Raw genomic sequence first — 57,671 nt, 5'->3', positions numbered from 1 at the left:
ATAGGCTATCGACCTGCTACCTTTGAAATATCAAATAAAGGCAAATGGTCTTTTATACTGTAGGATGATGAAACTGGCAGACATGCCCTCCGGTCTCGGGGGTGGGGAATTCAGGATAAAGCAAACATCGAGCTCGTGTTTTTGCCTAACTGCCCCGTGGAGGTTCGACTCCTTCTCCTACAGCAGGTTATTTTGGGTTTATTGTTAATTGACTAAAGCTATGAAATTTTATTTCATAGCTTTTTTTATTTGTTTTTTCGAGTGTAATCAGTTTAAAGTCAAAAAGCAATTAGCCTACTTGGGTGTCCATTACCTGTTCCTTTTCCAAGTGATTTGCAGCAGATATTATTCTTTCACACAGATTTTCGCTCGCCGCTGCCAAAGGTAATCTCACAGTATTCTCGCATAATCCGAGGTGATTCATCAGGCATTTTACACCCACAGGATTACTTTCTTCATACATTAATGGGTTAATTTCCAACAACTTAAAGGTGGATTTTTTGGAGGATTCCGAATCACCATGTATAATGGAAGAAATAATAGCGGGGTATGCGTTGGCTAAAACGGAAATTAATCCTTCGGCTCCTATAGCTTTTAGTGCGGTGGTGATCATGTCATCGCCAGAAATCAATAAAAAGTCATCTGGCTTTTTGTGGGCAATTTGCATGCATTGCTCTAAGTTACCGCTAGCTTCTTTCATGCCAATGATGTTTGGATGTTCGGCCAAGTGAAGGGTGGTTGCCGCAGTCATGTTGGACATGGTCCTTCCAGGTACATTATATAAAATAACCGGTACTGGGCAGGCATCAGCAATGGCTTCGTAATGCTGGATAATTCCGGATTGACTCGGTTTGTTGTAATAGGGACTTACGGATAACAACGCATCTACGCCAGAAAAATCCGTTTCCTCTAATTCATTAAGAACAGCCTGAGTGGCATTTCCTCCCAGACCATAGACAAGCGGAAGTCTGCCTTTTAGTACTTTCCTCGAAAAAGCCAAGACGTCTTTCTTCTCTTTGGAAGAAAGCGTAGCGGATTCCGCGGTAGTGCCCATCACCACAAGATAATCCACGCCTCCTTGTAATACATGCTCAATTATCCGCTGCAAAGAAGGATAATCGATGGAAAGGTCTGTGTGGAAGGGGGTTACTAATGCTACACCGGTTCCAATAAGCTTTTTCATGTGTTTATGATTGTTTTTCATTTGCCACAACTTGTCCCGGTTTGCCGGGGTGGAATCTCGCAATCGTAATCATCGCTCCGTGGGATGTTCTCGTCATGCTCGATTTCATGTGTCTATAATTTTTTTTCAGCGGTCACATGGAATCTCGCATGGTTGATAGTCATCCCAGTGTGTGACGGCTATGTCATGCTCGATTTCATCTGTTTATAATTCTTTTTTCAATGGTCAGATGGAATCTCGCAATTATAATCATCCCACTGTGTGACGATCTCGTCATGCTCGATTTCATGTGTTTAGTTAATCTGCTTTAAATATTTGAAGAGTTGTTCGGTGGCTGTTTGAATATCTTTCCCCTCTTTATTAAGCATAAGGTCCAGATAGGGCTTTAGTGGTTCGCTGTAAAAACCAATCGCATAGGGCTTTGGCTTTAAATAGAGAAGATATTGTTCGAAGTAATTGGCTTTCTCGGAAGTAAAAATAATCAAATCTGGCTGAAGAGACAGATAATTTTTTATTTTTTGTTCCGGTATGCCAAACAGGGAGAAATCCTTATAAGAAAATGCCCGCTCATCAGTGGATTTTTCGTCATAATATATTCCCGAAATCTGGACGCTTCGGTCGAAAGCCCTGTTGACAAACGAAGTTGTCTCATCCAGTTCCTGATTGTTTTGGGCAATAATGCAGATATGATCCACATGCTCTAATACCAGCGTTTCCTTTAGGGCAGCATCGGGGTTCTTTTTGTCCAGTGCATTTTTAATGAAGTATTCCTTTATCCATCTCATAGGGACAATATATTAGCCGTAAAATTAATAGAATTGAAACAAAATCCCCTTTCAAAGAAGATAAATGGAAGTAGTATTGGAGTAATAAACTGATTAAAAGGTGTCTGTCAATAAATTATTTTTGCGCTAATCACCCAAAAACCACCAGGGGATATCTATCGGGTTACATTTTTGAGGAATTCTTCCTCGGAGATCAAGGGGATTCCTAGTTTAGCCGCTTTTTCTTTTTTGCTAGGTCCCATATCTTCTCCCTCTATTATGAAATCTATGTTTTTGGAAACTGATTTTACATACATACCTCCATGGGACCGGACAAAATCTATGATTTCATCTCTTTTAAAGTGGTGCAACTTTCCTGATGCCAGGATTTTTTTACCTTTAAGTTTTTCACTTTCCAATATAATTCCTTCTTTACTCGATTCAAATAAAAGGCCATGGCTTTTTAATCTTTTGATGATTTCCATATTTTCCGGAACATTCAAAAAATCCTGAAGGCTATCCACCAAGGTTTCGCCAATTCCGTTGATATCGAGAAGCTCCTCCCTGCCGGCTTCCTTTAACTTTTCAAAAGTGTCAAAGTGTTCTACTAAAAGAACGGCTGTATTTTCACCAATATTGCGTATACCAAGTGCAAAAAGCACTTTTTCATAAGGTTGCCCCTTACTCGCTTGGATTCCTTCCATCATGTTGGAAATGACACCTTCCTGAAAGGAATTGCCTTTCAGCTTTCGGACTTTCTCCAAATATCCTTGGGATAATTCCGATTGAAAAGAAAAGAGCAGGTCATGAACAGTGTTCTTTATTTTAGAGAGGGAAGTTAATTGTTCATATATGTGTGATGGGAGAGAACCCAGCGATTTAAGTACTGCGGATACAGGAATAAAATCCTCTATTTGGTCAAATGCCTCCCTGTCAAGCTGATCCGTCAGTCGCCGAATGACAGCTGTATTTTCATTTACCTTTTTGCCTGTTTCCCGGATAAAGTCTAAAAACGCCGCCAATTTTATCGGTTGCTCTTCTTGATCCACCCCGGTTAAAAATTGATCGATTGCCGTTAAGGAAATACCGTCAGTAAGGGCAAATAGGGCTTTTTTCAATGAAACGTACAGATAGCCTTCGCCGCTTTTGGTATATTGATCCTCCGACACTTCCAAGCCCAACAGCTTTTCCTGGATATCGGGGAGGTCGTAAATATCCGCTGGGGTTCGAACATATCCTTGATTAATAAGCGCACGGATTCGCTCCGTACCTAAAGTGTCTATATCCATAGCCCTCTTGGACACAAAGTGCTCGATTCTACCTAAAATCTGAGGTGGGCAGGATCCGGCATTGGGACAAAAATGCTTGGCCTCCCCGTCCTTGCGGAGCAGTTCGGTTCCGCATTCGGGACATTTGGTTATGTAACGGATCGGTTTAGCGGTAGCCTTCCTTAATTCTAAAGAAACGGCCGTAATTTTAGGTATGATTTCGCCTCCTTTTTCTACCCACACCGTGTCACCTTCGTGAAGATCCAGCCGTTCTATTTCATTGGCATTGTGCAAGGAGGCCCGTTTTACGGTGGTTCCGGCCAGTAATACCGGTGACAGATTTGCTACAGGCGTGATCGCACCTGTGCGTCCTACCTGATAGGTGATGGACAACAATTCAGAGGTCGCTTTTTCTGCTTGGTATTTGAAAGCAATAGCCCAGCGTGGAATTTTGGCCGTAAACCCAAGTTCTTCACGCTGTCCGTAATCATTGATTTTCAACACTACCCCGTCAGTTTCAACGGGAAGTTGGTGGCGTTTTTCCCGCCATAGTTCAATAAATTGGAGTACATCCTGGACTGTTTGGCATTTTTGATAGGTCGGTGAAACATTGAAGCCCCATTTTTCCAATAAAGCGATAGCTTCATCATGTTGGTCTATGTCCAAATCCTCTCCTAAAAGTTGATACAGATAACAGTTTAACCTTCGCTTGGCTACTACTCCTGAGTCCTGCATCTTGAGTGTTCCCGATGCGGCATTTCTGGGATTCGCTAGCAGAGCTTCTTCATTCGCTTCCCGTTCAGCATTGATTTTTTCAAACTCCTTTCGGGGTAAAAATATCTCGCCTCTGACCTCCAATATCTCAGGAATTCTGTCTCCTTTAATTCGCAACGGAATATTTCGAATTGTTTTGACATTTTCTGTTACTACATCTCCTCTAAACCCATCACCACGGGTGACTGCCCTCACCAACCTGCCTTTTTCATATACCAAACTAATAGCAACACCGTCAAACTTGAGTTCACAAAAATAGGAATAGTCTAAATGCCCCAATCCCCGCTGAACCCGCTCGTCGAATGCAATCAACTCCTCCTCAGAATAGGTATTCCCCAAAGAAAGCATCCTCACTGAATGCGCTGAGGTTTCAAAATTTTTGGTGATTGTTCCACCCACGCGTTGTGTTGGACTATACTCATCCGCAAACTCGGGATAGCTTTTTTCCAGCCGGATAAGCTCGTCCATGAGGTTGTCAAACTCAAAATCACTGATCTCAGAGGTGTCTTCCTGATAATACAGGTGGTTGTAATGGTTAATCTGTTGGGTCAATTCATCAATTCGCTTTTTAATATCGGCTGGGGATGGCTCACTGGACATGGCAAAAATGGGGTTGAAGTCACTATTTATCTTGTAGGCAATGGAGATGCTAATCCTCCGAATCAAAAGCTTTGGCAATATCGTCCTCTGTTGCCCGCAGTTTTTTCTTACAGGCCTTTACGAGGCTACTTGCTTCTTTTACTAGCGCGGCAAGTTCATCAATACTTTTATCATTCTCTTCGAGTTGGCTGACAATGGCTTCAATTCGGGTAATCGCTTTGTCGTAACTGAATGAATCAGGAGGCGTCATAATCGTTGATTTCTGTAAGTGTTGATGTTAATTTTTTATCGAGGGTATAGGTGACGATTTCATCACCTATACTGGGAACCTGAATCTGAATGGGTTTTCCCAACAGTTCGGTTCGGGTATATCCTTTCCGGAGAATTAGGTTGGGGTCCAGCCGGGTTATATCTTGCTGAAGGTGATTGATGCGCACCTTAGTAGATTCCAATACCGTTTTCACTAATTTTTTAATCTCCTTTTCTTGAATATCCAATTGGAGATGTTGGATACTAATGCGGTGTTTGGTCAGGGAGCGTAGTTGCTGGTTTTTTCTATCCAACCTTTCGCGATGTACTGAAAGGATATTTCCAGCCGAGTTTTTCAGCAAATGTTCCCTGTCATGTATGGTTCGTTCTTCTCGTTGCAGATAAAACCTGCTCCGCCTTTCCATTATCGTAAGCTGTCCATTCAGTCTGTCCTCGAAATCCCGAAAACCAGATAGTAGAAAAGTCGCCACGGCGGTCGGCGTTTTTAAGGAAGTATGGGCGACAAGGTCTGCGATGCATTCATCCCTTTCATGTCCTATACCCGTGATGACGGGAAGGGTGGTATTCGCAATGGATTTGGATAGTTCATAGTCATCAAAAGCATCCATATCCGTCTGTGCGCCACCGCCGCGAATGATCACGATCAAGTCAAAGGCTTTGCTTTGCTGTTCTGCTTCGATTTGATCAATTGCCGATATGACTGATGCAGGGGTGTCCTTTCCCTGCATGGTTGCCTGATAAAGCGTCACAAATACCTGGTAATGATCGGGGTTTTGGGCAAGTTGATTGATAAAATCTCCATGGCCTGCGGCGGTAACCGAACTGATCACCGCTACCCGTTGGGGAACTTTGGGCAGTTCAAATTGCCTGTTGAGTTGTATGAGCCCCTCCCTTGTAAGTTGATCGATTACCTCCTGCTTTCTCCTCGCACGTTCGCCGAGTGTATAGTTGGGGTCTATATCTTTTACTATAAGACTCAAGCCATATACTTCATGAAACTGGACATTCACCAGGGCAAGTATTTTCATTCCACTTCGGAGTGCATCACCTGTAGTTGATTCAAATCTCCTACGGATTCCCTGGTAGGTGTAAGACCAAATATTCCCTCTGATTTTAGCGGTTATCTGACCGGTTTGTTTCTCTATCAGATCCAGATATACATGACCTCGTACCGAATCCCTAAATTCACCAATTTCCGCCATGACCCAATAGGCGGGCTGCAGGTGCCTATCGAGGGTTGATTTGATAAGTTCGTTGAGATGTTGTAGCGAAATCGGCTCTTGCATGGCACAAAGTAAGGAAAAATGACCGATAGGGAGGATATATTTATTCAAAAAATACAGGACATAAATAAAAAAACCGGAACAAGTCCGGTTTTTTTTTTATTGGTTTAGTTTTCTCTTTGCCTACGGTGTTGCATCTGGTAAATTTGCCTGGTAAAGTCTCTATTGGCCTCCGATAGTTTGAATGCCTGGACCGAGGTAATTACTTTGGTGATTTCCCGCATAAAGGACTTCTCGTCCTTCAACATATCCTCCTGAATCTGAAACCGTTTTTCAATAAGTTCGCTGGCTTTGCTTTCCGATGGATTATCACCGGCTTCTTTGCTAAGTCCATGCAGCTTTCCCATATGGGTTCTTCTTGATTCGTTATGTTGATTGTAGATTGGCCAGAATTTCTCAGCTTGTTCTGATGTAAGGGCCAACCTATTGGTGATAAAAGCGACCCTTGCGGATTCAAGCTTCTCCCGGTCTACCTCATTTCGACTACCTCTCTGTGCATATCCCGTTACCGCTAGTAAAAGCAGGAATATGGTGAATGTTGATGTTCTTTTTATCATTAGTAAAAGATTTCTGTTTCTATAAAGGTGTTTCGCTCATCTCCCAGCTCGTAATCCCACTCGGAGGCAATGATCTCATCCAATAAATCGTTAGGGTTTTCCGCCATTCCCAAAATATCCAATTCATCCCAATAGCCTGCGGAAATGAAGAGCTCAATGTCCTGGTCCACGTTGGACTGGAAATTTGGATCCTCAAAACTCGTCTCATGAGAAATAGCAAAAAACATGCCTACAGCCAAAACCGCCGCGGCAGCTATTCCACTAATCCAAACTTGTCTTGCTTTACGTTCCCGTTTCCGCTCTCTAGTCCGTTGGGCTAGCGTGTCAAAGTACCCTTCAGGGATCTGGAATATATTTTCTTTCGGTATATTTTTCATCTGCTTCATCTTAGACAGGGTTTAGTGTCAAAGGTTTAAAACAATTTGATTTGTTCTTCAATTTTTTTTACTGCATGGTGATAACTGGCTTTCAGCGCCCCCACAGAAGTTTCCGTAATTTGGCTGATTTCTTCGTAATTGAGGTCTTCATAGTAGCGCAGGTTAAAGATAAGGCGTTGTTTTTCGGGCAATTTTAAAATTGCTTTTTGCAGGAATTTCTGAATTTCATCTCCATCAACAAGGGGGGATTTATCCAAATAGTTTTCCATGACCTCGTGATGATCGTCTATGGGGAAGAAAAACCGTCTTTTTTTTGACTCCAGGAAATTCAGGCTCTCATTTACAGCAATCCGGTAAAGCCAGGTGAATAGGGTCGAATTCCCATTGAATTTGTGAATATTGCGAAATGCCTTGATGAAGGTATTTTGAAGGACGTCATCGGAATCCTCGTGGACAATTAGCATTTTCCGGATAATGCCATACACCCGCTGCTGATAGTAGTCCATGAGCAATTGAAAACCCCTGTCTTTCGTCTTGGGGTCTTGTATGAGTTCAATCAGTTTTAAATCGCTTATTGGGACCATTCAATTCCTTAGACAATGAAATGGCATAAAAGTTTAATTGGTTTGTATATTAGGCTTTGAATAACGCAACCAATCACTTTAGGGAGTTGCCCCGAAGAAATTCGGCAACTTCCATGCGTTTCTTCCCTTCTAGTTGCAGGGTCAATACAGAGAGTAAGGCTGTGCCCGTTTGGAAGTGGATGAAAGACTTGTTGTCTGTTAGTAAAGACCCCACCTTTTCATTTGACGATTCGTCCAAAATGGCAGTGGTGTATATTTTGCAGATTTTCCCGTCAAGGGTCGTCCAGGCAGCCGGATAGGGCGACAGTCCCCGTACCAGGTTGTGAATTTCATTAGCGGACTTATTCCAGTCTATTTGACAGGTCTCTTTGAAGATTTTTGGAGCATGGTGGATGGATTTGGATTCATCCTGAAGTTGTGGTACGATAGAATCCGCTGCGAGAGCCTCAATAGTCTTCAGAACCAATCGGGATCCTTTTTCCATCAATCGCTCATACAAAGTCCCTACATTATCCTCAGGGTGTATCGGTTCTTTTTCCTGAAAGATAATGCTTCCCGTGTCAATTTCGTGTTTTAGAAAGAAGGTGGTCACCCCCGTTTCTTTTTCCCCATTGATCAATGCCCAATTGATTGGAGCCGCACCTCGGTAATCGGGGAGTAGGGAAGCATGTAAATTGAAAGTTCCTTTTGGAGGCATATTCCAAACCACTTCGGGAAGCATCCGGAAAGCGACTACCACCTGTACGTCCGCATGGTAGCTTCTGAGAATTCCCAAAAACTCAGGAGACTTCAGGTTGGTGGGTTGTAACACTGGGATGCCCAGCTTTTCTGCGCTAAGTTTGACTGGAGAGCTTCCCAGTTTTTTTCCTCTACCCTGCGGTTTGTCAGGGGCAGTGATTACGGCCACGACATTCCATCCCTGGGTTACCAAAAGCTCCAGGGCAGGCACGGCAAACTCAGGGGTACCCATATATATGATGCGGAGGTCTTTTTTCATTTTCAAGGGTATAACAGGTAGCTTTCCCGCAAAGTTTTATAGGTATCCAAATCGGCCTGCCAGGTAGCGCGGATTTCTGCTTCGTTCTTGCCAGCCAACATATCTTTTCGAAGTTGGTCACTTCCTGCGAGTTTGTCAAAGAAGTTGTTGAAAAATTTCTCTTTTTTTCCAGATAGCTGATAGGCCTCCAACAGATAGCTCAGTGTAAACCGGTGGGTAAGTGGTTCGTTTCGCAAATCCTTTCCATAACATTTTTTGTCTTGTTGAGGAGGGTTTTTGGACATGCCCTCAATGCTGACTGGTGTAAAGCTAAACTCTCCGAATTTGGGGTCAGGATAGCCGTAGACCTGAAAAGGAAAATGCGTGCCCCTGCCTAAACTCACATCTGTACCTTCAAAGTAACACAGGGAGGGATACAGGCGGATGGAGACATCATTGGGTAAATTTGGAGAGGGTTTTATGGGAAGCGAGTAAGGGGTTTCATGCGTCCAATTATCCATGGGAATTACTTCGATGGGTGCTTTAACCTTATTTTCCAACCAGCCCTCTCCATTTATCATCTGGGCGAGTTCGCCCACCGTCAAGCCATGAACGACCGGAATAGGGTGCATGCCTACAAAGCTGGTATATCCCTCTTTAAGAATGGGGCCGTCCACATAATCGCCGTTGGGATTGGGGCGATCTAAGATCATAAGCGGCTTGTTTTGTTCGGCACAAGCCTCCATCAAATAATGCAGTGTGCTTATAAATGTATAAAAACGAATACCCACATCCTGAATGTCAAATATGATCACATCCACATCGGAAAAAGCTTCCTTCGAAGGTTTTTTGGAAGCGCCGTATAAAGAGACCAAGGGCAGCCCAGTTTTGGCATCGATCTGATTTTTTACTAGTTCTCCAGCATCGGCATCTCCTCTGAACCCGTGTTCCGGAACAAATACTTTTTTGACATCTATACCTGATTGTAAAAGAAAATCAACAAGGTGTAGATTGTCCCGCTGTGTTAGTACGCTTGTTTGGTTGACTGCCAAAGCGACCCGCTTCCCTTCCAGCATTGGGAGGTAGATGTCGGGGCGGTCAGCTCCGGGTAAGATCGCCGCGGGAGCTGTAGCTTCCTGGTCATCATGTATGACTGAATTATTATTCCCCTTACCACAAAATGTGAAATTGGTAAACAAAAAAGCAGTAAGAAGTATTAATTTTAGGTGCTTCATAGTAATTTGCGTTTCTTACAAACAAAATAAGCGACTTCATTGAACCTTTCCTACTTCATTGCTAAAAGAATTAGTTTTAAGCGTACCGGGGGATTTACCGGGACCATCCATCGGATAGCAGTGGCGAGCATTGCGATTGGACTGGCAATTCTGATTATCTCTTTCATGGTATTGGGAGGTTTCCAGTCGGTGATAGCTGACAAAGTATTTTCATTTACAGGGCATTATCAGATTCACCGATTTGTTTTGACTAAATCGCTGGAGGAGTCACCCACAAGTAAGGATAGTTTTTTTTATACCCAATATCCCGAATCCGACTATATCCGGCATGTGCAGGCATATGCCAATAAACCTGGGCTACTAAAGGGTGACGAGGAAGTCGAAGGGGTTATCATGAAAGGCATAGGTCCAGATTTTGACACCCTCTCCTTCAGATCATCGATGGTCAAAGGGAGATTTATTCAGTTTCCGGAAACAGGAGCCGCCTCAAACGAGATAATTCTAAGCACAAAAATTGCCAACAAGTTGCTTCTTGATGTAGGGGATCTGATCACCATGTATTTTGTCCAGGAACCTCCCCGATTCCGAAGATTTGAGATCGTTGGCCTTTATGAAACGTTCTTGGAGGATTTTGACAATAAGGTTATACTTGGAGATATTCAGACAATTCGGGTGCTGAATGACTGGGAGGAAAATGAAGTAGGGGGATTTGAAGTGTTTCTGAAGGATCCACGACAAATTGATGCCCATGCAATGGATTTGTATGATTTGATAGATTACGATCTAAAATTGGTAAAGGCCACGGATAAATACCTGCAGATCTTTGACTGGTTGGAGTTGCTGAACAACAATGTGTATGTGTTTTTGGGATTGATATTATTTGTTGCTTCTTTTAATATGGTTTCTATTTTGTTTATCCTGATTATGGAAAGGACTCAGATGATAGGCATTTTAAAAGCTCTCGGTGCCCAAAATTCCCAAATTAGACGGATTTTTATTTGGAATGGCCTTCGAATAATAGGTAGGGGAATGCTTATAGGTAATCTCGTTGGGTTTTCGTTTGGGTGGATTCAGGAGAAAACGAAAATTATCCACCTTGATCCGGAAAATTACTACATGGACTTTGTTCCCATATTCTGGAATTGGCCCGTATTTATGGGCTTGAATGTGCTTATTCTGATCATCAGCACAGCCGTTTTGTTTATACCTTCCATGATCATCAGCAACGTAAACCCCATCAAATCTATCCGGTTTGACTAGACGGATATTTTTTGAACCAACTTTTCACTTTCATATAAATCACCCCAAATATAGCCTCCCTAAAAATGTGTTTGGACATTTTCGAGGTGCCTTTGGTCCGGTCGGTAAATATTATGGGAATCTCAACAATTTTAAAACCCATTTTCCAAGTAGTGAATTTCATCTCGATCTGAAATGCATACCCAATAAACTTGACCTTCTCCAAAGGGAATGCCCGTAATACCCGCTCCCTGTAACATACAAATCCCGCCGTCGTGTCCTTGATGGGGATTCCGGTGACGAGCTGCACATACTTACTGGCGAAAAATGACATAAGCACCCTGCCCATGGGCCAGTTGACTACATTCACTCCGGTAATGTACCGGGAACCTATGGCCATATCAAACCCATCTTCCGCACACGCCCGATAAAGTTTCGGAAGATCCGCGGGGTTATGGGAAAAGTCGGCATCCATTTCAAATATGAAGGCATAATTTCTAGCCAACGCATATTGGAATCCATCAATATACGCCGTTCCCAAACCTTGCTTTCCCTCACGCTGCAAGAGATGTATTCTTCCCGGGAAATCGGATTTTGCAACCTTAACCATTTCAGCGGTCCCGTCAGGTGATTGATCATCAATCACTAAAAGATCAAATAACTCCTCCAGTGCCATGATGGCATGAATCATTTCCGAGATATTTTCTACCTCATTGTAAGTTGGTATGATGACGAGTTTGTCTGACTGCATAATGAAACAAAGGGCAAAAATAGGATTAAAGTGCCTGTTTGCAAGCGACTGAATTGACTTTTATGGAATATTTCCTTAAATACGCAAACCTTCCAGGTTTTGTTGATAGTTAGCAAGGTGTTCGAATTAAATGGGTGTAAACTGGAAGGTTTATCTTCATTTGCTAGGGGAAATTCTTCGGATTTCCATATTTATTTCACCGTTTTTCATTAACTCTTTGAAGTTAAATCTGGTGTAAAGTGTTTGTCAGTGGTTGTCCAAATTCGGGAATGTTTATTTCAAATTTATCCCCGTGCCGCACCTCGATCCCGTCAGCGAAACTTAGCACTGAGGTGCCAAAGTAATGGACGTGAACGTCTCCCGGTTGTCTGAATAAGTCATATTTAAAGTGATGGTGCTCCAGGTTGGCGAGGTTGTGGCTCATATTGGCTTCCCCGGTTAGAAATTTTTTCTCCCAAACCACCTCATTGCCTCGGGCAATTTTGGAAGTACCTGTAAGGTGGTTGGGAAGATCTCCTATAAGTAATTCCGGGCCATAGGAGCAGTGCCTCAATTTGGAATGGGCCAAATACAGGTAATTTATTTTTTCCATGGTATGGTCGGAAAACTCATTGCCCAATGCGAATCCTACTCTAAAAGGGGTGCCGTCCGGTCCGTTGACGTAGAGTCCAACTACTTCCGGTTCTTCGCTTCCGTCCATTGCGAAGGATGGAGAAGGCAGGGGTTGACCGGAAGGAACAGCCATCAGTCCGTTACCTTTATAAAACCATTCCGGCTGTATTCCGGGAGTGTTGTTCACCATTTTTCCGTTTTCCAGCCCCATCCGAAACATACGCATGGAGTCCGTCACCTCATCCGGGTCGCTCTGCTTCAGTTTTTGGTGCATGGCATCTCTGGAAGAAGCACTGCCCAAGTGGGTTAACCCTGTGCCCGTTATCCATGCATGATAGGGATCCGGATGGTCCAAGGGCAACAGGATGCGGTTTTCACGAATCAATGTAGGGTAATCCAAGCGGGGTCCGACGGCAAATTGATCGATCAGGTCAGGCAGCGATATACCGGTTTGAAAGGTCTGCTGCACCAACTGATAGGTACTGGAAACCCCCTCCAGAACAATAATAGATGAATCATCGACGAGGCCTACATTCTGGTTGTTTTCGGTTGTTTTGAATTGAATTAAACGCATTTTTCTGGATGGTTCGGTTGAAATATGGTGGAAATATAATAGAAATATGGCCTACGGCCGAAATATTAAAGTTGATATTATTAGATACTGGATATTTATTGAAATTAAAAAGGTTGAAATATAGTGGAAATCGGAGCGAAGCTTAGACCCTGTGGAGCGTAGCGGTTCAGGGTATGGCCTATGGCCGAAATAAAGTTGAAATATATTGGAAATCGGAATGTAGTTGAGAACCCGGAAAGTGCAATTGTTGAGGGATAAAATTGACATTTCGGCTCCGGGTTTGCCCCCCGAAATCCTCCCTTTAGGGGGGACTTTTACTCCCGTTTTACTAGGAAAATTGCCTCCACAGACGTATGCATTATGGAAAATTCTCAATAATTAACGTAATCTATCAACCTCCTGTAGAGTTGAAATCCCGCAGACCACATAGTTTGCGGGAGGGAGGGAAGGGGGCGGGGCAGTTTTGGCAGCGGTGATGGTTGGATAGGCTATTCCTTTCCCGCCAAAACCCAATCCTGCCATGTTCTGCCTTGCCTCGGATGTCCGGATGATAAAGGAATTAGAAGACGCAAATTGACCATTAACAATTAACCATTAAAAACTCAGTTTCCCGGGACGAAATGCTGATTGATTTCAAATAGGTTCGGGTTTTCCGGGTTGATGCGGATGCGGAGCGCATGCATGTCCCGGTCACCGAAGACCTGTGCGGCGGTGAAGTTGGTAAGTACTCTTCTATTGTCATCGAGTAGTGGTTTGTCTATTACAAATTTATGGAAATCCCCATAGAGGAGTAATACGGGGTTTTCGAATGCCATCACCCTTTCCCGAAGTAGGTTGACAAAACTCAGGTGACCGTTGCTGTCCTCCTGGCTGCGGTAATTTAGCCCGGCATGCAACATAATCACCACACCCTGATGCTCCTTTTCGGTAGCATTATCAAAGAGCCTGTTGAGCCAAAAGAGGCTGGCCATTTCTCTTTCATAAAATTCATCGTTAAGTGCAAGACTGTCCAGTTTTAAATTGTTATTAGACCCCACTACATGAAGGGTGCCGAAGGAAATGTTATGCATTTCCCACTGGGCATTTTCCACGAATTTTTCCCATCCCTCAACATTGTTCTGGGTAGTGAGCGGTAAGGGGTTTTTACCAAGGCTTTGGGGCTGTGAAAAGAAAAGCTCCCTCAATTTGTCCAGCCTTTCTTCCGGCTCATACTCCCCGCAAGCGGGGCGGTAGCAGTCTGTCCATTCATTGTCACCCGGGGTGTAAATTAACGGATTGTCAAACTGGTTGAAATAATCCCTGATTTTCATAAAATAGGGATCACTGCATTCGGTGCTTCCGGATTTGATATCACCCACGTGTATGGTAAAGGAAGGCTGCTGTGTGTTAATTTCAGCTATTAGGTTTTCAAAACGGCTAAAATCCTCAGGAAGATGGTAGGGGATATCACCGATGGCCATAAATTCCAGGTAGGAGGGAGCCTGGGGCTGGCAAGAAAAAAGGCAAATTGTGAAGACTAGCCCATAAACGTAATTCATGCTATTTTAAGTTTGGTGGTGATTTGTTAAATATAGGGAATTAACGGATTACTTGATTTTCTTCGGTGGCCAAATTTGTACCAACATCCCAAACCGCTTAAGTTCGCCATTATTTTCAACTCCAACCTTTCCGACAATGCATTGATGTTCTTAACAGCGTTGTCGGCAAGCGCTTTATCTTGGGAAATGTACCAAAGCAGGGCGTAAAACTCAAAGCCTTATCTATTGACATTAGAAATAAGTAGACCTCCCATTCAATAAAATGGGAGGTCTACCTGGTTGATGAGGGTTACTAATTGTTAGTCCAATTCTTTTTAGTCCGTTTAATCAGATTTTTCCACCAATCCCTCTTTCTGGGAAGCTCATCATCGTAATAGCCGGAACTGCCATAGCCATAGCCATAATTACCATAGCCGCCATAGCTTCCATAACTGTTTTTACTTTTTTGCACCCCGTTGAGAATAGCGTAAAGCTTTTTGACGCTTTTTTTCTCTGCCAGGCTGTTTATGAATTCCAGTGACTGCTTGTCTGAATAATCCTGACGAACAATCATCAGATTAAGGTCCGAAAATTTGAATATTTCGTAAGTTTCTGATACAAGTCCTACTGGAGGACAATCAAGGATTACGACATCATACGTTTCTTTTAATTCTTGAATCAGCTTTTGGAAATTATCCTGAAGGAGCAATTCCGCTGGATTGGGGGGAACAGGTCCGGAAAGCAGGATATCCAAATTATTTTCTTTAGTTTTTTTCACCATTCTCCTCCAGTCTTTGTCGGAGCTTAAATAGGTACTAACTCCCATGTCATTTACCAAGCCAAAATCATCTGCAATTCGAGGTTTTCTAAGGTCCAATCCTACCAAGATCACTTTTTTATCACTGATGGCATAAATGGATGCTAAATTTATAGAACAAAACGTTTTTCCCTCACCGGAAATCGTAGAGGTTAAAGCAAATACTAACTTGGACTGGTTGGGTGCGAGATATCCCATATTTGCCCTTAAATTTCGGAATGACTCTGTAATCATTGACTTAGGTTTATCAAAAATAACTAAGTTATTCTTATACGTGCTTAGATTAACAAGTCCAATTAATGGGATTCGCAGTTTTTTCTCCACTTCCTGGGGGTTTCCGATTTTGACGTTAAAAAAGTCTCTGACCGTTATAAAACTTAAAGGCACAATTAAACCCAAAATTATACCAATAAGATAATTAACAGTTTTTTTCGGGGCGATTGGTTGGCTACCTGACTTTGCTGAATCCAGCAATACGTTGGTAGGTGAGTTTGACGCCCGTGTAATTTCTGCTTCTGCTCTTTTTTCTAATAAGTATATATAAATGTTTTCGTTTATGGCGAATTGCCGTTGAATCCCCATCAGGTTACGTTCAGTCGCCGGGAGCTTGTTAATCTCTCGGGACGTGGTAGATAATCGTTGATTTATTTCTGATAATGATACTTCGGCATTGGCTATAGCACTTCTTATATTTTCCATCAAAGTGCTTTTTGTATTTCGTATTTTGGAAATAACTTCTCTAACGGCGGGGGCTTCAGCGGAAAAAGTTGCGGAAAGTTCAACCCGTTCACTTTGAAGCTCTCCAAGACTTAGAACTAAGGCATTTAATAGAGGATCTTGAATGCCAATAAAAGAGGGTGCTGCTAAATCCTCCAGCTGATCCTCATTCAGGTAGGTCATCACAGTCCTGTAGTAGGTAAGTGACAATTCGATAGTAGACTTTTCTCGCTCCAACTCATTTAGTCTTTCAAAAATCAGACTACCTTCTTGGCTTAGGTTAAATACCTGATTTTCTGTCCGGTACGTTTCAAGACGGTCTTCAATAAAGGAAAGGGAATCTGATATCCCGGATAGCTGCTCGTCAATAAATTTGACGGTGTTTGCTGCTGTAAGGTTTTTTTCTTGCAATTCCCGCTCGAGGTACACATCAACCAATTTGTTGAGGTAAACCTCACCTTTTTTCCTATTGTTATGCTCCAATCCCAAAATCAAAATACTACCGTCTTTGCTGAGGGGAGTTATAGTTAATGCAGCTATATATTGGTTTGCCAATGAGGGTGTATCATTAATTTCAAAAAGTACCGGGTTATTTACCTCTCCGTTAATATCCATTACCCGGAATCGATAATTAATTCCCTCTAGCCACTCACCAAACGTGTAATCGTCTTCTTGAAGTTCCAAATATTCTACTCCAGTTTTATAATTTGGATCACTTGGAGAAAATAGGGAGAATGCATCATCTTCAATAGTTAATCTATATGTATTTGAATCTTTTTTTATTATGGATAATTTACCATTCGTGAGTTGGGGGTGCTTCCAATCGACTTCTACTAAAAATGGAATATTTCCGAACATCTCTAATTCGTTGAAAAATCCCTCCTGATAATAAGTTACATTATAATTTAACATATTTAAAGTCTCGGCTGCAAGACTTCTGCTTTTGAGAATGCCAATTTCATTTTGAAGATTATTATTTGGTTTGGACAATCCAGTTCCTTCAAATATATCCGCACCTAATGTCATACCCGCTTCTTCTTTAATTAATACGGAAGACTCAATTTGGTATAGTGGAATTGCAATTTTATTAAAAATAAAGGCAAATGTTAAACCACTCGCCGCACAAATAAAAAGTAACGGCCAATACCGAAGATATTTAAATAAAATTTCCTTAAGATCTATTTCTTCTTCCGATTCTTCCATGATGTATTAATACTTTCTATTATCGTAATACCAAGTTCAATATCAATGCAGCCGCTGTGATGGAGGTTACAAATAGCTGAAGGGACTGTGCCACATTTTCTCCGGCTCCCACTTCTCTTATTTTCATCGGTTCCGCATAAATTTGGTCATTGGGCTGTATAAAATAAAAGGGGGTATGGACAATATTTCTGTCCAGTAGGTTGACCCGGTGCAGTTTGGTACCTTCGGGATATTGCCTGATCAGGAGGATTTCATCTCGTTTGGCAGTGGTACTTAAATCCCCGGCATTGGCGATGGCCTCAAAGATTGTCATTCGGTCTTGTAATACGACATATTTCCCAGGCCTTCTTACGTCACCTAACGCACTGTAACGTATCCCTCCAAGTTTGACACGCACAAAAAATTCATTTGAAACTATAAATCTACTTAATTTTTCGATAATTGCTAATTTAGTTTCAGCTAACGTTTTATTACTAACCTTCAAATTCCCAATTAAAGGTAAATCGATTTGCCCGTTCCGATCAACCGTATAACCCGTCATATAATAAATGTCTCCACCCCCTATTAGCTGCTGACTTCCCTGCATTTGTTGTTGCTTAATATTGAACAATTCATTCATTTCTTCCGAATTTGTCTGGATTTTCACATCTATGATGTCATTATATTGAAGTCGGTATTCGTCCAACGCATAAAAAATTAATGAATCTTCTGCAATTTGAGGTTGATTTTCCAAGTTTTGGAGATAGATCAACCGTTCATTGGGGACACAACTAATAGAAACCAATAGTGCGAATAAGGAGATAAACCCGATGTATTTCATGTATAGTGTGGGTTGAAGTAGTAAAAATAATAAAGAAATTAACCAAATAAGTAAACTTGTATAGACCTAGGGGGAATTTAGCTGTCAACTCGGATCGTACTGCCTTTGATGCCTTTATATTTCTTTTGGCATGCAAAGAAAAAGATTTTTTTCCAAAACAAAAACTATTATGTGGATTGCTGTTTCCTGAAAAAATATTACAGTAAAAAAATCATGCTCCAATTATTGAATACCCTACTAAAACTGTTAGCTTTGTGGTCTAAACGAAAAAGATCATCTAATGCATGCAAAATTTAGATTTGATGACCGGACACTATCTCATTTGTAATTAATTTCACTACATGTATTTTTCAGCCATACTCACCATAGCCCTGGTCGGTCTGTTGGTTATAGTGCTCTATAATGACCTTATGCGAACTGCGTTTGCGTTTTTGGCAACAGCGTTCCTTTTGCTGATTTTCCAAGTGATCAAACCTGAGGAGTTTCTGGCCGGATTGGCCAACAAGCAAATCATTGTGATTTTCCTTTTAATAGGTTTGACAGCCGGCATCCAGAAAAATATCGGCACGGGCTTTTTTTTCAAACTTTTCAGCCGGAAATTAAATCCTGGCGTGTTTCGGTTTCGAATGATGGTTTTTGTAAGCGGTCTTTCAGCCATATTAAATAATACCCCCATTGTGGCCTTTATGATTCCTTATGTCAAGGAATGGGCCGCTAAAAACAAATTCCCAGCTTCCAAATTTTTAATTCCACTGTCCTACGCCACAATACTTGGAGGAATGATTACTGTAGTAGGTACGTCTACGAACCTGGTCTTAAATGGACTTATCAGCCAATATGGGTTACCCTTGCTGGGATTTAAAGATTTTATTTTTTTGGGAGCCCTTGTGGCTGTAATCGGAGTGATTTATCTGGCAGTAGCTTCGCATTATCTACTCCCAGACAGAGAAGAGAATAAGAGTGAGATTATTGAGCATCTTAATGAATATGTGGTGGAGACTTTTGTGCCTAAGGGTTCCAAGATGATCGGTTTATCGGTAAAAGAAGCCGGGTTAAGAAAATTGAAAGAAATTTTCCTGGCGGAAATTTCCCGGGGAAACAAGGAAATCACTCCCGTATCCCCCAAAGAGATTCTATTGGAGGGGGACAAATTGTTTTTTACTGGCAATACCAAAGCCATACTTTCCCTCATCAAAGATGAAAATGGCCTTAGTTTGCCGGAGCAAAGCCATGTATTCCAAAACGACTTTTTCCAGTTGACGGAAGCTGTAGTTCCGGCAACTTCCTCTCTTATAGGAGAAAAGGTAAAAGACAGCGATTTTAGGAAGAGGTACCAAGGATCCATACTGTCCATACATCGCAACGGCGAAAAGTTGAAGGGGAATATTGGAGAAACGAAGTTTCAGGCAGGTGATTTGATTCTGATGTTAACCGGACAGGAGAATCGGCCCAATGGTCACCTTAAGGATCTTATCATCATCACCTTGGGAGGAGAAATTCAGCAGGCAAAAACAAAAGTGGGAAAACTACCTTCCCTGTTGGCAATTACAGTGCTGTTGTTGGGTATAACAGGTGCCATAGATCTATTTATGGCTGCTTTTTCGGGGATTATTATTTTATATCTGTTTAAAGTTTTAAATTTGGCCACCTTAAGAAAAGCGGTGGATTTGGACTTGCTTTTGATTCTGGTGAGTTCGCTGGCCATAGGAGTAGCACTAAAAAATTCGGGGGCGGCAAATATTCTGGTGGAATGGTTATTACAGGTTTCTCATGGATTGGACACCCTATTTGCGCTGGGCTTGTTATTCTTCATTACGTTGATTTTGACCAGTCTGATTACCAACGCAGCGGCAGTATCCATCATGTTTCCCATTGCCCTGGAAATGGGACAGCAACTAGATCAGCCACTTACCCCTTTCTTTGTGGCCATAGCTTTTGCCGCCTCAGGGGATTTTATGACACCCATTGGGTATCAGACCAACCTAATGGTAATGGGTCCCGGCAATTATAAATTTAAGGATTATTTTAAATTAGGCCTCCCGCTTACCATTATTTACACCGTAACGGTTCTGGGATTTATCAATTGGTATTACGCCATAACTTAAAATAATAGATGGCAGTAGAAATCGTTCAAGAGACTCGTACCCGCATGAATGAAAATATTCACCCCACCATTTTCAAAATAACCCAAGCCGCTCGGATAAAATCATTGGGTCAGCGCCCAATTTTGGTTTGGTTTACCGGCTTATCAGGTTCCGGAAAATCCACGCTCGCAAATGGTGTGGAGAATGCCCTTCATGTGCAGGGTATACACACCTATTTGCTTGACGGGGACAATATCCGGACTGGTTTGAATAAGGACCTTTCATTTACAGATGGGGATAGGGTGGAAAATATCCGCCGGATAGCGGAAGTGAGTAAGTTGATGCTAGATGCCGGGTTGGTCGTCCTTTCTGCCTTTATTTCTCCGTTTCGGGAAGAGCGCGAGATGATCCGAGATTTGGTGGGGGAAGCAAATTTTCTGGAAATATTCGTTGATTGTCCCATAAAGGTATGTGAGGAAAGGGACGTGAAAGGACTTTACCAAAAAGCCAGACAAGGATTGATCAAAAATTTTACCGGCATTGATTCTCCCTATCAACCTCCACTTAAACCCTTTATTACTATCAAAACTGCCGAGGAATCCCTTGTAGATTCCATCACTAAAATAACTGAATTATTAGCTCAAAAAATTAATCATTAACATGGGACAATATTATTTATCACATTTAAAAGAATTGGAAGCGGAAGCTATTTTTGTAATCAGGGAGGTCGTCTCCCAGTTCGAAAAACCTGCCCTGTTGTTCTCCGGGGGAAAAGACAGCATTGTGTTGGCACATCTGTCAAAAAAAGCATTTTATCCTTCCCGTATTCCGTTTCCCCTGATTCATATTGATACCGGACACAATTTCCCGGAAACCATCATTTTTCGGGATTCCCTTGTGGGAGAACTGGGCGTAAAGTTGGTAGTAGGCTCGGTTCAGGAGAGCATAAATGAGGGTAGGGTTCGTGAGGAGACAGGTGTAAATGCGAGCCGCAACGCACTGCAAACCGTCACCTTGCTTGATACACTTGAAGACCTAAAAATTGACGCTGCCATGGGAGGTGCCCGCAGGGATGAGGAAAAAGCCAGAGCTAAAGAGCGGTTTTTTTCCCACCGGGACGAATTTGGACAGTGGGATCCTAAAAATCAACGGCCTGAACTATGGAATCTATTTAACGGGAAAAAACACAATGGGGAACATTTCCGGATTTTCCCGATTTCCAACTGGACAGAAATGGACGTGTGGCAATATATACAGCAGGAGAATATCGCACTTCCTTCTTTGTATTTCTCCCATCAGCGGGAATGCGTGGTTCGTGACGGAGTTATCCTTGCCAAATCTGAATTTATCAAGCTTAAGCCGAATGAAGAGGTGCAACTAATGACAGTTAGGTACCGAACCTGCGGAGATATGCCCATTACGGGCGCTGTGGAGTCTGATGCGGATGATCTGGACAAAATCATCGCCGAAGTCGCAACAACCCGCACCACAGAGCGCGGCACCCGGGCCGATGACAAACGCGGCGAAACGGCCATGGAAGACAGAAAAAAAAGCGGCTACTTCTAAAAGTAACAGCAAAGAGCGCAAGGGATTACAAAGGAAAGCATAAACAAATGCGGACGATGATTTCCCGCGGATTTCGCAGATAAACGCAGAATGTTTAAAAAAAACTTTGCGGGAAATGATTTCCAGCTGTAAAGCGCAGAAAAGCATCTGCGAAGATCAGCGCGATCAGAGGGAGATTGTTTTTCCCGCAGATACCGCAGATGGGCGCATAAAAGGAATCAGCGAAGATCAGCGAGAGCAGCGGGAGAATATTTCAATCCTTTATGATTAGTAGAAACTTTAAATGTAAACTCAAGCATATATGAACATACAAGAAACCAACCAACTGTTGAGGTTTACCACGGCGGGATCTGTGGATGATGGGAAAAGTACCCTTATCGGCCGTCTTCTATACGATTCCAAGTCGATTTTTGAAGACCAGATTGAGGCTGTCAAAACATCCAGTCAAATGAAAGGCTTTGATTATGTGGATCTTTCTCTACTCACCGATGGGCTAAAGTCCGAAAGGGAACAGGGCATTACTATCGACGTAGCATACCGCTATTTTGCGACCCCCAAAAGGAAATTTATTATCGCCGATACCCCAGGGCATATACAATATACCCGGAACATGGTTACTGGTGCATCCACCGCCAATCTTGCCATCATATTAATTGATTCCCGTAAGGGACTGCTGGAGCAGACATTTCGACATTCATTTATAGCTTCCCTGCTCAAAATCCCCCATGTTATTGTTTGTATCAACAAGATGGATTTGGTGGATTACAGCGAAGAGGTCTACGACCAAATTGTCAAGGACTACAAGGCTTTCGCCAGTAAAATGGATATCAAGGACATCCAGTTTGTACCTATTTCCGCATTGAACGGCGACAATGTTGTTGACCGGTCAAAAAACATGGTATGGTATGAGGGCCCGACCCTGTTGTACCTACTGGAACATGTACACATCGCTTCTGACCTGAACCATATTGACTGCCGTTTTCCCGTTCAGATGGTCATCCGTCCCCATACCCTTGAGCACCAGGATTTCCGGGGATATGCCGGCCGGGTAGAGGGGGGCATATTCAAACCTGGAGATGATGTCAAAGTACTGCCTTCCGGATTCACATCCCGGATCAAAAACATTGAATTGAACGGGGAGGCCATTGAGGAGGCTTTTGCGCCTATGTCGGTGACAATGACGTTGGAAGATGAGATTGACATCAGTAGGGGAGACATGATCGTTCGTCCCAACAACGTACCCCATGTAGGTCAGGATCTGGATGTCATGCTCTGCTGGATGAATCAGCGACCGCTACGGGGAAGAACCAAATTAATATTGAAACACACCACGAAGGACTGCCAGGCCATGGTAAAGGAGATCTTATATAAGGTAAACGTCAATACCCTTCATCGGGAAGAAGGCGTGGAGGAACTGGCCCTAAATGAGATCGGAAGGGTAAGTATCCGTGCAGCCAATCCGCTTTTCTTTGACGCCTACCGCCGAAATCGTCAAACCGGGTCTGTAATCCTAATCGACCCGAATACCAACGAGACACTTGCTGCGGGGATGATTATATGAAGTAATTGGGAGTAGGAAAAATGAGAGTTTTAAAGTGGCTTGAGCCACAATTTATTTTAGATACTTTGAAGGACTTTTGGATTTAAAATTTCTTTGCGTTTGTCTTACAAAAGCTCAAATTTAAACCCTATAAAACGTGTTAGGTATTGTGCTTTCGATAAATTTCTTTGAAAATATGCAGGTGTAGTTTAGCTTTACATCTAAGCAGTGTGTCGGCTAGTCTGTTTAGATTGGGAGGTGCATAATTTTCTCGTCGTTTGTTCGATAAGATTTCTAGTTTTATAAATTATCAAATTAGTCAAAATGCGTCTCAAATGGGACCCATGATGCGAAGCTATATTTATTAGGTAAAGCGTACCCCAAATTTACATGCTAAAATTTCTCTAAAAGGGTTTTTGGAATGCGATAGTATTGCAGGAATGACTTAAGAGAAAATCAAAGCAGTTTTCATGGGGAGTCTTGATTTAATACTGATTTATCAAACTAAGAGTTTTTAAATGGAAACAACCAATATTAATTTGCAACAACTAACCTCTATAGCGAAAAAGGCTAGCCTGGAAGCCGGGAAAGCAATTCTTACTGTTTATCAAAACGCGGATATTGGTTTGGAGGTCAAAGATGATCAGTCACCGCTTACCTTAGCGGATAAAGCTGCGCATGATGTTATTTCTCAGCATTTAAACGTCACCGGTCTACCGATTCTCTCAGAGGAAGGAAGAACTATCCCTTATGATGAAAGAAAAAACTGGACGTACTTTTGGTTAGTTGACCCATTGGATGGAACAAAGGAGTTCGTCAAGAAGAATGGGGAGTTCACGGTGAATATCGCGTTGATGTACAAGAACAGGCCAATTATGGGTGTAATTTACGCACCGGTTTTAAAGTGGATATATTGGGGGAGTGAGGAAAATGGAGCTTGGAAGCAAGTAGGTAGCGAGGATCCAATACGTTTAGTACCACTAGAAGAACAGGAAGTCAAAACCATCGTGGCGAGCCGATCTCATTTAAATCAGGAAACTAAAGAGATTATTGATAAATATCCGGGTGCTGAAACCATTACCATGGGGTCGTCCCTAAAATTTATGTTAATTGCCGAAAACAAAGCCCAGCTTTATCCAAGACTTGCTCCTACGATGGAATGGGATACAGGATCAGCACATGGTATTTTAATTGCGTTGAATTGTCAATTGTTCCAAATGGGTGGAAATGAGGTATTAATTTATAATAAAGAAAATTTACTCAACCCGAGTTTTATTGCGGGAATTTCAAGGAATTAGAAATCTGGAAATTGCTATTTTCTTTATCGACATGAAGTTTCACGTTTTTTTAGTTGCTGGGGTTTTGAAAATGAACTTCCTTAGAAAAGCTAATTGTTCTATTTTAATCATTTCGCAATTAGGAGAACTTCAAAAACACTATAGGTGCATTTCAGTTTGGAGGTCAACCTGATAAGTTGTCCCTGTAAAACTTTTACTATCCACCGTTTGTGACCTTAAAATTGCGATTAATTCCTTTTTTTATTTAAAAAAGCTTTTCCTATATGTAAATTACAAAAAAGATTGTTTTAAATACTATTTTCTCACTTTTAATACTTTTTTTAACCTAATATAATTTTATTAATGGCTGGTAAAAAAAGAAATTACTTTGAAAATATACGACAAGCGACTAAATTTACACTATCAAATTAAACGTAGATTTTAGCCTTTGGCTTTTAAAGCTGTTGCGTTAGAATTTTTGTGATAAGTAAAATATTTTTGAAAAGACATATTCAGTCTGTTTTAATAATAAACCCTGCACTTGTTAATTTTTAAATAATTGGTTCCGTATATGGGGCTTATGGGGCGAAGCTTTGAGTATGGCAATGTTTCTCACTTTTACTTTTTATTTTCCCTATAACTTCATTTAATTTCTATGAATTAGATGGTATTAAGACATATGTTTCACCAACAATATCTTAGGTAAATTTAATTTTGGTTAATTGCTAATAATATTAATGGTGGTGTTTCTAGGCGTATTCTCTTTCTTATTAGATATACACTGCTTGTAAATTCTAAAATTAATTTATTCTATGCAAATATTAGTAACTGGATCAGCCGGATTTATAGGATTTCACCTTTGTGCAAAACTTCTTAGTGAAGGTCATCAAGTGATAGGCGTGGATAACCTTAACACATATTATGATCCTCAGCTTAAATTGGCAAGATTGGCTGAACTTGGAATTAAAGGAATACATCAAGACGAGGAGCCTTTGACAAGGGTTGATAGTGGTTTGTTTACTTTTATTAAGGCAGATATTGAGGATGACCGTTTGTGGGATCTTCTAAAAAATGAATTTGAGATTACTTCGCTCATTCATCTCGCAGCGCAGGCAGGTGTGCGGTATAGTTTGGAGAACCCCAAAGCATATATCAAATCAAATATTGAGGGATTCCTAAATGTGTTGGAATTTTGCAGGCATCAAAGTATTACTGAGCTTATCTATGCAAGCAGTTCTTCGGTATATGGATTAAATTCATCCCAACCTTTTTCAGAAACAGAAGTCTGCAATCAACCAATCAGTTTGTATGCAGCTACTAAACGATCTAATGAACTGATGGCCTATACCTATCATCATTTATTTGGAATTAGATCCATAGGCTTGAGATTTTTTACAGTTTATGGTCCATGGGGACGTCCCGATATGGCTCCTTTTATATTTACAAAATCCGCTTTTGATAAAACAGAAATTAAGGTATTTAACCAAGGAAACCAAGAAAGAGATTTCACATATATTGATGATATTGTAGCTGGCATTACTCAAGTATTTGATCGTAAGGATAAAATATTAAGTGCTGATGTTTGTAATATAGGACAAGGTAAACCTGTAGGTCTTGGCGACTTTATCAGTCAAATAGAAAAAAGCACTGGCATTGAATTGACTAAGAATTATGTAGAGGCTCAGCCAGGTGATGTACAGGTAACATATGCTGATACAGATTATTTAAGAATTAAATTTTCGTACATACCGAAAGTGAAGTTAGAAGAGGGGATAGATAAATTTGTTAAATGGTATGTAAAATATTATAATGATTAATAAAATTTTGAATTCTTTTATAAATTAATGAATAAATATTGAATACATGGAAAATACTTTAATAGTAACTAAAGGCACTTTGAATGGAAGCGTAAAAGTAAGTGGAGCAAAAAATAGTTCATTGCGTCTTCTAGCTGCCTCTATTCTCACAGATGAAAATATAGAATTGTACAATTTCCCAAATGGACTATTGGATGTACAGGTTCATTTGGAGATGCTAAAGGTTTTAGGTAAAGAATATTTTTCAAATGAAGACTACGTGAAAATTTCTGAATCTGAAGCAAAATCTACCACGGTTCTAGATTGGAAAGACAGATCAATACGCAACACATTACTTATTCTTGGGGCACTCACAGCCAGATTTGGCGAAGGGAAAGTCCCCCTTCCTGGTGGATGTAAACTTGGTGAGCGTAAGTATGATTTACATGTAATGCTTTTAGAAAGGTTAGGCGCAGAAGTATGGGAAGAAGATGATTTTTTATGTGCTAAGGCTAAAGGCGGAAGGTTGAAGGGCAATAGTATCCATTTACCTATGAGATCTACAGGTGCAACGGAGAATAGTATAATTGCAGCTTCTCTTGCACAAGGAAGTACTGTTCTGTGGAATCCTCACATTCGACCAGAAATAATGGATTTAATCGATATGTTATCCAAAATGGGTGCAAAAATTAAGGTTTTTGGCCAACAAAGAATTGAGATTGAGGGTGTACCGAAGTTGTCAGGAGTTGTTCACAGCGTCATACCGGACAATATGGAAGCCTTGACATGGGCAATAGGTTCAGTAATAACGAATGGAGACGTTGAAATTGAGAATTTCCCAACAGACCACTTGGAAGTTCCTTTGATCTTTTTGAAAGAAAGTGGTTTTAGATGGTATAAAGGTACTGATTCCGTAATAGTCAAAGGAGGTACTCCATACCCCATAGAAATAAGTACGGGCCCATATCCCGGTATAAATTCCGATATGCAGCCGATTATGGCAGTTTATGGTGCTATGTCTAAAGGTGAATCTAAAATAGTTGATTTGAGGTTTCCTGGTAGGTATGGCTATGCAGAAGAGCTTGCTAAAATGGGAATGAATTATAAGGTAGAAGGAGATTTACTAGTGATTAATGGAGGGAATCCACTTACTGGCGCTGCGGTTAAGGCACTTGATTTGAGAGCTGGAATTGCATTGCTTCTTGCAGGGCTGACCGCCGAAGGCGAGACTATAATTGAAAATTCATGGCAAATTCATCGGGGTTATGAAAATTTGTTTAAAAAACTGAAAAATTTAGGAGTTTCTATTTAAACCAATCCTGTCTATCCCTCTATTATATATTGGGGTGAAATGTCGCAATTCTTTCCTAACAGGGGAGTAATCAATAAAGTCGAAGTTATTTTAATGATATAGGGCATTTTTAACCAAAAAATACTATATCAAACCATTAGACACCCAAAAATCGTAAATTGTCTATTTTATGGTAAGTACTGGCAACCGGATGCATATTTTAAACTAATGATAACACTTAAACAAACTATACAGGCCATAAAAGACGATTTACCAAAAAAGTCATTTAAAACTTTCCTGCGCTGTTACTTTTTCAGCGCTGGGTTTCGGATTTTATTGAACCATAGAATTGGTAAATATTTATTTAATAGCAGGTTTATTTTTTCTAGTAAGATAGCACTTTATTATAAATATAAACTTGTTTCTAAAAGAGGATGTGACATCTCTTATGAGGCGCAAATTGGTAAAAACGTCCGTTTTCCTCACGCAATAGGGATTGTTATTGGTGATGGAGTTATAATTGGAAACAATGTTAAGATATGGCAGCAGGTAACTTTTGGCAGCCATGGAAAACTGGGAGAAAAATTAGAATATCCCATTGTAAAAGATAATGTTAAAATTTTTGCTGGCGCAAAAATTATAGGGGGATTAACTATAGGTGAAGACAGTGTTATAGGAGCAAATTCTCTGATTAACAAAGATGTTCCAGCTAACTCTGTGGCATATGGCACCCCATTTAAAATTAAAGGGAAATGAGTTCTTTTGCGAAAGATTTGGTACGCGTCGGTTCGTCAAATGTTGCCATTATATTATTTGGTATTTTTACTTCTATTATAACGGCGCGTTTTATTGGACCAGAGGGAAATGGTATAATAGCAGGACTAACTGTCTATCCGTCTCTGTTTATGTCATTTGGATCTTTAGGAATTCGGCAATCTACTGCGTATTTCTTAGGGAAGAATATTTATTCTGAAGATAGAATAAAAAGGGCCATAACTCAAATTTGGAGTTTAACCACAGTTGTTTCACTTTTTATTTGTTATCTTTTAATGACCTATTTTAGTAAATCCGGAGAAAATTTCCTTTGGGTAATTTTGGCACTTTTACCCATTCCGTTTAGTTTGTTTATTACGTATAATTCTGGTATTTTCTTGGGTAGAAATGATTTAAAGTCATTCAATAAAGTAAATTGGATTCCACCATTTATAGTATTAGTTATTTCTTTGATTTTGGTCGGATTATTCGATCAAGGGATACAGGGAGCATTGATTGCTGCAGTAGGCGGACAGTTATTTATAGCATTACTAATGCTTTTTAAAAATGAATTTTTGAAAGCATTTAGTTTGCAATATGATTTTAAAGTCATATCGTCAATGTTGTCTTTAGGGATTGTTTATGCTATAGCATTATTGATAATTAATCTAAACTATAAGGTAGATGTTATACTGTTGGATAAGTTGAGTACTTCTTACGAGCTTGGTATTTATTCAAAAGGAGCAGGAATAATTCAATATCTTTGGCATATCCCCATGGTATTAAGTACTATCATTTTTTCACGAAGTGCCTCAGCAAAAGATGATTATATATTCTCGCTTAAGGTGGCACAACTATTACGGATTTCTTTGGTTATAGTTGGAGGCGCATCTATGGTTTTGTTTTTCCTGTCTAATTTTGTAATACTTACTATGTATGGTGAAGCATTTCGCGATAGTATTTCGGTTTTAAAAATTTTATTACCAGGTGTTTTATTATTAACCGTTTTTAAGGTAATGAATATGGATTTGGCCGGAAAAGGTAAACCTTGGATTTCGATGAAAGCCATGGTACCTGCATTAATTATAAATCTGGTACTGAATTTATTGTTGATAGAAGATTACGGGGCTAATGGTGCTTCAGTTGCTTCTTCCATAAGCTACAGTGTGGCAGCCATTCTGTTTGCATATTTTTATTGCAAAGAAACAAAAGTACCTGCCACGGAATTGTTCGGAATTCGTAAAAGTGATTTTAATGTTATTTTGTCGAAGATAGGTAAGTTTATTCCAAAAAAGAAATAATGAAAATAGCAGAAAATTTAGACCTTACATCTTACAACTCATATAAAATAAAAGCGAATTGTAAAGTTGCTTATTTCCCGGAAAGTGAAGAAGATATTGTATCTTTTTTTACGGAATATAAAGATTTTATTTTACTTGGAAGTGGACATAATATTATTTTTTCGAAAGAGTATTACGAGAAACCGATCTTGCTATTTAGTGGTAATTTTAATAATGTGAAAGTTGTGAACGAGGTTTTAGAAATTGAAGCCGGCGCTATGATGTGGGATGTAGCACAAAAGGCTTTGGAAGTTGGGTTGAGTGGAGTGGAAATATTTTATGATATTCCAAGTTCGCTTGGTGGTGCAATAGTGATGAATGCAGGCGCTTCGGGTGAGGAAATCAAAGATGTGTTGGTAAAGGTTCGTTATCTGGATTTGGCTGATCTACAAATTAAAGAAATATTTAAAGAAGAGATGTCTTTTGAATACCGCAACAGTTTTTTTCAACGAAATACCGATAAAATAGTACTAAAAGCCTGGCTCAAATTGCAGAAAAGAGAGAAAAATGAGATTAAAGAAAAAATGGAACTAGTAAAGACGCAGCGCTGGGCAAAACAACCCAATGATTTCCCAAATGCAGGCAGCGTTTTCAAACGACCACCAGGTTATTACGTAGGCGCATTGATAGATGAGTTACAGATGAAAGGCTTTGCCATAGGCGGTGCAAAAATATCCGAAAAGCACGGTGGCTTTATCATTAACTTTAATAATGCATCAGGATCCGATATTCTTGAAATTATTAAGGAAGTAAAAAAGCGGGTTTACAATTTGCATCAGGTAGAGTTAGAAGTAGAACAAAGGGTGATATAAGTAATGAAGCCAAAAGTATCCATTATTACAGTTTATTACAATAGATCCTATTGTGTGGAACAATCTGTTGAAAGTCTTCTTAACCAAACTTTTAAGAACTTTGAGTTGTTACTCGTTGATGATGGCTCGTCAGATAATACTGTTGAAAAATTTAATCGTTATACTGATCCTAGGGTACGTGTAATATCACATACAAATATGGGTTTTACAAATACTATAAAAAAGGCAGTAGATTTAGCACAAGGTGAATATATTGCTATTCACGGTTCAGGAGATATTTCTTCGCCTGAGCGTATAGGGGAACAGATTAAGTTTTTAGAAGAAAATCCTGAATATGTTGTTGTTGCATCAAGATTTGAAAGGTATGATGAGGATACATTAGCTAAAATTGAGGAAAGCAAATTTTCTGGTGATTTGGGAATTGATGATTTTTTAACAAACTGTAGGATAATGCATGGGGCGTCAATGTTCAGAAAATTCACCTATGAACAAGTTGGTGGATATGAAAAAATTTTCACAAACACACAGGATTGGGATTTGTTTCTCAGATTTTTAAGAATTGGTAAAGGTAAAATATTAGATACACTCCACTACAAGCAATTTAAACGCGAAGATGGTGTGGCCGCTAGACCTGAGAGTTTCGAAAAAAATAGTAGAATTTCGGTACTACGAATGACATTATCTAGGAAACATGAGCAAAGGGAGCAAATTTTGGAAAAGGTAAATAGAGAAGGGATTGAATCGGTTATATTAAATTCTAATTATGATTTTCAAAGAACAGTGGTTACAAACTTTATTATTTTGGTGAGAAGTGGGTATTATAAAAAGTTTTTAAATTTTGTCAAAAATAACTACAATCCCAAAAAGTTAAATTTAAAGTTAAGACTTAAATTTTACTCTTGGTTAACATTAGCTCAAGTTTTTAATTTTTTTAAATTAAATGAAAAGGAAGCACAGTCTTTTATTATCTCTGTACGGTCGATAAAAAGTAAACTTAATTTCTACAAACTCAAGTGAAATGACTAAAAGACTCATTTTTATTACTAGAAGATATCCCTATTATACGACAGAAGCTTTTATAGAATCAGAGATAGCTTATATTGCTCAGAAGTTTGATGAAATAATCATTTTTCCAACCGAAATTTCGGAATATAAGCGAGTTGTTCCGAGTAATGTGAAAGTTGTTGGTGATTTTTCGTATGTTTTTAAGAATAAGAAGAAAAGAGCTTTAATAACTGCTTTTTCCTTAACTTTATACAAAGCAATTTTTTCCCATTTAAAATTAGTAAAACGTGTCAGTGATTTTAAATTAATATTTCAATACGTTTCTGCCTATTTGGCATATTACAATTTTTTCTCTAATCGGCCAGAATTAGATAGTGTGGATATAATTTACACATACTGGTTCAATGAAGCACCTTTGGTATTTACGGAAATTAAAGTGCAAAAGCAAAAGAACTTTAAAGTCATTTCCAGAGCACACCGATATGATATATATGAAGGATTGGAGTCTACCCTTCCATTTTGGTTGTATAGAGAAAAAACTATAGAACAGACCGATTTTATTTATTCTATATCTTTAAATGGAAAGGAATATTTGGAGAAAAAATATCCTCTAAAAAAATCGAATATAAAGGTTTCCAAATTGGGAGTGCATGATAGGGGGGTGATATCCAGTAGTTCGGTAGGTAATACTCATTCTATAGTTTCGGTCTCCCGTGTTCATCCTATGAAGCGAATTGGTTATATATTAGAATCGGTAGTTGCTTTCGCTAAAACTGTACCTGATAGAAAAATAATATGGACGCATTTTGGTGACGGAGATGAGCTTCTAACGATAAGAAAAAATGCTGAAATATTAACTCCTGAAAATTTAGTCATCAATTTTAAAGGAAATGTGGCAAATCATCATATTTATGAGTATTACGAAATAGTACCAGTTGATTCATTTATTAACCTCAGCAGTTCTGAAGGAATTCCTGTTTCTATTATGGAAGCGCAATCGTTTGGCATACCTGTAATCGCTACAAATGTAGGAGGGAGTGGTGAAATAGTTGTTGCTCAAACAGGAGTGCTTCTAACAGAGAATCCTTCTGTTGAGGAAGTAGTTAATGCTTTAAACACTGTTTTAATACAGAAATTAATAAATAAAATTCAAGTAAAGGAATATTGGAAAGATAATTTTGATGCAGGTAAAAATTATTCTGAGTTTAGTAATGCTATATCTAAATTATAATAAAAATGAATAAAATACTATATATTGTTGCTACCCAATATGATAATATGGGGGATCTTCTAATTAATAAGTGTTTGATTGATGCTTTAGCAGAGTATGGAGAAGTGTACTTAGACACTAAGGCAGTTCCAGATCATTTTAAAAATATTTTGCTTGAAAATGAAAATGTTATTGAACTTAATACACTAACTAATGTAAGTACTAAAGGCAAGGGACTTTTTTTAATTCCTTTTTTAAACAAGTTTAAATTTACGCATGTTTTCAAAAGCCCAGGCCCATTTGGAGGTGCTATTACCCTACTTGATAAGATTAGATATCTTTCGTTTCTATATTTGTTTAAAATATTAAGTAATAAGGGTTCTAAAATTTTTCTATTGGGAAATGATTTAATTATTAGATCTGATTTTGATATATATTTTTTCAAGAAATTAAGTAGTGTAGTAAATCCATTTTATGTCAGGAGTTTTCATAATGTTAGATTATTTCAAAATCATAATATTGAAGTTAAGTATGTTCCTGATTTATGCTTTTTAGTTAATTCTAACCTAAATTTTAGCACTTTTATCAATTCTAAGAAAGTAGCTATATCATTTAGAGATATGAATGACAGCGTTTTGGATGTTAATATTTTTAATTCGGTTAGTATATTTATAAGTTATTATTTATCACAGGGATATTCGATTGTTATTTTTTACCAAGTACAACGTGATTATGATTATAATAATATGTTGTTTAGTAAATTTAATCATTCTAAAAATATTATATTTAAAGATTCTGTTTTAAAATGGGAGGACAGGTCTTTTTATTCAGATATTGAAGTTGTTCTTAGTAATAGGCTACACGTTCTTTTGTTGGCTCAGTGTTACAATACTATTCCAATTGGGATTATTGATTCTAATATTAAAACCGAGAAAATTCTAAATATTTTTGAAAGTATAAACCAAAGTCATTTTATATTTAATTTATTAGACGTAGAAAAGTTATCTGAGATTCAGACAAATCGTAGAATTTATTTTGATCAAATTCGTGAGCATGTAGCTATTCAGAATAATATTTTTTTAAAGTTGTTAAAAAATATTTTTGATAAATAGATGTTAGTTTACATTATTCTTGTTTTATTCATCTTAATATATACTTTTAGGAGTAAAATCAGCATAATATATGTAACTTTTGTTTTATTTATTTTGTCTGCTTTTAGAGGTGAGTCTGTTGGAATTGATTATTATGGATATAAGCAGGCATTTCAACGGGAAATAACATCTTCTGTAGCTAATAGCAATCTTCTTTCTAAATTTGAAATAGGTTGGGTACTTCTTAATCAAATTGTAGATTATTTTTCCTTAGATTTTCACTTTGTTATAATTATTGTTTCCTTTGTTACGATTGTTAGTATTTCCTATGTGTCTTATAAGGAGACTTCTTTACCGGTTTTCACACTGCTTCTTTTTGTTCTTTTGTTTTATTATCAGTATCCATTTAGTCTTATTAAGCAAGGACTGGCTATTTCTTTGTTTATTCTATTTACATATTTTTATAAGCGTAACAAACTGTTTTCTAGTTTTATTCTAATTTTTTGTTTCTCAATAATTCATTATTCATCATTCGCTTTAATACCAATAGTCTATTTGGCTAAAAAAATAGTAATTCCAACTAGAACTGTTATTTTTTTATTAATTAGTACTTTAATTATCGGTTTTTTAGGATTTACTGATTTTGTTAATGAGTTATTAGCTCTTCTGCCTTTTGAAAAGTATGCTAATTATGTAGATTATAAGGAGGAGGTAGAAATTAATAGAGTAAATATGTTTGGAATTCTTATCCCAAGAGTTTTAATTTGCATCTATATTTTTTATTATTTAAAAGGAAATTTCTTTTATAAGAACCTTTTTTTATTTGGTAATTTGATTTCTAACCTATTTGTGGCCGTTTCATTATTTTATAGGTTTGCCTTATACTTCTTACCTTTTGAAGTGTTTTTGTTATCTAATTTGGTTTACTCATTTCACGGGAATAAGAGAATGTTTCATAGTTTTATTGTCTTAAGTTATTCTTTGTTTTATTTCGTTTATTATATTTCTAAAAATAGAGGTGGTGTTATTCCGTATGTATTTATCTTTTAATGTATATGAGGAAAATAGCAATTGTGTATCATTATATTGCGTTATATAGGTTGCCTATATTTCGGGAGTTGATGAATAGTGAGATTTTAGATTTTGTTATTCTATCTGGGCAAACAAGTGACATATCCATAGAACAGGTTGATATTAGATATGCTCAATTACCATTAAAAAATGGAGGACTTAGGTGGTTTTTTTTGAAAAACATATGGTTATTTAAAAGAAAAATTCTTTGGCAAAGCGGTTTAAGTAGATTCGTTTTGGCCAATAAATTTGATACTTATATTTTCCTGGGAAATCCCTATCACCTGTCCACTTGGGTTGCTGCTATTTTAGCGAGGTTGTTGAATAGGAAGGTTTATTTTTGGATGCACGGTGTTTATAAAGATAAACTTATTTTTGTTGATTATATAAAGTTGTTTTTCTTTTATAAGATTGCAAATGGCTATTTTCTATATGGAAATAGAGCAGCGCAAATTTTGAAGAAATATTATGTTGGTTCAGAGAGTAATATTCATATTATATATAATTCTTTGGACTATAAGACAGCTTTATCTTTACGTCAAAAGTTTTCTTATATTTCCACAGTTCATTTTAGAGCTGAATTATTTGAGTCCTCTGAAATCCCTACTATATGCTTCATTGGGCGACTGAATAAGATAAAAAGAATTGATATGCTTATTGAAGCTCAGTATAGACTTACTCAGAAGTTAGGTAATACAGCATTCAATCTTTTGTTGATCGGAGATGGTGAAGAATATTATAACCTTCATCAAAAGGTGAAAAATTTAGGTTTAGAAAGGGCGGTTTACTTTACGGGTGCATTATATGATGAGGAAAAGATTGCTAAATTTTTGTCATTTTCAGATTTGTGCGTTAATCCTGGAAATGTAGGACTTACTGCTATTCACTCATTATCGTATGGAACTCCAGTCATCTCTCATGATAATTTAAATATTCAAATGCCTGAAGTAGAATCTATTTTGGTAGGTGAGACTGGGGATTTGTATCAATATAATAATTTAGATAGTTTGATAAATAAAATTGATAAATGGTTTGTTAAATACCCCATTAAAGATGAGCTCCTAATAAATAAATGTATGAGTGTAGTAGATCGTTTTTACAATCCAGAATATCAAAGATCAATTTTTGAATCTGTTCTAAATAATCGATAATGGCTATCAAAAACAACGATTATTTAGCTTTTCTTTTTAGAAAGCTTAAGTTTTTTGTAATCAAGTATATTTACGGTTTGAGAAATGTGCATAGTACATTTAATATTGGTGGAAGGGTGGAAATAAGTAGAGATTTTATTGCTTCTGAGTTTAGCTATGTAGGGAAAGGCTGCACCATATATCCAGGTGTTTCAATAGGTAGGTATACAATGATAGCGCCCGATGTTAAAATTATTGGTGGAGATCATCGATTTGATATTGTGGGAACACCTTCAACTTTTTCTGGTAGACATATACTTGAAAGGACTTATATTGGTAGGGATGTATGGATCGGAACGAATTCTATTATTTTATGTGGTGTTACTATTGGAGATGGTGCTATAGTAGCGGCCGGTTCTGTTGTTTCTAAAAATATTCCTGAATTTGCAATTGTTGGGGGTGTTCCCGCTAAACTGATAAAATATCGGTTTACTGAAGCAAAGGATATTGAAATTCATAAAACGATGTTGTACGGAGATATACTGCCAAATGTTCGAAATAGGCCACTTGTTGTTTCTACTTGACCTTGAATTCTATGATATCCAGAGTACGTCTTAAAAAATTTGATGCAAAGTACAAGTTAGAGCGTGGCGCCTCCAAATTTGTTGAAATTACTTGGTATTTTTTCAAAATGATTTTCTTTCTTACGGCCTTTCCTTTCCCGAATTTTTTAAAGGCTGGATTACTTCGTTTGTTTGGTGCTCATATTGGTAATGGAGTTATCATAAAGCCGCGAGTCAATATTCACTTTCCCTGGAAACTTGTTATCGGAGACCATGTATGGATTGGAGAAGAAGCCTTCTTGCTTAATTTTGAACCTTTAATAATTGGAAATAATGTATGTATCAGCCAACGGAGTTTTCTATGCGGAGGCAACCATGATTTTAGAGATCCTGCGATGTCCTACCGGAACGGCCCAATCACCCTAAACGACGGCGCATGGGTAGGTGCAAGCTGTTTTGTAGGTCCTAATGTCGTTGTGGGAACAGACAGTGTTATTACGGCTGGTTCTGTTGTCACAGTGAATTTGGAAAGTAATGGAGTTTTTAGGGGGAATCCAGCCATAAAAGTGGGCACGAGATGGAAATAGACTTTTTGCCATTTGCCCGTATTTCGTTTGAAAATTAGCTTATAATTTATTTCTATATTAATTTAGCTTCACCGAACTTAATGATTATAATCGGTGCCTTGACTATGCGTCATTCAGTTTGCCTTTTGTGGTGCTTTTTTCTTGTGTTCCCTGTTTATTCGCAGGCCCAACAGGTCCCCGCGGGTTTTCCGGTTATGGAAGAGCAGCTTCGAAGAAACCAACTTTTTTCCCCGGATTCCTCAGAAGCATCCTTTTTGATTAGGCCGACTCTCTTTGCTGTGGATGAATATGACAGGGAATTTGCAGACATTGAGAAAGGGGAATGGGCAGTTAGACCTACCCCAATCAGAGGTGCTGTCATCTATAATACAAAGAAACCCTACTGGCAAAGTCCCCAAGGGATGATTCCCGGAAAAGGAGGGCAACTTTATCTTTCAGGTGGAGTGGAAGTGAAATCTAAATACGTGCATATTCTATTTCAGCCTGAGTTTAATGTCGCTCAAAATTCACCTTATCAAGGATATTCAGGATTGCCTTTCCCGCGAGCAGAAATGATCCGTTTCCAGCAATGGAATAGGGGCGACTCACCGGAACGATTCGGCGATGGGGCCTATACCCGTGCCGGTTTTGGGCAGTCCAAAGCCACGCTGCAATATGGTGCTTTTGAGCTGGGTGTTGCCACCCACAATATTTGGTGGGGTCCGGGTCAGTGGAATTCACTTACATTCTCCAACAATGCCCCCGGCTTTCCACATTTAACATTTAATACCCACAAACCCGCAAAAACGTTTTTCGGTCAAGTGGAAATGCAACTCCTCTCCGGACTACTTAACACGAAGAGATATCCTGTGTCGCAAATTTCCTCCTTAAATCAGCAATACCATCGGCCAAGAAGAAATAATGACAGGTATTTAAATGCGTTAAATATTACCGTTCAACCTAAGTGGTTAAAAGGGTTACATGTTGGCGCATCCCGAACCGTTCAAGTTTTTTCCGATTCCCTTGCCACAGGTTTTATAGATATTTTACCCGTTTTTTGGGGAATTACCAAGGAGTCGGTAGGTTCCGACCTTATCGGCGAATCGGACAGGGGAAGAGATCAACAAATTACAGTGTTTTTCCGATATGCAATCCCCGCTGGAAATTTTGAGTTTTATGGGGAGTTCGGCCGCAGGGATCACGCGCTGAACTGGAGAGATTTTATCCTTAATCCTGCACATGCCCGAGCCTATCTACTTGGTTTTACTAAACTTATTCCGCTGGAACGTGAACGGTTTGTACAAGTGCGTGGAGAGTTGACCCATCAGAAGCAATCCTTGGATATCTATACCCGTGCGATTGCCAATACCCCGTGGCATACGAATGAAGCTATGGGAGGCTTCACCAATTGGGATCAGCCCATGGGTGTGGGAATTGGAATGGGAAGCAATATACAGATGTTGGAAGTGGCGCTCGTTGAAGACCAAAATAAAGTTGGGTTGATTTTTGAACGGTTGGATAACAACCCCGATTTCTATACTACAGCCGATCTATGGAAATATAACCGAAAACCTTGGGTGGATATGGGAATTGGAGTCCTGTTAGATAGGCGATGGGATCAGTTTTTGCTTAGTTCCAAATTGATGATGAACAGATCATTCAATTACCAGTGGCAGGTTGATTACACTGAAATAGGGGTGGCCCCTCGGGATAATTCGTTTAGTTCACTTCACATGCAGGTAAGTATGATTTACTTTTTAAAACAGCAACATACAAGTTCAAAATAAAGTAGGCGAATAAATATAAATATAATCTTTAAAAATCAATTTTTCAATAAATAGAATTTAGGTGCGAATACTCATTTTCGGAATTCACTACTATCCAGATTTAACCGGCATCGGAAAATACACCGGAGAGATGTCTGCGTGGCTTGCCAGTCAGGGCCATGATGTGCACGTTGTTACCGCCAAGCCTTTTTACCCCCAATGGAAGGTTGAACCCCGTTATAAAAACAAGTGGTGGATAAATGAAACCATCGAAAATGTCACAGTTACCAGATGTCCACTGTATGTCCCGAACGATCCGGTGGCTTCCAAGAAAATAATCCACGAATTTTCCTTTCTGGCAAGCATTTTTCCCGTTTGGGTAAAGCTATTGTTTGAAAAAAAGTTCGATGTGGTTATGGGCATTAATCCCCCCTTTCATTTGAGTGTGTACCCGTTAGCCTACAAATACCTCAAAGGGGCCAAAATGATCAGCCATGTACAGGATTTGCAGGTGGATGTGGTTAATGACCTGGGAATGATAAAAAACCAGACCTTACTGAAGGTGATGTTCCGGCTGGAGAAGTATTTTTTCCGAAAGAGCGATTTGGTTACAACCATAAGCAAGGGAATGGAAAGGAAAATCAAGGGTAAGGGAATAAAGTTACGGAAACAGTTCTTGTTTCCCAATTGGGTGGACGTGGGTTTTATCAGACCATTACCCGAATTTCAATCTCTTCGTAAAAGGTTTGGATTGAAGGAGACAGACAAAGTAGTCATGTATTCCGGAAATTTAGGGGAAAAGCAGGGACTTGAAATAATTATTGACGCCGCTAAAAGATTTCTATCCCAGCGGGAAATCAAATTTATTATTGTCGGTAATGGGGGAGCGAAATCCCGATTGGTAGATCTGGTCAGTGTGGAGAATCTTGATAATATATTATTTTTCCCATTACAACCCTATGAAGATCTTCCATCCTTATTAGCTACTCCTGATATTCATCTTGTGCTACAAAAAAAAGAAGCATCAGATTTGGTTATGCCATCCAAACTCACGGGGATTTTGGCTTCAGGGGGATGTGCAATAGTCACGGCATTGCCAGAAACGACACTGTTCGATGTGATCGACGAACACGATATGGGGATATTGGTAAATCCGGAAAATTTGGAGGAATTTGTCGCCAAAATTGATTTTGCATTAACCAATGATACGTCCTCTATTCGGTATAATGCCAGAAGATACGCGGAATCATATTTAAGTAAACCTTCTATTTTAGACCGGTTTGAACAAAAATTAAATCAATTGATAGCTTTTGAGAGCGAAGTAGTGACTGAAAGTAGGTGAGAATCTCTGCAGGGAGTTGTAGGATAGGCTTATTAGTTTTTTAATTATACTGAAAATCGGGTCAAACAAAAAAGCAACCATACTAAACAGTATTGGTTGCTTTTTTTGTGCTTTAGAACTAACCCTTTTATTAATAAACGTTATTCCTATTTCTTAACAGTGCCAAAATGGTCCAGATTATGATTTTTGTATCAAGCCAAAAAGACCAGTTTCTTACATAGAACAGATCCAACTTACATCTAGCACTCATATCATAATAGGTGCTGGTTTCACCACGGAATCCTTTTGCCTGAGCGAGGCCAGTGATCCCCGGCTTTACTAGATGCCGGCACATTAGGTTATTAATTTCCTTGGAAAATCGTTCGTTAAGCATCAACGGATGAGGTCTGGGTCCTACGATAGACATTTCTCCACGGAGTACATTCAAAATTTGTGGCAATTCATCAAGGCTAGTTTTACGCAGAAAAGCTCCGATTTTTGTAACCCGTGGGTCATTTTTAGAGGCTTGCCTGGAGTCAGCCTCATTATTTATTACCATCGTACGAAACTTCAAACAATAGAAGGGTACGTTGTCCTTTCCGTGTCGCAGTTGTTTGAAAAAAACCGGACCTTTGGATTCCATTTTTATAAATACATAGAGAAGTGGATATATCCACGAAAACAAAAACGTCAACACGAAAATGGAAATAACTACATCGACTACCTGCTTGGCCGAATTGTGCGTGGTACTGTAATAAGTGAGTGGAAGATCATTGAGAAAAAATGATTGTTCAAATTCTTTTAAATAATCATTTTTTTCCAGTGTGTTGGTAAAAGTTCTTTGCATGGCTACTTACTATTAGATCGTTCGGTGGTTGAAAGAATTCCCAGGTATTAATTGGGTTTGCATTGTTCTGAGTTTACCGATGACCTTTCAAAGATAAACAGATTCCTTATATTTATGCAAGCCTTCGCAAAGTATTTTTTTTTATTATTTGCAATTTTATTCTTCTTTTTTGCAAATTGGTAAAGAAACCGTCTGTTTTATTTGCACAATCTTCATTTTTTTGCGGAGATTTGGAAATATTGAGGTCGCTAGAATTACCAAGCTAATTTTAATAATCTTGAAAAAAGATTATTTAATGTATGTTTATATATATCGAATACAAAGGATTCAAACCGATTTTAGCTATTGGCAGAGATTTCTTTTTTGTGTGATTTCGGCTTTTATGATTTTCTACTTCTAAAACCGCTTAATTTCCTTTATTTTTTTTATAATTGATTGAAAACCGTATTTTTGAGCGAAATTTAACTTTAATACAGGACAGGGCATAATAATTGATTATTTTGCAGTTTTTCAAAATGCCCGCTGCCCAAAATTTAATTTTGATAAATTCACTTTACCCAGTTTTAAATATTATAAAAGTAATCGCAAATGAAAATCAAGTCTATTTGTTGTATTGGAGCGGGATATGTAGGTGGACCTACAATGGCTGTGATAGCAAAAAAATGTCCGGAGATAAAGGTTACGGTAGTCGATATAAATGAGGCTAGGATAGCAGCATGGAATGACAAAAATATGGACAATATCCCGGTATATGAGCCGGGTCTTGGAGAAGTGGTTGCGGAAGCCAGGGGTAGAAACTTATTTTTTTCAACAGATGTTGACCGGGCCATTGATGAAGCGGACATGGTTTTTATTTCCGTCAATACGCCTACAAAAACCTACGGTGAAGGAAAAGGCCAGGCGGCTGACCTGAAATGGATAGAACTCTGCGCTCGCCAAATTGCGCGGGTCGCTACAACGGATAAAATTGTTGTTGAAAAATCAACGCTTCCCGTAAGGACAGCAAGCACGCTTAAATCAATTCTTGACCATACCGGAAGCGGGGTGAATTTCCAAATTCTTTCCAATCCGGAGTTTTTGGCAGAGGGAACGGCCGTGGAAGATCTTTTTGCCCCGGACCGGGTGCTTATAGGTGGGGGCCAGACCGAGGATGGCAAACGAGCCATACAGGCATTGGTGGACATATACGCCCACTGGGTCCCCAAAGATCGTATCTTGACCACAAATGTATGGTCGTCCGAATTATCTAAACTTACCGCCAACGCATTTCTCGCCCAGCGGGTGTCGTCCATCAACGCGCTGTCTGAGTTGTGTGAATTTACTGAAGCGGATATCAATGAAGTGTCGCGTGCCATCGGTACGGATAGCCGAATTGGGCCGAAGTTTCTCAAAGCTTCTGTGGGTTTCGGCGGTTCCTGCTTCCAAAAGGATATCCTAAATCTGGTATATATCTCCAGAAGCTATGGACTCAACGAGGTCGCGGACTACTGGGAGCAGGTCATTATCATGAATGACCACCAAAAACGGAGGTTTGCAAAAAAAATCATCAAAAATCTATACAATACGGTTAGCGGCAAGAAAATAACTTTCTTGGGTTGGGCCTTTAAAAAAGACACCAACGATACTAGGGAGTCCGCTGCCATTTATGTTGCGGATCTGTTATTATACGAGCAAGCCCATATTTCGGTGTACGATCCAAAAGTGAAGGCAGAGCAGGTATATGCCGATATGGATTATTTGAACTCGCGTTCCTCAGATGAAAACCGGAAATATGTTGAGATAGTGAAGGATCCCTACGAAGCGGCAAAAGGGGCACACGCCATCGCCCTGATGACGGAATGGGATGAGTTCAAGACGTATGATTGGCAGCGGATCTATGACAACATGCTAAAGCCTGCGCACGTGTTTGACGGGAGAAATATACTTGACAAACAAAAACTGAGAGACATAGGATTCCAGGTACATGCCATTGGTTCTGCCAATGAATAGAATCTAACCTAATTCAACAATAGAAAAAGCCTTCTCCGATCAATGGGGGAAGGCTTTTTTTGTAGTCGTAAAATCAGCTTTGATCCTCAATTTTCATCTATTTATTGATTAAATTGGTGCATTTATTTTTTCTCTTAAAGAAAATAGCTATAATTGAAGTCAGGAAATGCATATTTAAAAAAAACAATAAATAATTTTTCGAGTTTTTAATTTAATATTAAACCCAAAATGATATGGTTAAAACAATTACTTTCCTCAGAACTATTTGTCGGACCTTTTTGCTAAGAAATTATAATTTTCCAACCTGCTACAGGTTTTCCGGCATTATTTAGATTACAACTTCAAAAATTGACCTTTCAATGATCTTCCTGTATTAAAAATTACGTATTACGAATTACGAATTAAAAATTAATTTATCAACCAATAACCCATTAACCTATTAGCCTAATTAATCAATAACTAAAACCCACAATTGCATATGTTAAGAATTTACAAAAAATTTCATGTTTTACTCCTGATACTTCTCTTTCAGGGAACCTGGCTCATGGCTCAACAGCGTGAGATCACAGGGGTGGTTTCCGATGAATTTGGAGATCCATTGCCGGGAGCGGCCATTTTAGTAAAAGGTACCTCAACAGGTACGGTCACCGATATTGACGGGATGTATCGGGTCAATGTACCAGGTAACGAATCCGTACTTGTATTCTCTTTTTTGGGATATGAGAGTTTGGAAGAGATAGTTGGGACTCGTAGCAGCGTCAATGTGAATTTGAACCAGGCTGTAAGTGGTTTGGACGAAGTAATCATTACCGGTTACGGTGCACAGTCGCGAAGGGAGATAACCGGTGCCGTGACTTCGGTAGACGCAGATGACCTTTTGGCCATTCCAGCCACTACTTTCGCCCAGCAATTGCAGGGAAGGGCAGCCGGGGTGACCGTTGTAAATGACGCGACTCCAGGCGGTGGTGCTACGGTTCGTATCAGAGGTTTCGGAACCATCAACAACAACGACCCGCTTTATGTCATTGACGGTGTACCCACCCAGAATCAAGGCAATTTGAATCCCAATGACATTGAGTCCATCCAGATTTTGAAGGATGCCTCTGCAGCCTCCATTTATGGGTCACGGGCTGCAAATGGGGTAATCATTGTTACCACCAAAAGAGGAAAAGTAGGAAAACCGACCATATCTTTTGACGCATTTTATGGTTCACAAACGGCTGAAAGAGGTCCGGATCCTTTAAATGCGGAAGAGTTGGGAAGGTATTTATACCTTGCAAACAGCTACGCAGGCAGAGATCTTACCCATGGTCAATACACTTGGGGACCCAACGGTGAAGTAGGTATACCGGATTATGTATTCCCAAGCGGTGCTATGGAAGGGGATCCGGGAGTCAATCCAGCCTTATATGCGTTGGAACCTGGTAATATTTATCCAATCACTAGGGCTTCTGATACCGATTGGTGGAAAGAAAGTACACGCTCCGCACCCATCCAAAGTTACCAGGTTACAGCCAGTGGAGGGACAGAAAACGGTCGCTATGCGCTGTCATTGAACTACTTCAATCAAGAAGGTATTGTAAAGGATATAGGTTACGAGCGATATTCCATCCGGGCGAATACGGAATTCAAGGCCCTGAACAACAAATTGACTATCGGAGAAAACCTGTCCGTAACGATTGGTAACCGAAAGGGAGGTTTTGGAAACGGTAGTGCGGGAAACAATGCGGAACAAAATGCAGTGTTTAGTGCATCCCTACAGCATCCTTTGCTGCCTGTCTATGATATCATGGGCAACTTTGCTGGAAGTAGGGGAGCTAATCTCGGCAACAACTTCAACGGTGTAGCAGTATTGTCCAGAGCCCAAGACAACCGAAACTTGTCGTTAAGAGCCTTTGGTAATGTATATGCCGGTTACCAAATCACAGACGATATAGAGGTCAAAACCAGTTTTGGTCTTGACGGAAACAACCGAAGAGGTCTATTTATTGGCCGTCCGCAGCCAGAATATGTGGAGGGAAATTTTGTAAACACTTCTACAGCGGAAAATGAATATTCCTATCAGTGGGTGTGGACCAACACCATAAGTTACAACAAGACGTTTGATGATGTCCATACGGTAGATGCTTATTTGGGTGTAGAAGCAATCAAAGAATTTGGAGAAATATTTGGAGCCGCACGGCAGCGGTTTGCGTTTGAAACGACACCTATTATAAGTTACTTGGATCTGGGAGATCCAAATACTGCCACGAATTTTGGAAGAGTCACCAGTGATTACCGCCTTTATTCCCAATTTGGAAAGATAAACTATTCGTATGATGGAAAATATCTGGTACAGTTCATTCTTAGAAATGATGCCTCCTCCAGGTTCTTGCAAGCTTCAAGAAATGCAACCTTCCCCGCATTTAGTTTGGGATGGAGATTATCAGATGAAGCGGCAGTAGCCAATGCGTTACCTTTTGTATCTGACATGAAACTGCGGTATGGATGGGGAAAAACCGGTAACCAGCTAATTGGGGACTACAATGCCTACACCACATACCGATCCAATATCTTCAATTCCGGTTATCCGATAGATGGTTCTTCATCCACACCTGCGTTGGGATTTGACGCCGCTAGATTCGGAAACGCCAATGCTAGGTGGGAAGCTACAACTTCCAACAATATAGGGTTGGATGCGGAGTTTTTAGACGGAAAATTCTTCTTCGAATTTGACTTGTGGAACAGGAAGACTACTGATATGTTATTCCAGATCCCAATCAATTACGGACATGGAGATGCCACTGCGCCATTCTCCAATATCGGTCAGATGACCAATAAGGGATTGGACCTAAATTTGGGATATGATGAAGCGTTTCTGGGAGGAGATCTTCGCTTGAGCGTTTCCGCGAATTATTCCATGTACCGAAATAATGTAGACAATCTAGCTGAAAATGAGGACAACGTGCTCTTCGGTGCTTCTACGCGGGTTCCATCTGTGACTATCACGCAGTCGGGCTTTCCGATATCATCCTTTTTCGGATACCGAAATCTTGGAATTTTCCAGACTCAGGAGGAAGTAGCAGCCCACCCTCCTTATGGCACATACAATGCGATTGGAAAATTTAAAGTAGAAGATGTAAACGGTGACGGAGTGATCACCGATGCGGATCGAACAATTATTGGCAACCCACACCCGGATTTTATCTATGGGGTAAATGTTAACGTGGGCTATAAAAACTGGGATTTGACCCTATTTGGAAATGGTTCCGTAGGTAATGACATATTCAATTATATCAATTACTGGACAGATTTCAACACCTTCCAGGGAAATAAGTCCAAAGCAGCATTGTATGACGCTTGGCAACCTACCAATACTGGAGGAACTCTTCCAATTATGGATGCCAATGATCAAATTAGCAGTAGACCTTCAACTTATTTCATCGAGGATGGATCTTATTTCAGATTGCGAAATTTACAGCTAACCTACAGCTTAACCCAACCCATGCTGAATCGAATTGGAATGAGTCGGGCATCAGTATATTTCCAGGGTCAAAACCTGTTTACCCTGACAAATTATACTGGAACCAACCCGGAAATTCAGACAGGCAGCAACAATACCATCGGATTTGATGGAGGTTATATGCCGGTTTCCAGAAACCTGATTTTGGGATTAAATGTGACATTCTAACTTTAAATTTAGCAAAAAGATGAAAAGTATATATTTAAAATTATCTGCGGCAGGCTTATTGTTAGGTGCGACGACCTTTTCCTGCAGTGAAGAATTCCTGGAAACTATTCCTTTGGGACAGTTCAGTACCGTAGGCTTAGAAAATGCTCAAGGTGTTGAAGGTGTTCTATTGGGAGCCTATGCGATGATAGATGGGTATGGTCTGGATGGCCAATCCGGGTGGAACGGCACCATTGACAATTGGGTGTACGGTGGCGTAGTCTCCGACGATGCCTATAAAGGTACGGATGCCGGAGATCAGCCTGAGCAGTCCTTTTTAGAAACATTTGATTTTCAGGCAACTAATCTCCACCTTCGAAATAAATGGAGGGCAGTATATAAAGGTGTGGCCCGTGCCAATGACGCACTGAACACCCTAAAGGAAGCCGATGATGTATCTGACGAACGAAGAGCTCAGATTGTTGCTGAAGCCAGATTTTTAAGGGGTTTCTTTCATTTTGAAGCGCGTAAAATGTGGCGAAAAGCACCCTATATAGATGATGCAACGTTTGTATTGGGTGATTTGGAAAGCAGTAAGGTGCCTAATGACAGGGAAATATGGGCTGACATCGAGGCCGATTTTGAAGCTGCTGCGAATGTACTTCCTGATGTTCAGGCACAAGTCGGAAGACCGACAAACTGGGCAGCAAAGGCCTTTTTGGCAAAAGCTAAAATGTTTCAGGGCTGGGATCAAAATACTGGCGCAGCCAATACTGCCAAGCTACAGGAAGCAAAGGTAGTTCTGGAAGATATCTTAGACAATGGAGGGTTTGACTTAACTCCCACCTTTGAAGAGAACTTCCTAGTAGGCAGAAGAAACAACGAAGAGTCCATTTTCGAGATTCAATTCTCCATTTCCAGTGCCACAACTGCGGCCGCCAATGAGGGGACCACTCTTAACTACCCCTATACTGATCCTTGGGGATGCTGCGGGTTTTATCAGCCTTCCCAAAATTTGGTTAACGCATATAAAACGAGTGCAGATGGACTTCCATTATTGGATACGTTCAATGCCAGTGACGTCACCAACGATCAGGGCATTGCATTAAATGCCCCCTATACTCCTTATCAAGGTCCTTTGGATCCCCGGTTGGATCATACCGTGGGAAGGAGAGGGATCTTGTTCAAAGGGTACAAAATCCATAACCGGGATTTTATCCGGGATCAGGCATACGCAGGACCTTATTCACCGAAAAAGCATATTGCCGAACCAGCATTTTTCGGCATCGGCGCAAACCCCCGACTTTCTGCCAATAACTACCGAATCATGAGGCTTGGGATGGTTATTCTTTGGCTCGCTGAATGTGAGGTAGAGTTGGGAAACCTGGAGAGAGCTAGAACACTGGTAAATATGATCAGAACCCGTGCGGCAAATCCTGCTGGTTTTGTTCCAAGGGCCACCCAAGGAGCTGAACGAAACAGTTTTACTGTTATCGACGGAGAGCCGGCAGCTAACTACGTTATCAATACCTATGATGCGCCATGGACCGATGCGGATGTTGCCCGCAAGGCTGTCAGAATGGAGAATCGACTTGAGTTTGCCATGGAAGGCCATCGTTTCTTTGATTTGCAGCGTTGGGGTGTGGCAGCGGAAGTCATGACTCCTTACCTGCAAGTGGAGCGTACCAAGAGAACATACTTAGCCAATGCACAATTTGTAAAAGGCGTTCATGAATACTTCCCGGTGCCCTTGGAGGCTATCGAAAGATCTTTTAGAGACGGATCTCCTACTTTGGTGCAGGATCCAGCATTTGAATAGAACTCCAACAGCGTTAATTTAACCAAAGGGGCAGGAATTATTTCCTGCCCCTTTTTTCGTGAACCGGGTCAGGAGTTGGCGGGTTGCGAAAAATCCTACAAATCCCTTATATTTGTATATCAGCCTATTTGACCAGTTTAAGAGATACTAACCAGTTGCTATGCGCCGCTTCGGAAACCTTTATGTTTTTTTCAAATCTATCCCTGTAGCTGCCTTAATTGCTCTTTTTTCCTGTTCAACACCCGAAGAAAAGCTCTTCAGGCTTTTGCCCGCCAGCCATACCAACATCACCTTTAGCAACGACATCACCGAATCCGATTCGGTAAATATACTGACGGAAGAATTTATCTTTAACGGCGGAGGAGTTGCTGTTGGGGATTTCAATAATGACGGTTTGCCGGATCTATTTTTTTCCGGTAATGAAGTGCCCAACAAACTTTATCTGAATAGGGGAAACCTGACTTTTGAGGATGTATCTGAACAGGCTGGAATCAAAGCCATAGGGAAATGGAGCACTGGCGTAACCGTGGTGGATGTAAATAGGGACGGGCTGATGGACCTGTATGTGTGTGCAGCTATGAAGAAGGACTCCCTAAGTCGGGCAAATATGTTATTTGTAAACCAAGGAGTGAACAAGGACTGCATTCCAGTTTTTGAAGAACAGGCAGAGAAATATGGTATAGCGGAAAAAGGGTATAGCATGTCAGCGGTCTTCCTCGATTTTGATAACGATGGTCTCCTAGACTTGTATGTACTGAATAATCTTTTGGTTACCTCCCTTCCGGGCGTATACAGGGATAAAATCACCGACGGAACAGCAGGGAACAATGACCGCCTCTATAATAACAACGGTGACGGGACATTTACCGATGTAAGTGACGAGGCCGGTATTCTTATTGAGGGGTATGGCCTAGGCGTAGCCATTGCGGACTTCAATGAGGACGGATGGCCGGATATTTATGTCAGCAATGACTACCTGTCCAACGATATCCTATACATTAACAACCAGAACGGGACATTTACTAACCGGATTACCGATTATATCCGGCATCAAAGTTACTTTTCGATGGGCGTGGATGTGGGGGATATCAACAATGACGGGCTTTTTGACCTAATCACCTTGGATATGCTGGCCGAGACCAATTACCGGATGAAGACTACCATCAGTAAAAACTCCTATCAAACCTACGTGAACAATGAGGCATGGGGCTATGAATACCAGTATGTGCGGAACATGCTTCACCTGAACAACGGTATGGGGGTTCCGTTCAGTGAAATAGGGCATATGGCGGGCGTTTTTCAGACGGACTGGAGTTGGTCTCCATTATTGGTGGACATGGACAATGATGGTAGGAGGGATTTGATGGTAACCAACGGGTATCCCCGCGATATTACGGATAAGGATTTTACCAATTTCAGAGCGGATATGGGTGCAACTGCATCTCCCACAATTCTCTTGGACTCCATACCCATTGTAAAAATCCCCAATTACGCCTTTCGAAATATGGGAAATCTTTCCTTTGAAAATGTAAGTGCAGCCTGGGGTATCGACCATCCTTCCTTTTCTAACGGGGCCGTTTTTGTGGATTTAGATTTAGATGGAGATCTGGATTATGTGGTCAACAACATAAATGGGGAGGCATTTGTCTTTGAAAACCAACTGAACCCGTTGGAAAACGATGGGAATAATTATGTAAGAATCCGGCTGAAAGGGACCGCTGAAAACCCCCAAGGTCTGGGAGCCAAAATCTGGATGCAGGTAGACGAAAACTCATATCAATACCACCAGAACCATCTGGCAAGGGGATATATGTCCACGGTAGAAGAAGTAGTTCACTTTGGTGTTGGGACTGCGGACAAGGTAGCATCCTTGGAAGTGCGTTGGCAGGAGGGGAGAAGACAAGTCCTTAGGGATATACCTGTCAATCAGGTATTGGAATTGGATATATCAGCTGCCTCCCCGGATACTTTGAAAGGGCCCTCATTTGGATTGGTAGAAGCTCCCAATGTTCTATTGGATGTTACGGAGGAAAAAGGAGTGGATTATCTGCATCAGGAAAGGGACCGGATTGATTTTAACCTTCAGCGGACACTGCCCCACAAGCTTTCCCAATATGGTCCTGGACTTGCTGTAGGAGATATTAATGGGGATGGAATGGAAGATTTGCTTGTTGGAGGCTCCGCCGGATATCCACAAACTATTTTATTTCAAAAACCAGGTGGTACCTTTTATTCCCATGAGCTGGGGGATCGGGAAGAGAGTGTGCCGGAGGATATGGGGCTTTTATTAGCTGACTTTGACAATGACGGTGACCTGGACTTATATGCCGTAAGCGGAAGTAATGAATATGCGCCGGGAGAATCCGTCTATCAGGACAGAATTTTATGGAATGACGGAAAAGGCAATTTTTCATTGGACACAACTGCCCTGCCCTTCAATCCCAATAGCGGGACCGTGGTCAGGGCAGCAGATATGGATGGGGACGGTTGGTTGGATCTATTTGTAGGAGGCCGTTCGGAGCAGGGTCAATATCCAATGCCAGGGGAAAACAGGGTTTTAAAAAACAAGGAGGGTAAGTTTGTAGATGTCACACTTGACGTAGCTCCCGAATTGCATAGGATTGGCATGGTGACTGATGCCCTGTGGACAGATTATGACGGCGATGGAAGGGTGGACCTTCTGGTGGTGGGGGAATTTATGGAAATCACTTTTTTTAGAAATACCGGAGATTCCTTAATAAAAGCGACCGATACGGGACTGCAGGGGATGACAGGATGGTGGAATGGTATTACTGCGGGAGACTTTGACGGAGATGGTGATACGGACTATCTGATAGGCAATTGGGGATTGAATAATTTTTATCGGGTGACGCAGGAGCACCCACTTACACTTTATGCCAAGGATTTTGACAAAAATCAGAGTGTGGATCCTGTCATTTTTTCCTATTTTAAAGATGAGAAGTTAGCCTTTAGACCTTATCCGGTTCATTTTTGGGAAGATTTGTATGGTCAGAGTCCTATTTTCCGAAGAAAATTTCATAATTTTAAAAGTTATGGAAGAGCCGGAAAGGAGGAAATCTTCACCTCTGAGGAACTTGATGGAGCATTGGTGCTAGAGGCCAATCAAATGGCCAGTGTGTACCTGGAAAACTTGGGCGATGGCACCTTTGCCTGGAAAGAGTTGCCCCGCTTGGCGCAGGTGGCCCCCATTTACGGCATGATCTCCATGGATGTCGATGGGGACGGACACTTGGATGCACTGCTGGTGGGAAATGATTATGGGAATGAAGTGTTTTCCGGACGGCTTGATGCCCTGACCGGGCTCTGGCTCAAAGGTGACGGAGCCGGTAATTTTGAGGCGATAGGTTCCGCAAAAAGTGGGTTTGCCGTTTTTGGAGACGCAAAAGCTTTGGTGACCCTGTCGGATCCTGCCAACAAGCCCACGGTAATAGCCTCACAAAACAGAGGGAAGCTGAAACTTTTTGAAGTTCAAAATTCCGAAGGAAAATTTTTCGAACCCAATCCTTCCGATTTGTCTGCTCTAATCCGCTATACCGATGGAAGGATAAGGAAAGTTGAGTTTTATGTTGGTTCCGGGTTTCTGTCCCAGTCGAGCAGGAAGGTCTATTTGGGATTAGAGGTAGAAAGAGTTGAAGTCCTCCGACATGGCGGCACGGTTCGGATACTATCTGGCGATAGCTTTGAATAGGAAATGTGTATAATTTTCTAATTTAGTCATATCTTTGACTTTTTAACGTTTAACAGCTACATGCCAAAACTAATCCGGATTACAACTGTTCCACTTTCTTTAAAACTCCTCCTTCGCGGGCAGATGAAATTCATGAAATCTGCAGGCTGGGAAGTCTTGATGGTGAGTGCGCCAGGTAAGGAGAGGGATCAGGTTGTCAAATATGAGGGATGTCTCCACGAGGAAATCCCATTTACCCGAAAATTCACACCGGTTCAGGATTTGAAATGTCTATGGCACCTTTATAAACTGTTTCGAAGGGAAAACCCGGATATCGTTCATTCACACACCCCAAAGGCTGGTTTGTTGTCTATGTTGGCAGCCCGCTTGGCAGGTATAGATATTCGGATTCACACTCTTGCAGGATTGCCCTACCAGGCAGTCGAGGGCAATAAGCAGCGTCTGTTGGTGTTTTTGGAGAAATTAACCTATAGTCTGGCCAAGGAAGTCTGGCCAAATGCGTCTTCGTTGAGGCAACTGATTATAGATGAGAAATTAGTGGAACCGAATAAGGTGACTGTCATCGGTCACGGCTCTTCCAACGGAGTCGATTTGGATCAGTATGACAGGTATCAACTTCAAGAAAACCACTTGGTGGCAGCTACCATGCGGGTGGCACCTGGTGATGAAGAATTTGTCATGCTGGTAGTGGGCAGGTTGGTCAAAGACAAGGGAGTAGAGGATTTGATTGAAGCTTACTTGAGTTCTAAAATAAACAACAAGGCTAAGCTCGTACTTTTAGGCTCCTTTGAACAAGACCTAAATCCCGTTTCGAATCAGACTATCAACCGAATAAAAGACCACCCCCGAATCGTTCATGTTGAGTGGACAGATCACGTAGCCTACTACATGGCAATTTCAGATGTACTAATCCACCCGTCTCACAGGGAGGGATTTCCAAACGTGCTGCTTGAAGCAGGGGCGATTTCTTGTCCGATTATCTGCTCAGACATTCCGGGAAACACAGAAATCATCAGCCATAAGAAAACCGGTCTGGTCTACCCGGTTAAAAATGTGGCCGCGCTCCGGGAGGCCATGGAATTTGCATATATCAAGAGGGAGCTGATGCAGGAATATGCGGAGAAATTAAATAAGGAGGTCAGGGAAAAATTTGACAGAAAATCCATGCATCAGTTAATACTCAAGGAATATTACAGACTTTGGGATGAAGGGAAAAATAAATAAATTATAAAATAACGTTAATTTTCTTTACTGTTAGATTTGGTTAATTTTGGTCTGTCACAGATAGCTTTGGAAAGATTATACATGAGAAATGTGCTAGTGATTTTTGTGGTAATTTACCTTTCTTCCTGCGTAAGCAACAGGCGGATAAACTACCTGCAGAATCTTCCGGGAGAGGTCCCCATTGAACTGGAGGAATTTATCCCCTATGCTGAGGTCGATTATGAATATGTGTTGCAGCCCTTTGATATCGTTGATATTGACTTTGCATCAAGCAACGAGGATCTCTTGAAGGCTTTTGAATATAAAGGGGCAAACAACGCCCGAATGGGGGGCGGTGGCATGGGAGGTGCTATGGATGTGTTTTATTTTTCCGGATATTCCTTGGACAAAGACGGTAATGTTCGTATACCTAAATTGGGCTTGGTGCAGCTTTCCGGTTTGACGGAGAAGGAAGCAAGAGACACCATTCAACTGGCCATTAATTCCTATTTTAAAGAAGAAGTAGATGTGCGGGTGCGTATAGGCGGAATACGCTTTACAGCTTTAGGGGAATTTACAAGTACAGGGACAAAAGTGATTTTGAAAAATCGGGCTACGATATTTGATGCACTGGCCATGTCCGGGGAATCAAATATCCTAGCCAAAAAAAACGAGCTCTTCATTATAAGACAATATGATGGGGGTGTAAGAATCCATCAAATAAACCTAAACGACCGGCACCTGTTGGCCTCGCCGTTTTATTTCATACAGAACAACGATATTCTTTACCTTCAGCCCATGCAAATTAGGCAAATTGGATCCGGAGATAGTTTATCGGCCTCGTTGCAACTCGGCATCTCCATACTTACCGCAATTTTATTTATTTACGGTGTCACCTCAGGGATTTTTTAATTATGGAGAATCTGGATTTATCAAAATTTGAGGAGCAGGAAAAACCCATTGATATCAAGTACTATATCATAAAGTACTCGAGGTACTGGCCTTTATATGCTCTTTTCATCACTATTGGGTTGATTGCTGTGTTTCTGTTTCACCGTTATACCGTAGAGCGGTTTGAGGTGAAGGGGAGTGTGATGATAAAGAGGAATGCTTCTCCGGAAGTCAGGGTGCTCGACCGGTCAAATATTTTCACCGGAAGTGAAAACCTGACTAATGACATCCTGTTGTTTACGTCCAAAAATCTCGCTGCCGAAGCGCTAAAGAAGGTACATTTTGATGTCACCTATTTGGCCGCAACCAACATTAAGGAAATCGAGATGTATAAAAACTCGCCGATCCACATTGAGGTGGATTGGGATTACCCTCAGCTTGAGGGAAGGAGAATGAGTCTTGAAATTCTATCAGAGGAAGAATATATTATTGGAAGGCAGGAGAAACATTTCTTGGAATGGTTGAATTTTGGAGTCCAACCTGACTATTCCGAGGTGGATATTTTTAACGGAGTGCATCGCTTTGGAGAAGAAGTCACAGGCGCCAAAGCGAAATTTACAGTACATTTAACGAATTCTTCCCGGATTGGAGACGAGGTCGGGTTCATCATGCACCACCCAAATACCTTGGTGGAACAATATGCTGGGAACGTGCAGGTGCGTCCTTTGATCAATTATGGAACAGTTCTGGAAGTAAGCACCGTTACCAAGGTAGTAGATAAGGGGAGTGATTACGTCAATGCACTCATGGATTCGTTTTTGGAATATGACCTTAGGGAAAAAAACCAAATTTCCGAAAACGCACTGCGATTTATAGACGAGCAACTGTATATCGTGGAGGACTCGCTGAATTCGGTGGAAAGAAGGATGCAGAACTTCAAGGTTAGCAATAAATTACTGGATGTGAATGCCGAATTTGGTGGTGTGCTGAACAATATACGGGCATTGGAAGAAAATATCCAGGCGATAGAGTTTGAGCTTTCTTATTATAATTCCCTTCGGGAGTACCTGGAGCGGAAAGGTGAAAGTTACGAGGAGGTGGTGGCACCTTCGGTGGTAGGGATTAATGATGGGTTGCTTAATGGACTCATACAAAATTTAGTGACCTTATCGCTGGACAGGCGCAAACTGTTGAGTATCGTCAACGAAAACCACCCGGATGTTAAGGTTTTGGATCAGCAGGTGGAAAGGCTACGGGATAATGTGTTTGAGAATATAGAAAACCTGATTAAAAACACGGAGACGAAAAAACGGGAAAATGTAGAGAAACTCCGGTCCTTTGACCTGCAGTTTTCGAATTTGCCCCAAGCGGAATCCACTTATACCAATATATTCCGTGAATATAAATTACGGGAAAACCTATACACCTACCTATTGGAAAAGCGGGCAGAAGCGGGTATCGCCAAAGCCTCCAATATATCAGACAATTCCATTGTGGATTATGCCAAACGGGGGGTACTTATTTTTCCAAAAAAAATGCAGAACTATTCCTATGCTGTGGGTCTTGGTTTTTTCCTTCCCTTCGGGTTTCTGCTGATATTCCATTACCTGAATAATAGGATCATGGATCAGGTGCAGCTCAAAAACATCCTGAAGATTCCCCTGCTGGGAACCATTGGATATAGTGACAAGGAGACCAATCTCCTAGTAGCCGAACACCCCAGAGCATTGGCATCTGAATCATTCCGCTCCTTGAGGTCCGCACTCTTTTACATCGCCAGTGAAAAGAAATGTAAAAATATACTCGTAACATCCAGCATTTCAGGAGAGGGGAAGACATTTATCAGTATAAATGTGGCTTCAGCCATGGCACTAAGCGGAAAGAAAACCTGCCTGATGGGGATGGACTTAAGAAAGCCAAAATTATCCACCTACTTGGGGGTTTCCAACAAAAAGGGTCTCTCCACATTTTTGGTTGACAAACATGCTATGGAGGATATTATATTGGAATCAAAATATGAAAATTTATATATCGTTCCGTCAGGGCCAGTGCCTCCCAATCCCTCCGAATTATTGCTCAAGGATAAACTGAGAGAGTTATTTACCCATTTGGAAAAGGAATTTGATATCATAGTGATGGATTGCCCACCCGTGGGGTTGGTATCAGAAACCATGGATATGCTGCGGTTTTCGGATGTCAACTTGTATATCGTGCGGTATGACTTTACCCACCACAATCACCTCCTAATGATCAATGACCTCTATGCCAGCGACCAGATAACGGATTTTTATGCGATATTCAACGGTCTTAAAGGCGGAGGGGATACGTATGATTTTGGGGGATACAATTATGGATACGGATACAATTATTCATATATGAAAAAAAGCGGTTACAGTGGAAACTATTATGAGGACGAAGAAAGAATCAAGAAGGGATGGTTGAGTAAATTAATTGCCAAGTTTAGGATGTAAAATAATAGCTATGAAGAAATCGATTTTAATTACCGGCGGAGCCGGATTCATCGGGTCACATGTGGTTCGACTTTTTGTGACCAAATATCCAGAATACCGCATTATTAACTTGGATAGCCTAACCTATGCGGGAAACCTACTGAATCTAACGGATATAGAGGAAGCGGAAAATTACCATTTTTCCAAAGTAGACATTCAGAATGAATCAGCCTTGGAAAAAGTTTTTAACCAGTTTCAAATTACAGACGTCATTCATCTTGCTGCAGAGTCACATGTAGACAGATCCATCACCGATCCGCTTGCATTTGTAAATACCAATGTAATTGGAACGGTAAATTTGCTGAATGTGGCAAAAAATTTCTGGCCTGATAAGGAAAAACACCTCTTCTATCACATATCCACCGATGAAGTATATGGTTCTCTACACGACGGCGGATTTTTCCTGGAGAGTACTCCTTATGACCCTCAATCCCCATATTCGGCATCAAAGGCCAGTTCCGACCATTTTGTACGTGCCTATGCCAACACCTACAAGCTTCGAACGGTTATTTCCAACTGTTCAAATAATTATGGGCCCAATCAATTTCCGGAAAAACTGATACCGCTCTGTATCCATAATATCAAGAATAACAGACCTCTTCCAATTTATGGGAAGGGCGAAAATGTCAGGGATTGGTTGTTTGTAATAGACCATGCCCGGGCCATTGATGATATTTTCCATACAGGTAAGGACAATGAGACTTATAACATAGGCGGTTTCAACGAGTGGAAAAATATCGATATCGTTCGC

General features: G+C 40.4%; 45 protein-coding genes (1 of these 45 cut by a window edge). 29 read left to right on the top strand and 16 right to left on the bottom strand.

The window, feature by feature from the left end; genetic code table 11:
- Positions 1–289: 289 nt before the first annotated feature.
- The 10 genes from dapA to FQ608_RS05000 form a co-directional block, all read right to left on the bottom strand.
- Complete coding sequence (dapA, locus tag FQ608_RS05045) at positions 290–1,183, bottom strand: 4-hydroxy-tetrahydrodipicolinate synthase (protein ID WP_158856693.1); 894 nt, start codon at positions 1,181–1,183, stop codon at positions 290–292.
- A gap of 293 nt (positions 1,184–1,476) precedes the next feature.
- Positions 1,477–1,968, bottom strand: coding sequence for a DUF6913 domain-containing protein (locus tag FQ608_RS05040; protein ID WP_158856692.1), 492 nt, complete (start codon positions 1,966–1,968; stop codon positions 1,477–1,479).
- Positions 1,969–2,123: 155 nt separating this feature from the next.
- Complete coding sequence (ligA, locus tag FQ608_RS05035) at positions 2,124–4,589, bottom strand: NAD-dependent DNA ligase LigA (RefSeq protein ID WP_158856746.1); 2,466 nt, start codon at positions 4,587–4,589, stop codon at positions 2,124–2,126.
- 49 nt (positions 4,590–4,638) lie between these two features.
- Positions 4,639–4,839, bottom strand: coding sequence for an exodeoxyribonuclease VII small subunit (gene xseB, locus FQ608_RS05030; protein WP_158856691.1), 201 nt, complete (start codon positions 4,837–4,839; stop codon positions 4,639–4,641).
- Positions 4,826–6,145, bottom strand: a complete 1,320-nt coding sequence (xseA, locus tag FQ608_RS05025) for an exodeoxyribonuclease VII large subunit (protein ID WP_158856690.1) — start codon at positions 6,143–6,145, stop codon at positions 4,826–4,828. The genes xseB and xseA overlap by 14 nt, the downstream gene beginning before the upstream one ends.
- Before the next feature lie 104 nt (positions 6,146–6,249).
- On the bottom strand, positions 6,250–6,699 hold the full coding sequence (locus FQ608_RS05020; RefSeq protein WP_199856309.1) for a hypothetical protein: 450 nt from the start codon (positions 6,697–6,699) through the stop codon (positions 6,250–6,252).
- Positions 6,699–7,085 carry a hypothetical protein gene (locus tag FQ608_RS05015; protein WP_158856689.1) on the bottom strand — a complete coding sequence of 129 codons (387 nt, stop codon included), beginning with the start codon at positions 7,083–7,085 and terminating at the stop codon, positions 6,699–6,701. The genes FQ608_RS05020 and FQ608_RS05015 overlap by 1 nt, the downstream gene beginning before the upstream one ends.
- 26 nt (positions 7,086–7,111) lie before the next feature.
- Positions 7,112–7,660: an RNA polymerase sigma factor gene (locus FQ608_RS05010; protein ID WP_158856688.1), complete on the bottom strand. Its 549-nt coding sequence runs from the start codon at positions 7,658–7,660 to the stop codon at positions 7,112–7,114.
- Between the two features lie 73 nt (positions 7,661–7,733).
- On the bottom strand, positions 7,734–8,657 hold the full coding sequence (gene fmt, locus FQ608_RS05005) for a methionyl-tRNA formyltransferase (protein ID WP_158856687.1): 924 nt from the start codon (positions 8,655–8,657) through the stop codon (positions 7,734–7,736).
- Positions 8,658–8,659: 2 nt separating this feature from the next.
- Positions 8,660–9,871 (bottom strand): exo-beta-N-acetylmuramidase NamZ family protein, encoded by a 1,212-nt coding sequence (locus tag FQ608_RS05000; protein ID WP_158856686.1) that lies wholly within the window; start codon positions 9,869–9,871, stop codon positions 8,660–8,662.
- Between the two features lie 39 nt (positions 9,872–9,910).
- Here FQ608_RS05000 and FQ608_RS04995 point away from each other — a divergent pair, with 39 nt between their 5' ends.
- On the top strand, positions 9,911–11,131 hold the full coding sequence (locus FQ608_RS04995; RefSeq protein WP_158856685.1) for an ABC transporter permease: 1,221 nt from the start codon (positions 9,911–9,913) through the stop codon (positions 11,129–11,131).
- Here the strand turns inward: FQ608_RS04995 and FQ608_RS04990 are convergent.
- The 5 genes from FQ608_RS04990 to FQ608_RS04970 all read right to left on the bottom strand — a co-directional run bounded on the left by FQ608_RS04990 (position 11,115) and on the right by FQ608_RS04970 (position 18,121).
- A complete protein-coding gene (locus FQ608_RS04990) occupies positions 11,115–11,861 on the bottom strand; it encodes a polyprenol monophosphomannose synthase (protein WP_158856684.1) in 747 nt (248 codons plus the stop codon). The genes FQ608_RS04995 and FQ608_RS04990 overlap by 17 nt on opposite strands.
- 223 nt (positions 11,862–12,084) lie before the next feature.
- Positions 12,085–13,047, bottom strand: coding sequence for an AraD1 family protein (gene araD1 / locus FQ608_RS04985; RefSeq protein ID WP_158856683.1), 963 nt, complete (start codon positions 13,045–13,047; stop codon positions 12,085–12,087).
- A 602-nt stretch (positions 13,048–13,649) separates the two neighbouring features.
- Positions 13,650–14,585: a metallophosphoesterase gene (locus tag FQ608_RS04980; protein WP_199856308.1), complete on the bottom strand. Its 936-nt coding sequence runs from the start codon at positions 14,583–14,585 to the stop codon at positions 13,650–13,652.
- 292 nt (positions 14,586–14,877) lie between these two features.
- Complete coding sequence (locus FQ608_RS04975) at positions 14,878–17,301, bottom strand: GumC family protein (protein WP_158856682.1); 2,424 nt, start codon at positions 17,299–17,301, stop codon at positions 14,878–14,880.
- 19 nt (positions 17,302–17,320) lie between these two features.
- On the bottom strand, positions 17,321–18,121 hold the full coding sequence (locus FQ608_RS04970; protein ID WP_158856681.1) for a polysaccharide biosynthesis/export family protein: 801 nt from the start codon (positions 18,119–18,121) through the stop codon (positions 17,321–17,323).
- Between the two features lie 341 nt (positions 18,122–18,462).
- On the opposite strand from FQ608_RS04970, the gene FQ608_RS04965 reads away from it, so the two are divergent.
- The 20 genes from FQ608_RS04965 to FQ608_RS04870 all read left to right on the top strand — a co-directional run bounded on the left by FQ608_RS04965 (position 18,463) and on the right by FQ608_RS04870 (position 40,324).
- Positions 18,463–20,226 carry an SLC13 family permease gene (locus FQ608_RS04965; RefSeq protein ID WP_158856680.1) on the top strand — a complete coding sequence of 588 codons (1,764 nt, stop codon included), beginning with the start codon at positions 18,463–18,465 and terminating at the stop codon, positions 20,224–20,226.
- A gap of 8 nt (positions 20,227–20,234) precedes the next feature.
- Positions 20,235–20,864 (top strand): adenylyl-sulfate kinase, encoded by a 630-nt coding sequence (gene cysC / locus FQ608_RS04960; RefSeq protein ID WP_262885470.1) that lies wholly within the window; start codon positions 20,235–20,237, stop codon positions 20,862–20,864.
- Position 20,865: 1 nt separating this feature from the next.
- Positions 20,866–21,771 (top strand): sulfate adenylyltransferase subunit CysD, encoded by a 906-nt coding sequence (cysD, locus tag FQ608_RS04955; protein WP_158856679.1) that lies wholly within the window; start codon positions 20,866–20,868, stop codon positions 21,769–21,771.
- 115 nt (positions 21,772–21,886) lie between these two features.
- Entirely contained in the window at positions 21,887–22,042 is a 156-nt protein-coding gene (locus tag FQ608_RS04950; RefSeq protein WP_158856678.1) for a hypothetical protein, read from the top strand.
- Between the two features lie 30 nt (positions 22,043–22,072).
- On the top strand, positions 22,073–23,332 hold the full coding sequence (cysN, locus tag FQ608_RS04945) for a sulfate adenylyltransferase subunit CysN (RefSeq protein WP_158856677.1): 1,260 nt from the start codon (positions 22,073–22,075) through the stop codon (positions 23,330–23,332).
- A 497-nt stretch (positions 23,333–23,829) separates the two neighbouring features.
- Positions 23,830–24,609: a 3'(2'),5'-bisphosphate nucleotidase CysQ gene (gene cysQ, locus FQ608_RS04940; RefSeq protein WP_199856307.1), complete on the top strand. Its 780-nt coding sequence runs from the start codon at positions 23,830–23,832 to the stop codon at positions 24,607–24,609.
- A gap of 791 nt (positions 24,610–25,400) precedes the next feature.
- Positions 25,401–26,405: an NAD-dependent epimerase/dehydratase family protein gene (locus tag FQ608_RS04935; RefSeq protein ID WP_158856676.1), complete on the top strand. Its 1,005-nt coding sequence runs from the start codon at positions 25,401–25,403 to the stop codon at positions 26,403–26,405.
- Between the two features lie 46 nt (positions 26,406–26,451).
- A complete protein-coding gene (gene murA / locus FQ608_RS04930) occupies positions 26,452–27,696 on the top strand; it encodes a UDP-N-acetylglucosamine 1-carboxyvinyltransferase (RefSeq protein ID WP_158856675.1) in 1,245 nt (414 codons plus the stop codon).
- Between the two features lie 207 nt (positions 27,697–27,903).
- Positions 27,904–28,431, top strand: coding sequence for a serine O-acetyltransferase (locus FQ608_RS04925; RefSeq protein ID WP_158856674.1), 528 nt, complete (start codon positions 27,904–27,906; stop codon positions 28,429–28,431).
- Complete coding sequence (locus tag FQ608_RS04920) at positions 28,428–29,729, top strand: oligosaccharide flippase family protein (protein ID WP_158856673.1); 1,302 nt, start codon at positions 28,428–28,430, stop codon at positions 29,727–29,729. The genes FQ608_RS04925 and FQ608_RS04920 overlap by 4 nt, the downstream gene beginning before the upstream one ends.
- Positions 29,729–30,580, top strand: coding sequence for a UDP-N-acetylmuramate dehydrogenase (gene murB / locus FQ608_RS04915; RefSeq protein ID WP_158856672.1), 852 nt, complete (start codon positions 29,729–29,731; stop codon positions 30,578–30,580). The genes FQ608_RS04920 and murB overlap by 1 nt, the downstream gene beginning before the upstream one ends.
- A gap of 3 nt (positions 30,581–30,583) precedes the next feature.
- Positions 30,584–31,597 (top strand): glycosyltransferase family 2 protein, encoded by a 1,014-nt coding sequence (locus FQ608_RS04910; RefSeq protein ID WP_158856671.1) that lies wholly within the window; start codon positions 30,584–30,586, stop codon positions 31,595–31,597.
- 1 nt (position 31,598) lies between these two features.
- The gene (locus tag FQ608_RS04905; protein ID WP_158856670.1) at positions 31,599–32,816 is read left to right on the top strand and encodes a glycosyltransferase; all 1,218 of its coding nucleotides are present in this window, start codon (positions 31,599–31,601) and stop codon (positions 32,814–32,816) included.
- Positions 32,817–32,821: 5 nt separating this feature from the next.
- Positions 32,822–33,907 carry a hypothetical protein gene (locus tag FQ608_RS04900; protein WP_158856669.1) on the top strand — a complete coding sequence of 362 codons (1,086 nt, stop codon included), beginning with the start codon at positions 32,822–32,824 and terminating at the stop codon, positions 33,905–33,907.
- Complete coding sequence (locus FQ608_RS04895; protein WP_158856668.1) at positions 33,908–34,936, top strand: EpsG family protein; 1,029 nt, start codon at positions 33,908–33,910, stop codon at positions 34,934–34,936.
- 5 nt (positions 34,937–34,941) lie between these two features.
- Positions 34,942–36,108: a glycosyltransferase gene (locus FQ608_RS04890; RefSeq protein WP_158856667.1), complete on the top strand. Its 1,167-nt coding sequence runs from the start codon at positions 34,942–34,944 to the stop codon at positions 36,106–36,108.
- A complete protein-coding gene (locus tag FQ608_RS04885; RefSeq protein ID WP_158856666.1) occupies positions 36,108–36,671 on the top strand; it encodes a CatB-related O-acetyltransferase in 564 nt (187 codons plus the stop codon). Before FQ608_RS04890 ends, FQ608_RS04885 begins: the two co-directional genes overlap by 1 nt.
- Before the next feature lie 11 nt (positions 36,672–36,682).
- Positions 36,683–37,237: a WcaF family extracellular polysaccharide biosynthesis acetyltransferase gene (locus tag FQ608_RS04880; protein WP_158856665.1), complete on the top strand. Its 555-nt coding sequence runs from the start codon at positions 36,683–36,685 to the stop codon at positions 37,235–37,237.
- A gap of 104 nt (positions 37,238–37,341) precedes the next feature.
- On the top strand, positions 37,342–39,003 hold the full coding sequence (locus tag FQ608_RS04875) for a capsule assembly Wzi family protein (protein ID WP_158856664.1): 1,662 nt from the start codon (positions 37,342–37,344) through the stop codon (positions 39,001–39,003).
- Positions 39,004–39,064: 61 nt separating this feature from the next.
- Positions 39,065–40,324, top strand: coding sequence for a WcaI family glycosyltransferase (locus FQ608_RS04870; RefSeq protein WP_158856663.1), 1,260 nt, complete (start codon positions 39,065–39,067; stop codon positions 40,322–40,324).
- 130 nt (positions 40,325–40,454) lie between these two features.
- Here the strand turns inward: FQ608_RS04870 and FQ608_RS04865 are convergent, their stop codons facing one another.
- Positions 40,455–41,150: a sugar transferase gene (locus tag FQ608_RS04865; RefSeq protein ID WP_158856662.1), complete on the bottom strand. Its 696-nt coding sequence runs from the start codon at positions 41,148–41,150 to the stop codon at positions 40,455–40,457.
- A 588-nt stretch (positions 41,151–41,738) separates the two neighbouring features.
- Here FQ608_RS04865 and FQ608_RS04860 point away from each other — a divergent pair.
- From FQ608_RS04860 to rfbB, 8 genes are all read left to right on the top strand, one after another.
- Positions 41,739–43,139: a UDP-glucose 6-dehydrogenase gene (locus tag FQ608_RS04860; protein ID WP_158856661.1), complete on the top strand. Its 1,401-nt coding sequence runs from the start codon at positions 41,739–41,741 to the stop codon at positions 43,137–43,139.
- A gap of 478 nt (positions 43,140–43,617) precedes the next feature.
- Positions 43,618–46,809 carry a SusC/RagA family TonB-linked outer membrane protein gene (locus FQ608_RS04855; RefSeq protein WP_158856660.1) on the top strand — a complete coding sequence of 1,064 codons (3,192 nt, stop codon included), beginning with the start codon at positions 43,618–43,620 and terminating at the stop codon, positions 46,807–46,809.
- A gap of 19 nt (positions 46,810–46,828) precedes the next feature.
- On the top strand, positions 46,829–48,607 hold the full coding sequence (locus FQ608_RS04850; RefSeq protein ID WP_158856659.1) for a RagB/SusD family nutrient uptake outer membrane protein: 1,779 nt from the start codon (positions 46,829–46,831) through the stop codon (positions 48,605–48,607).
- A 160-nt stretch (positions 48,608–48,767) separates the two neighbouring features.
- Positions 48,768–52,316, top strand: a complete 3,549-nt coding sequence (locus FQ608_RS04845; RefSeq protein WP_158856658.1) for an FG-GAP-like repeat-containing protein — start codon at positions 48,768–48,770, stop codon at positions 52,314–52,316.
- A 60-nt stretch (positions 52,317–52,376) separates the two neighbouring features.
- Complete coding sequence (locus tag FQ608_RS04840; RefSeq protein ID WP_158856657.1) at positions 52,377–53,540, top strand: glycosyltransferase family 4 protein; 1,164 nt, start codon at positions 52,377–52,379, stop codon at positions 53,538–53,540.
- A gap of 81 nt (positions 53,541–53,621) precedes the next feature.
- Positions 53,622–54,431 (top strand): polysaccharide biosynthesis/export family protein, encoded by an 810-nt coding sequence (locus tag FQ608_RS04835; RefSeq protein ID WP_158856656.1) that lies wholly within the window; start codon positions 53,622–53,624, stop codon positions 54,429–54,431.
- Between the two features lie 2 nt (positions 54,432–54,433).
- Positions 54,434–56,881, top strand: a complete 2,448-nt coding sequence (locus tag FQ608_RS04830; protein ID WP_158856655.1) for a GumC family protein — start codon at positions 54,434–54,436, stop codon at positions 56,879–56,881.
- A 10-nt stretch (positions 56,882–56,891) separates the two neighbouring features.
- Positions 56,892–57,671, top strand: partial view of a dTDP-glucose 4,6-dehydratase gene (gene rfbB / locus FQ608_RS04825; RefSeq protein ID WP_158856654.1) — the 5' portion only. Its footprint extends 267 nt past the window's final position; the window shows 780 of its 1,047 coding nt (coding positions 1–780); the start codon lies at positions 56,892–56,894; its stop codon lies off the right edge, out of view.

Source organism: Lunatibacter salilacus, assembly GCF_009797935.1.
GTDB classification, from domain to species: domain Bacteria; phylum Bacteroidota; class Bacteroidia; order Cytophagales; family Cyclobacteriaceae; genus Lunatibacter; species Lunatibacter salilacus.
Note: the sequence above shows the minus strand (reverse complement) of the source record. Positions and strands in the feature narration are given on the sequence as shown.

Coding starts and splice junctions, on each gene's coding strand:
- FQ608_RS04900 (WP_158856669.1), top strand. CDS start 32,822: ATGAATAAAATACTATATATTGTTGCTACCCAATATGATAATATGGGG.
- FQ608_RS04875 (WP_158856664.1), top strand. CDS start 37,342: ATGCGTCATTCAGTTTGCCTTTTGTGGTGCTTTTTTCTTGTGTTCCCT.
- FQ608_RS04860 (WP_158856661.1), top strand. CDS start 41,739: ATGAAAATCAAGTCTATTTGTTGTATTGGAGCGGGATATGTAGGTGGA.
- FQ608_RS05020 (WP_199856309.1), bottom strand. CDS start 6,699: ATGATAAAAAGAACATCAACATTCACCATATTCCTGCTTTTACTAGCG.
- FQ608_RS04970 (WP_158856681.1), bottom strand. CDS start 18,121: ATGAAATACATCGGGTTTATCTCCTTATTCGCACTATTGGTTTCTATT.
- cysD (WP_158856679.1), top strand. CDS start 20,866: ATGGGACAATATTATTTATCACATTTAAAAGAATTGGAAGCGGAAGCT.
- FQ608_RS04920 (WP_158856673.1), top strand. CDS start 28,428: ATGAGTTCTTTTGCGAAAGATTTGGTACGCGTCGGTTCGTCAAATGTT.
- ligA (WP_158856746.1), bottom strand. CDS start 4,589: ATGTCCAGTGAGCCATCCCCAGCCGATATTAAAAAGCGAATTGATGAA.
- FQ608_RS05015 (WP_158856689.1), bottom strand. CDS start 7,085: ATGAAGCAGATGAAAAATATACCGAAAGAAAATATATTCCAGATCCCT.
- FQ608_RS05010 (WP_158856688.1), bottom strand. CDS start 7,660: ATGGTCCCAATAAGCGATTTAAAACTGATTGAACTCATACAAGACCCC.
- murA (WP_158856675.1), top strand. CDS start 26,452: ATGGAAAATACTTTAATAGTAACTAAAGGCACTTTGAATGGAAGCGTA.
- murB (WP_158856672.1), top strand. CDS start 29,729: ATGAAAATAGCAGAAAATTTAGACCTTACATCTTACAACTCATATAAA.
- FQ608_RS04895 (WP_158856668.1), top strand. CDS start 33,908: ATGTTAGTTTACATTATTCTTGTTTTATTCATCTTAATATATACTTTT.
- FQ608_RS04855 (WP_158856660.1), top strand. CDS start 43,618: ATGTTAAGAATTTACAAAAAATTTCATGTTTTACTCCTGATACTTCTC.
- dapA (WP_158856693.1), bottom strand. CDS start 1,183: ATGAAAAAGCTTATTGGAACCGGTGTAGCATTAGTAACCCCCTTCCAC.
- FQ608_RS04830 (WP_158856655.1), top strand. CDS start 54,434: ATGGAGAATCTGGATTTATCAAAATTTGAGGAGCAGGAAAAACCCATT.
- FQ608_RS05000 (WP_158856686.1), bottom strand. CDS start 9,871: ATGAAGCACCTAAAATTAATACTTCTTACTGCTTTTTTGTTTACCAAT.
- FQ608_RS04965 (WP_158856680.1), top strand. CDS start 18,463: ATGTATTTTTCAGCCATACTCACCATAGCCCTGGTCGGTCTGTTGGTT.
- FQ608_RS04935 (WP_158856676.1), top strand. CDS start 25,401: ATGCAAATATTAGTAACTGGATCAGCCGGATTTATAGGATTTCACCTT.
- cysN (WP_158856677.1), top strand. CDS start 22,073: ATGAACATACAAGAAACCAACCAACTGTTGAGGTTTACCACGGCGGGA.
- FQ608_RS04910 (WP_158856671.1), top strand. CDS start 30,584: ATGAAGCCAAAAGTATCCATTATTACAGTTTATTACAATAGATCCTAT.
- FQ608_RS04980 (WP_199856308.1), bottom strand. CDS start 14,585: ATGAATTACGTTTATGGGCTAGTCTTCACAATTTGCCTTTTTTCTTGC.
- FQ608_RS04950 (WP_158856678.1), top strand. CDS start 21,887: ATGATTTCCAGCTGTAAAGCGCAGAAAAGCATCTGCGAAGATCAGCGC.
- FQ608_RS04925 (WP_158856674.1), top strand. CDS start 27,904: ATGATAACACTTAAACAAACTATACAGGCCATAAAAGACGATTTACCA.
- xseB (WP_158856691.1), bottom strand. CDS start 4,839: ATGACGCCTCCTGATTCATTCAGTTACGACAAAGCGATTACCCGAATT.
- araD1 (WP_158856683.1), bottom strand. CDS start 13,047: ATGCGTTTAATTCAATTCAAAACAACCGAAAACAACCAGAATGTAGGC.
- FQ608_RS04835 (WP_158856656.1), top strand. CDS start 53,622: ATGAGAAATGTGCTAGTGATTTTTGTGGTAATTTACCTTTCTTCCTGC.
- FQ608_RS04840 (WP_158856657.1), top strand. CDS start 52,377: ATGCCAAAACTAATCCGGATTACAACTGTTCCACTTTCTTTAAAACTC.
- FQ608_RS04850 (WP_158856659.1), top strand. CDS start 46,829: ATGAAAAGTATATATTTAAAATTATCTGCGGCAGGCTTATTGTTAGGT.
- FQ608_RS04880 (WP_158856665.1), top strand. CDS start 36,683: ATGATATCCAGAGTACGTCTTAAAAAATTTGATGCAAAGTACAAGTTA.
- fmt (WP_158856687.1), bottom strand. CDS start 8,657: ATGAAAAAAGACCTCCGCATCATATATATGGGTACCCCTGAGTTTGCC.
- FQ608_RS04845 (WP_158856658.1), top strand. CDS start 48,768: ATGCGCCGCTTCGGAAACCTTTATGTTTTTTTCAAATCTATCCCTGTA.
- FQ608_RS04975 (WP_158856682.1), bottom strand. CDS start 17,301: ATGGAAGAATCGGAAGAAGAAATAGATCTTAAGGAAATTTTATTTAAA.
- FQ608_RS05040 (WP_158856692.1), bottom strand. CDS start 1,968: ATGAGATGGATAAAGGAATACTTCATTAAAAATGCACTGGACAAAAAG.
- FQ608_RS04990 (WP_158856684.1), bottom strand. CDS start 11,861: ATGCAGTCAGACAAACTCGTCATCATACCAACTTACAATGAGGTAGAA.
- cysQ (WP_199856307.1), top strand. CDS start 23,830: ATGGAAACAACCAATATTAATTTGCAACAACTAACCTCTATAGCGAAA.
- xseA (WP_158856690.1), bottom strand. CDS start 6,145: ATGCAAGAGCCGATTTCGCTACAACATCTCAACGAACTTATCAAATCA.
- cysC (WP_262885470.1), top strand. CDS start 20,235: ATGGCAGTAGAAATCGTTCAAGAGACTCGTACCCGCATGAATGAAAAT.
- FQ608_RS04885 (WP_158856666.1), top strand. CDS start 36,108: ATGGCTATCAAAAACAACGATTATTTAGCTTTTCTTTTTAGAAAGCTT.
- FQ608_RS04905 (WP_158856670.1), top strand. CDS start 31,599: ATGACTAAAAGACTCATTTTTATTACTAGAAGATATCCCTATTATACG.
- FQ608_RS04890 (WP_158856667.1), top strand. CDS start 34,942: ATGAGGAAAATAGCAATTGTGTATCATTATATTGCGTTATATAGGTTG.
- FQ608_RS04865 (WP_158856662.1), bottom strand. CDS start 41,150: ATGCAAAGAACTTTTACCAACACACTGGAAAAAAATGATTATTTAAAA.